The sequence below is a fragment of the Streptomyces africanus genome (genome assembly GCF_002150735.1).
Lineage (GTDB): Bacteria > Actinomycetota > Actinomycetes > Streptomycetales > Streptomycetaceae > Streptomyces > Streptomyces africanus.
This window is the reverse complement of record NZ_MUKA01000222.1, coordinates 1-41,839: the sequence shown is the minus strand read 5'-3', so window position 1 is coordinate 41,839 and position 41,839 is coordinate 1. Positions and strand designations below refer to the sequence as shown.

General features: G+C 71.3%; 40 protein-coding genes and 1 pseudogene. 24 read left to right on the top strand and 17 right to left on the bottom strand.

Annotation, left to right across the window (positions count from 1 at the left end; translation table 11 throughout):
* Positions 1-270: 270 nt before the first annotated feature.
* The 6 genes from afsR to CCL05_RS26105 all read left to right on the top strand — a co-directional run bounded on the left by afsR (position 271) and on the right by CCL05_RS26105 (position 7,169).
* A complete protein-coding gene (gene afsR / locus CCL05_RS26130) occupies positions 271-3,264 on the top strand; it encodes an SARP-family global regulator AfsR (RefSeq protein ID WP_086562936.1) in 2,994 nt (997 codons plus the stop codon).
* A 221-nt stretch (positions 3,265-3,485) separates the two neighbouring features.
* Positions 3,486-3,671 (top strand): hypothetical protein, encoded by a 186-nt coding sequence (locus tag CCL05_RS26125; RefSeq protein WP_037671516.1) that lies wholly within the window; start codon positions 3,486-3,488, stop codon positions 3,669-3,671.
* A 185-nt stretch (positions 3,672-3,856) separates the two neighbouring features.
* Positions 3,857-4,144, top strand: coding sequence for a hypothetical protein (locus CCL05_RS26120; protein WP_425275944.1), 288 nt, complete (start codon positions 3,857-3,859; stop codon positions 4,142-4,144).
* 128 nt (positions 4,145-4,272) lie between these two features.
* Positions 4,273-5,508 carry an amidohydrolase family protein gene (locus CCL05_RS26115; RefSeq protein WP_086562935.1) on the top strand — a complete coding sequence of 412 codons (1,236 nt, stop codon included), beginning with the start codon at positions 4,273-4,275 and terminating at the stop codon, positions 5,506-5,508.
* Positions 5,509-5,510: 2 nt separating this feature from the next.
* Positions 5,511-6,428 carry a TIGR03619 family F420-dependent LLM class oxidoreductase gene (locus CCL05_RS26110; RefSeq protein ID WP_086562940.1) on the top strand — a complete coding sequence of 306 codons (918 nt, stop codon included), beginning with the start codon at positions 5,511-5,513 and terminating at the stop codon, positions 6,426-6,428.
* A 102-nt stretch (positions 6,429-6,530) separates the two neighbouring features.
* Positions 6,531-7,169, top strand: a complete 639-nt coding sequence (locus CCL05_RS26105) for a response regulator transcription factor (protein WP_086562934.1) — start codon at positions 6,531-6,533, stop codon at positions 7,167-7,169.
* 20 nt (positions 7,170-7,189) lie between these two features.
* On the opposite strand, the gene CCL05_RS26100 is transcribed toward CCL05_RS26105, so the two are convergent.
* Together CCL05_RS26100 and CCL05_RS26095 are read right to left on the bottom strand one after the other, a co-directional pair.
* Positions 7,190-7,981, bottom strand: coding sequence for a hypothetical protein (locus tag CCL05_RS26100; RefSeq protein WP_086562933.1), 792 nt, complete (start codon positions 7,979-7,981; stop codon positions 7,190-7,192).
* Between the two features lie 62 nt (positions 7,982-8,043).
* Complete coding sequence (locus CCL05_RS26095) at positions 8,044-8,787, bottom strand: hypothetical protein (RefSeq protein ID WP_086562932.1); 744 nt, start codon at positions 8,785-8,787, stop codon at positions 8,044-8,046.
* A gap of 168 nt (positions 8,788-8,955) precedes the next feature.
* On the opposite strand from CCL05_RS26095, the gene CCL05_RS26090 reads away from it, so the two are divergent.
* The 4 genes from CCL05_RS26090 to CCL05_RS26075 all read left to right on the top strand — a co-directional run bounded on the left by CCL05_RS26090 (position 8,956) and on the right by CCL05_RS26075 (position 14,231).
* The gene (locus tag CCL05_RS26090; RefSeq protein WP_086562931.1) at positions 8,956-9,726 is read left to right on the top strand and encodes an SDR family NAD(P)-dependent oxidoreductase; all 771 of its coding nucleotides are present in this window, start codon (positions 8,956-8,958) and stop codon (positions 9,724-9,726) included.
* 117 nt (positions 9,727-9,843) lie between these two features.
* The gene (locus CCL05_RS26085; RefSeq protein ID WP_086562930.1) at positions 9,844-10,962 is read left to right on the top strand and encodes an LLM class flavin-dependent oxidoreductase; all 1,119 of its coding nucleotides are present in this window, start codon (positions 9,844-9,846) and stop codon (positions 10,960-10,962) included.
* Positions 10,963-11,052: 90 nt separating this feature from the next.
* Positions 11,053-12,783 carry an N-acyl-D-amino-acid deacylase family protein gene (locus CCL05_RS26080; RefSeq protein WP_086562939.1) on the top strand — a complete coding sequence of 577 codons (1,731 nt, stop codon included), beginning with the start codon at positions 11,053-11,055 and terminating at the stop codon, positions 12,781-12,783.
* Positions 12,780-14,231 (top strand): aldehyde dehydrogenase family protein, encoded by a 1,452-nt coding sequence (locus CCL05_RS26075; protein WP_086562929.1) that lies wholly within the window; start codon positions 12,780-12,782, stop codon positions 14,229-14,231. The genes CCL05_RS26080 and CCL05_RS26075 overlap by 4 nt, the downstream gene beginning before the upstream one ends.
* 21 nt (positions 14,232-14,252) lie before the next feature.
* Here CCL05_RS26075 and CCL05_RS26070 read toward each other — a convergent pair whose 3' ends face one another.
* The 3 genes from CCL05_RS26070 to CCL05_RS26060 are packed head-to-tail and all read right to left on the bottom strand — an operon-like array spanning position 14,253 to position 15,744.
* Positions 14,253-14,645, bottom strand: a complete 393-nt coding sequence (locus CCL05_RS26070) for a nitroreductase/quinone reductase family protein (protein WP_086562928.1) — start codon at positions 14,643-14,645, stop codon at positions 14,253-14,255.
* 45 nt (positions 14,646-14,690) lie between these two features.
* On the bottom strand, positions 14,691-14,879 hold the full coding sequence (locus CCL05_RS26065; RefSeq protein ID WP_086562927.1) for a DUF397 domain-containing protein: 189 nt from the start codon (positions 14,877-14,879) through the stop codon (positions 14,691-14,693).
* 10 nt (positions 14,880-14,889) lie between these two features.
* Positions 14,890-15,744: a helix-turn-helix domain-containing protein gene (locus CCL05_RS26060; protein WP_086562926.1), complete on the bottom strand. Its 855-nt coding sequence runs from the start codon at positions 15,742-15,744 to the stop codon at positions 14,890-14,892.
* A 210-nt stretch (positions 15,745-15,954) separates the two neighbouring features.
* Between CCL05_RS26060 and CCL05_RS26055 the strand changes: the two genes are divergently transcribed.
* Together CCL05_RS26055 and CCL05_RS26050 are read left to right on the top strand one after the other, a co-directional pair.
* Complete coding sequence (locus CCL05_RS26055; RefSeq protein ID WP_086562925.1) at positions 15,955-16,395, top strand: ATP-binding protein; 441 nt, start codon at positions 15,955-15,957, stop codon at positions 16,393-16,395.
* A 101-nt stretch (positions 16,396-16,496) separates the two neighbouring features.
* Positions 16,497-16,772 (top strand): hypothetical protein, encoded by a 276-nt coding sequence (locus tag CCL05_RS26050; RefSeq protein WP_063888989.1) that lies wholly within the window; start codon positions 16,497-16,499, stop codon positions 16,770-16,772.
* 85 nt (positions 16,773-16,857) lie between these two features.
* On the opposite strand, the gene CCL05_RS26045 is transcribed toward CCL05_RS26050, so the two are convergent.
* The gene (locus CCL05_RS26045) at positions 16,858-18,369 is read right to left on the bottom strand and encodes a CehA/McbA family metallohydrolase (protein WP_086562924.1); all 1,512 of its coding nucleotides are present in this window, start codon (positions 18,367-18,369) and stop codon (positions 16,858-16,860) included.
* Between the two features lie 195 nt (positions 18,370-18,564).
* On the opposite strand from CCL05_RS26045, the gene CCL05_RS26040 reads away from it, so the two are divergent.
* The 4 genes from CCL05_RS26040 to CCL05_RS44920 all read left to right on the top strand — a co-directional run bounded on the left by CCL05_RS26040 (position 18,565) and on the right by CCL05_RS44920 (position 22,536).
* On the top strand, positions 18,565-19,419 hold the full coding sequence (locus tag CCL05_RS26040; RefSeq protein WP_086562923.1) for an LLM class F420-dependent oxidoreductase: 855 nt from the start codon (positions 18,565-18,567) through the stop codon (positions 19,417-19,419).
* A 47-nt stretch (positions 19,420-19,466) separates the two neighbouring features.
* On the top strand, positions 19,467-19,673 hold the full coding sequence (locus CCL05_RS26035; protein WP_086562922.1) for a hypothetical protein: 207 nt from the start codon (positions 19,467-19,469) through the stop codon (positions 19,671-19,673).
* Positions 19,674-19,716: 43 nt separating this feature from the next.
* Complete coding sequence (locus tag CCL05_RS26030; protein WP_086562921.1) at positions 19,717-22,302, top strand: bifunctional FO biosynthesis protein CofGH; 2,586 nt, start codon at positions 19,717-19,719, stop codon at positions 22,300-22,302.
* A 93-nt stretch (positions 22,303-22,395) separates the two neighbouring features.
* Positions 22,396-22,536 (top strand): hypothetical protein, encoded by a 141-nt coding sequence (locus tag CCL05_RS44920; protein WP_158102495.1) that lies wholly within the window; start codon positions 22,396-22,398, stop codon positions 22,534-22,536.
* An 18-nt stretch (positions 22,537-22,554) separates the two neighbouring features.
* Here the strand turns inward: CCL05_RS44920 and CCL05_RS26025 are convergent, their stop codons facing one another.
* Together CCL05_RS26025 and CCL05_RS26020 are read right to left on the bottom strand one after the other, a co-directional pair.
* Positions 22,555-23,967 carry a hypothetical protein gene (locus tag CCL05_RS26025; RefSeq protein ID WP_244204413.1) on the bottom strand — a complete coding sequence of 471 codons (1,413 nt, stop codon included), beginning with the start codon at positions 23,965-23,967 and terminating at the stop codon, positions 22,555-22,557.
* 36 nt (positions 23,968-24,003) lie between these two features.
* A complete protein-coding gene (locus CCL05_RS26020; protein ID WP_086562919.1) occupies positions 24,004-24,456 on the bottom strand; it encodes a GtrA family protein in 453 nt (150 codons plus the stop codon).
* Between the two features lie 123 nt (positions 24,457-24,579).
* On the opposite strand from CCL05_RS26020, the gene CCL05_RS26015 reads away from it, so the two are divergent.
* Together CCL05_RS26015 and CCL05_RS26010 are read left to right on the top strand one after the other, a co-directional pair.
* Positions 24,580-25,578, top strand: a complete 999-nt coding sequence (locus CCL05_RS26015; protein ID WP_086562918.1) for a glycosyltransferase — start codon at positions 24,580-24,582, stop codon at positions 25,576-25,578.
* 83 nt (positions 25,579-25,661) lie between these two features.
* Positions 25,662-26,222 carry a hypothetical protein gene (locus CCL05_RS26010; protein WP_167409616.1) on the top strand — a complete coding sequence of 187 codons (561 nt, stop codon included), beginning with the start codon at positions 25,662-25,664 and terminating at the stop codon, positions 26,220-26,222.
* Positions 26,223-26,231: 9 nt separating this feature from the next.
* Here the strand turns inward: CCL05_RS26010 and CCL05_RS26005 are convergent, their stop codons facing one another.
* Positions 26,232-26,744, bottom strand: a complete 513-nt coding sequence (locus CCL05_RS26005; protein ID WP_086562938.1) for a DUF2165 domain-containing protein — start codon at positions 26,742-26,744, stop codon at positions 26,232-26,234.
* Positions 26,745-26,828: 84 nt separating this feature from the next.
* Here CCL05_RS26005 and CCL05_RS26000 point away from each other — a divergent pair, with 84 nt between their 5' ends.
* The gene (locus CCL05_RS26000) at positions 26,829-29,336 is read left to right on the top strand and encodes a tetratricopeptide repeat protein (RefSeq protein ID WP_086562916.1); all 2,508 of its coding nucleotides are present in this window, start codon (positions 26,829-26,831) and stop codon (positions 29,334-29,336) included.
* A gap of 271 nt (positions 29,337-29,607) precedes the next feature.
* Positions 29,608-29,748, top strand: a complete 141-nt coding sequence (locus CCL05_RS44915) for a hypothetical protein (protein ID WP_158102494.1) — start codon at positions 29,608-29,610, stop codon at positions 29,746-29,748.
* 3 nt (positions 29,749-29,751) lie between these two features.
* Here CCL05_RS44915 and CCL05_RS25995 read toward each other — a convergent pair whose 3' ends face one another.
* Both CCL05_RS25995 and CCL05_RS25990 read right to left on the bottom strand, forming a co-directional pair.
* Entirely contained in the window at positions 29,752-29,943 is a 192-nt protein-coding gene (locus CCL05_RS25995) for a DUF397 domain-containing protein (protein WP_086562915.1), read from the bottom strand.
* Positions 29,940-30,752 (bottom strand): helix-turn-helix domain-containing protein, encoded by an 813-nt coding sequence (locus CCL05_RS25990; RefSeq protein ID WP_086562914.1) that lies wholly within the window; start codon positions 30,750-30,752, stop codon positions 29,940-29,942. The genes CCL05_RS25995 and CCL05_RS25990 overlap by 4 nt, the downstream gene beginning before the upstream one ends.
* Positions 30,753-30,865: 113 nt before the next feature.
* Here CCL05_RS25990 and CCL05_RS25985 point away from each other — a divergent pair, with 113 nt between their 5' ends.
* Together CCL05_RS25985 and CCL05_RS25980 are read left to right on the top strand one after the other, a co-directional pair.
* Complete coding sequence (locus CCL05_RS25985) at positions 30,866-31,321, top strand: ATP-binding protein (protein WP_086562913.1); 456 nt, start codon at positions 30,866-30,868, stop codon at positions 31,319-31,321.
* Positions 31,322-31,325: 4 nt separating this feature from the next.
* Positions 31,326-31,928: a hypothetical protein gene (locus CCL05_RS25980; RefSeq protein ID WP_086562912.1), complete on the top strand. Its 603-nt coding sequence runs from the start codon at positions 31,326-31,328 to the stop codon at positions 31,926-31,928.
* 68 nt (positions 31,929-31,996) lie between these two features.
* On the opposite strand, the gene CCL05_RS25975 is transcribed toward CCL05_RS25980, so the two are convergent.
* Together CCL05_RS25975 and CCL05_RS25970 are read right to left on the bottom strand one after the other, a co-directional pair.
* Entirely contained in the window at positions 31,997-32,812 is an 816-nt protein-coding gene (locus CCL05_RS25975) for an alpha/beta fold hydrolase (protein WP_086562911.1), read from the bottom strand.
* 48 nt (positions 32,813-32,860) lie between these two features.
* Positions 32,861-33,526, bottom strand: a complete 666-nt coding sequence (locus CCL05_RS25970; protein WP_086562910.1) for a DUF4097 family beta strand repeat-containing protein — start codon at positions 33,524-33,526, stop codon at positions 32,861-32,863.
* Positions 33,527-33,787: 261 nt separating this feature from the next.
* Between CCL05_RS25970 and CCL05_RS25965 the strand changes: the two genes are divergently transcribed.
* Positions 33,788-34,903 (top strand): ADP-ribosylglycohydrolase family protein, encoded by a 1,116-nt coding sequence (locus CCL05_RS25965; protein ID WP_086562937.1) that lies wholly within the window; start codon positions 33,788-33,790, stop codon positions 34,901-34,903.
* A gap of 131 nt (positions 34,904-35,034) precedes the next feature.
* Here the strand turns inward: CCL05_RS25965 and CCL05_RS25960 are convergent, their stop codons facing one another.
* The gene (locus tag CCL05_RS25960; protein WP_086562909.1) at positions 35,035-36,609 is read right to left on the bottom strand and encodes a sodium:solute symporter family protein; all 1,575 of its coding nucleotides are present in this window, start codon (positions 36,607-36,609) and stop codon (positions 35,035-35,037) included.
* Between the two features lie 162 nt (positions 36,610-36,771).
* Positions 36,772-37,557, bottom strand: coding sequence for an SDR family oxidoreductase (locus CCL05_RS25955; RefSeq protein WP_086562908.1), 786 nt, complete (start codon positions 37,555-37,557; stop codon positions 36,772-36,774).
* Positions 37,558-37,635: 78 nt separating this feature from the next.
* On the opposite strand from CCL05_RS25955, the gene CCL05_RS25950 reads away from it, so the two are divergent.
* Positions 37,636-38,475: a hypothetical protein gene (locus CCL05_RS25950; protein WP_086562907.1), complete on the top strand. Its 840-nt coding sequence runs from the start codon at positions 37,636-37,638 to the stop codon at positions 38,473-38,475.
* Positions 38,476-38,478: 3 nt separating this feature from the next.
* Here the strand turns inward: CCL05_RS25950 and CCL05_RS25945 are convergent, their stop codons facing one another.
* Entirely contained in the window at positions 38,479-40,326 is a 1,848-nt protein-coding gene (locus CCL05_RS25945) for an MFS transporter (protein WP_086562906.1), read from the bottom strand.
* Between the two features lie 201 nt (positions 40,327-40,527).
* Positions 40,528-41,839 (bottom strand): annotated as a pseudogene (locus tag CCL05_RS25940) (hypothetical protein); the annotation flags it as partial.

Below are 41,839 nucleotides of genomic sequence, written 5' to 3'. Positions count from 1 at the left end.
CCCCCACCCCTCACCCCCGCCAACACGGGAAACTGGAGCGTATGGGCGCCTTACGGCCTCCGTTACCCGGGAAACTCCCCTGCCCCGTGACCCAATCGCTCCAACCTCCTCCTGGTGCCGACGCGGAGTGAAGTCCCCTGGAAGCGGAGAGAGTGTGCGGACCTTGTGGACTCCCGTGCGTCGCCCTGTGATCGGTGTCTCCCACGGCTGACGTATCCGCCGCGCACAAGGCAAACTGGCGTGGTTGCTCAGGATGTCTAGGGGGACTGCATGGACGGTGTACCGGACGGTGTACCGCGCGTACCGGAGCAGCGGCGTTCCGACTCCCCGGCGAAGCCGCCGGAGCCGGCGGGGGCGACGGGGCCGACGGCGCTGCGGTTCGGCGTGCTCGGACCGGTGCGCGCCCGGCGGGGCGACGAGCCGCTCGCCACCGGTTCCCCCCAGCAGCGCGCCCTGCTCGCCGCCCTGCTGCTGCGTGAGGGCCGTACGGCCACGGCCGCGGAGCTGATCGACGCCCTGTGGGGCGAGGAACCGCCCTCGCAGGCCCTGGCGGCGCTGCGCACGTACGCCTCCCGGCTGCGCAAGGTGCTGGACCCCGGTGTCCTGGTCAGCGAATCCGGCGGCTACGCGGTACGGGGCCTCGGCGACGGCGCCCTGGACCTGACCGTCGCCCAGGACCTGGCGACCGAGGCGGAGAAGGCCCGGTCGGCCGGCGACCTCTGCCACGCCCGGGACGTGCTGCGGCGGGCCCTCGCCCTCTGGGACGGGGAGACCCTGGCCGGCGTGCCCGGCCCGTACGCGGAGGCACAGCGCGTCCGCCTGGAGGAGTGGCGGCTCCAGCTCGTCGAATCCCGGCTGGACATGGACCTGGAGCAGGGCTGCCACGCGGAGGCCGTCTCGGAGCTCACCGCCCTCACCGCGGCCCATCCGCTGCGCGAGCGGCTGCGCGAGCTGCTGATGCTGGCGCTGTACCGCAGCGGCCGCCAGGCCGAGGCCCTCGCGGTGTACGCCGACACGCGCCGCCTGCTCGCCGACGAACTGGGCGTGGACCCGCGCCCCGGCCTGAGCGAACTGCAACAGCGGATCCTCCAAGCGGACCCCGGTCTCGCGGAGCCCTCCTCCCCGGCCCCCGAACCGGCCGCCGCCCCGGTCCGTCCGGCGCAGCTGCCCGCGACGGTGCCGGACTTCACCGGCCGCTCCGGCTTCGTGCGCGAGCTCGGCGACATCCTGGCCTCGGCCGACAACCGGGTCATGGCGGTCTCGGCCCTGGCCGGCATCGGCGGCGTCGGCAAGACGACCCTCGCCGTGCACGTCGCCCACCAGGCGCGCGGGGCCTTCCCGGACGGGCAGTTGTACGTCGACCTCCAGGGCGCGGGCGCCCGGGCGGCGGATCCGGAGACCGTCCTGGGCTCCTTCCTGCGCGCCCTCGGCACGGCCGACACGGCGATCCCCGACTCCCTGGAGGAGCGCGCGGCGCTGTACCGCTCGGTGCTGGACGGCCGCCGCGTCCTGGTCCTGCTGGACAACGCCCGCGACGCCGCCCAGGTACGCCCCCTGCTGCCCGGCGCGGACGGCTGCGCCGCGCTGGTCACCTCCCGGGTGCGGATGGTGGACCTGGCGGGCGCCCACCTGATCGACCTGGACGTGATGGCACCGGACGAGGCCCTGGCCCTGTTCACGAGGATCGTCGGCGAGGAGCGGGTGGCGTCCGAGCGGAAGGCCGCCCTGGACGTGGTCGCGGCCTGCGGCTTCCTGCCGCTGGCGATCCGCATCGCGGCCTCCCGCCTGGCGGCCCGCCGTACCTGGACCGTGTCGGTCCTCGCGGCGAAGCTCGCCGACGAACGCCGCCGCCTGGACGAACTCCAGGCCGGCGACCTGGCGGTGAAGGCCACCTTCGAACTGGGCTACGGACAGCTGGAGCCCGCCCAGGCCCGTGCCTTCCGCCTGCTCGGCCTCGCCGACGGCCCGGACATCTCCCTGCCGGCCGCGGCGGCGGTCCTCGACCTTCCGGTCGAGGACACGGAGGACCTCCTGGAGTCCCTCGTCGACACCTCCCTCCTCGAATCGGCCGCTCCCGGCCGCTACCGCTTCCACGACCTCGTCCGGCTCTACGCGCGTGCCTGTGCGGAAAGGGACGAACTCCCGCCGAGCGAGCGGGGGGCGGCGCTGTCGCGGCTGCTGGACTTCTACCTGGCGTCCGCGGCCGGGGTGTACGCGATCGAGCGGCCCGGGGACGGGCTGGTGGACCGCCTGGAACCGGCCTCGTACCCGGGGCTGCGGTTCGACAGCCGGCACGCGGCGCAGGACTGGCTGTACGCGGAGGCCATCTGTCTCCTCGCGTGCGTACGGCAGTCCGCGGGGCTGCCCGACACCCTCCCCCGGGCGATCGACCTGCTGTGGGCCGCGCACGACCTGTCGGAGTCGGGCGCCAACTCCCGGGAGTACGAGGCGACGGCCGGGGCGCTCCTGGACGCGGCGCGGCAGTTCGGCCTCGTGCGGGCGGAGGCCCGGGCGCTCATGACGCTCGTCAACGTCCATCACGTCGGCGGCCGCTTCGAGCGGGCGGACCAGGAGGCGGAACGGGCCATCGTCCTCGCGCAACAGGCGGGCGACCTGCTTCCCGTCTGCTGGGCCAGCAACGCACGCGGCATCATCGCGCTCTACCAGAACCGGCACGAGGACGGCGAGGAGCACCTCTCCCGGGCCATCGAGCACTTCCGGGCCCTGGGCGACCGTCCAGGGGAGGCCGCCGCGCTGTGCAACCTCTCGCGGATCCACCTCGCGACCGGGCGGACCCAGAGCGCGGTCGAGCTCGCCCAGGAGGGCATCGACATCTACGACGCCATGGGCAACTCCATGCGCGGGGCGAACGCCCGCTACGCCCTCGGCCTCGCCCTCACGCAGAGCGGTGAGCTGGGCGACGCGGCCGGGCGGCTCCAGGAAGCGCTGGAGGTGTTCCGGGACAGCAGGCAGCGCCTGTGGGAGGGCATGAGCCTGTTCCGGCTGGCCGAGGTGGATCTCGCCGCCCGGCGCCCCGCACAGGCCGCCGCCAACGCCGAGATGGCCCTGACCGTGCTGCGCGGCATCGGCGGGGAGTGGCGGCGGGGCAACGTCCTGACCGTCCTCGGCCGCGCGCTCAGCGGCATAGGGCAGACCGGCCGGGCGCAGGTGTGCTGGCAGGAGGCGGCGGCGATCTACGAGGAGCTGGGCTCGCCCGAGGCCGCCGAGGTGCGCGCGCTGCTGTCGCCGGTGCGGGCGGCCTGAGGCCTGGCGTGCCCCGCGTTCATCGTTCGTTTATCGCTCCGCGCCATGCTTGAGGCAGTCGATCCGTCGCGTCGGGGGGCAGACGGGTCACTGCGCAGGGCCTGCCACCGCCGAACCAGGGTGAGCGGCCCAGGCGGGCCCGCCCCGGTCGCCCTCGGGGGAGTGACCGGGCGGGCCCGCCGACCGCACTGCTTGATCCATGCCAAGGGGAGTTGACGATCATGGGCGACGAGCTCAAGCCGCAGGACCTGCACGCCACGGGCGGCACGGACGGCGAGGCCTCGACGGAGGACCTGCACGCCACGGAAGAGGGGGCCGTGCGGACGCAGGACCTGCACGCCACCGACGAGCCGCTGGAGACCAAGGACCTGCACGCCACGTCGGAGCCCTTCAAGCCGACGAAGTAAGCCATCTCCACACGGGGTTCGGCCGCGGCGGCGCGGAGGGGGAGCCGTCGCGGCCGATGTGTGTCCGCAGACGACCTGGGCAGCTCCGGGTAACCCCTTCGCAGGGGTCGGCGAGAGCCCGCCGATGGCTCGGCCTGTGCGACCCCCGGGCCGGGTCGCCGGCCGAGACCGTGGCTCGCCTGCGCATGGCCGACGCCGGCCTCCGGCCCGAGAGTCAGGTCCAGCTGTTCACCCCTCTCGGCCGACGCGTCGTCCTCGACTTCCTCTTCCGGCGTGAGGGCCTGGCCGTCGAGATCGAGGGGTACGCCTACCACGGCACACGCGAGGCTCATCGACGGGACGTCTCCCGCTTCAACCAGGTCCTCCAGTGCCCCGAGGTGCGCAGTCTCCTGCGCTTCACCGCCCAGGACGTGTTCCACAACCCGGCCCGAATGATCACCGAGATCCGAGCGGCGTTGGCCGCCTCGGGGTGAAGGGTGGGGGATTGGAGCAGATGGGCCAACGGGCTACGGACACGCCCAGGTGTGCTGTGGCCGGCGGGGCCCAAACGCTCCGGTATCCGTAGCTGACGATCCGTCAGATCGGCGCTACCGTGAGTCCCATGGACAGCCACGCGAGCACGTTTCCGCTGATCATCTCCGTGGACGACCACACCGTGGAGCCCGCGAACGTCTGGCAGGACCGGCTTCCGGGTAAGTACCGGGGGGCCGGTCCACGGATCGTGCGGGCGCCCGTGAAGGAGATGACGTTCCTCGGAGGGCGCTTCAAGCCCGTCATGGGCGCGCCCGGCGACGAGGGTCCCGTCGGTGACTGGTGGGTCTACGAGGACCTCCGCCGGCCCCTGACCCGCCTCGACACCGCCGTCGGGTACGACAGGGACGAGATACGCCTGGAGGTCATCACCTACGAGCAGATGCGGCCCGGTTCCTACGACGTCCCGGCCCGGCTCGCCGACATGGACGTCAACCACGTCCAGTCCGCCCTCTGCTTCCCGACGTTCCCGCGTTTCTGCGGCCAGACCTTCACCGAGGCCAAGGACCACGAGCTGGGTCTGCTCTGCGTCCGCGCCTACAACGACTGGATGGTGGAGGAGTGGTGCGGGCCCGAGGCGCACGGGCGGCTCATCCCGCTGACCCTGATCCCCCTCTGGGACCCCGAGCTGGCCGCCGAGGAGGTCCGGCGCAACGCCGCCCGCGGGGTCCGTGCCGTCGCCTTCTCCGAGATACCGCCGTACCTCGGGCTGCCCTCCGTCCACACCGGCGACTGGGACCCCTTCCTCGCCGCGTGCGACGAGACCGGCACGGTCGTCGCCATGCACATCGGCAGCAGCAGCCGTATGCCCTCCACCTCCGCCGACGCCCCGCCCGCCGTCGGCTCCACCATCACCTTCGCCAACTGCTGCTTCTCGATGGTCGACTGGCTGATGAGCGGCAAGTTCGAGCAGTTCCCGAATCTGAGAGTGATGTACGCCGAGGGGCAGATCGGCTGGATCCCCTACATCCTGGAGCGCGCCGACGTGGTGTGGGAGGAGAACCGCGGCTGGGGCGGCGTCGCCGACAAGGTGCACCGGCCGCCGTCAGAGCTGTTCGCCGAGCACGTCTACGGCTGCTTCTTCGACGACGCCTTCGGGCTGCGCAACCTGGACGCGATCGGCGTGGGCAACGTCCTCTACGAGACCGACTACCCGCACTCCGACAGCACCTGGCCCAAGTCCCGCGAGGTCGGCGAGGCGCAGATGGGGCACCTGGAGCCGGAGGTCGTGGAGCGGATCGTGCGGCGGAACGCGATCGAGCTGCTCGGGCTGACCGACGACGGGCTCTGGGACGGGCCGCGGTGAGCCTGTCGTACGGGATCCAGCTCCCCGTCCAGTCCCAGAGCACGCTCTACGCCGAGCCCTGGGAAGCCGCCGCCGGACCCGAGGACCTGCTCGCCGTGGCCCGTGCCGCCGACCGCGCCGGTTTCGCCTACCTGGCGTGCTGTGACCACGTCGCCATCCCGCGCCGCCTCGCGTCCGCGATGAGCACGGTCTGGTACGACCCGGTCGCCACCCTCGCCTTCCTCGCGGCGGCCACCGAGCGGACCCGGCTGCTCAGCCACGTCGCCGTGGTCGGACTACGGCATCCGCTGCTGACCGCCAAGCAGTACGCCACCCTCGACCACCTCTCGGGCGGCCGGCTGGTCCTCGGGGTCGGGGCCGGGCACGTGCGGGAGGAGTTCGAGGCGCTGGGGGCCGACTTCGAGCGGCGCGGCGCCGTGCTGGACGAGACGATCGACGCCCTGCGCGCCGCCCTCGGGCCGGAGGAGTTCCCCGAACACCACGGCAAGCTGTACGACTTCGAGGGCCTCGGGCAGCGGCCCCGCCCGGTGCGGGACCGGGTCCCCGTCTGGGTCGGCGGGTCCTCGCCCGCTGCCCTGCGCAGGGCCGCGCTCAAGGGCGACGGCTGGCTGCCCCAGGGAGACCCGAGGGGCGTGCTGCCGGACCGCATCGCGCGGATACGGCGGCTCAGGCAAGACGCCGGGATCGAGGGGCCGTTCACCGTGGGCGCCATCGCCGAGCCCCTGTACGTCGGGACGCCGGGCTGGGACGTGGGGCGGCGCACGGTCAGCGGGCCCGCCGGGGCGATCGCCGAGTCGCTGCGGGCCTATCGCGCGATGGGGGTGGACCAGGTCCAGGTGCGGTTCCGCAGCCGGAGCCGGTCCGAACTCGTCGCCCAGGTCGAGCAGTTCGGGGAGGAGGTCGCGCCGCTGCTGCCGTAAGCGCGTTCCTTGAAAGCTTGAACATGTCCACGCCGATCTCCGTATGGACGGACGTACGGACACGTACGGACACGTACGGCTTCGGCGGAAGGACACAATGACGTGCGCACTTCCCGGAAACTCTCCGTCGCCCTCGCCTGCCCCGAGGGTCCCTGGCCGCATCCCGACTGGCCGGCGCCGGACGACCCGTACGTCGAGCGGGCGGTGAGCCTGCGCCCGCCCCCGCCCTTCCGCGTCCCGGACGGCGTCGACGTCGTCGTCCTGCGCTGCGCCGAACCGGTCGACGGACTGCGGGAGTTGCGGGCCGGCGGCGTGCCGGTGATCGTGATCGGCCCGGACCGGGACACCGAGACGATCGTGGAGGTGTTCCGGGGCGGCGCCGGGTACCTGGTCGAGGGCGACTACTGCACCTGCATGCTCTCCTCGGCCGTCGTCGGGGCCACCATCGGGCACACCTACCTCTCGCCCGCGGCCTGCGCGGCCCTGCGCGAGGGGGCCCGGCGGGCGTCCCCCGAGGACACGGCGCTGGAGCGGCTGCGCGGGCGGCTCTCCCCGCGCGAGCGGCAGATCATGGAGCTGCTGTCGACCGGGCTGGGCGCGCAGGAGATCGGGCTGCGGTTACGGCTGAGCGAGAAGACCGTCCGCAACAACCTCAGCAACATCTACGCCAAGCTGGACGCCCGCGGCAGCACGGACGCGGTCCTGAGGTGGCTGGGAGCCGCGCCCGTGCTTCGCATCTGAGAACCTCAGAAGCGGTTCATCTACTGGGCCGGAACATCCGACAGCGGGATCTCGACGTCGGTGACGTTCTCGCCGGCCTCACCGAATCCCGGTTCGGACCGCAGGGCGCGCGTGGAGTTCTTCAGGCCCGACGCCTCGGGCGTTCCGCACTTCACGTTGCGCAGCCACAGCCGCCCGTCGGGGGTGCCGTTCTTCAGGATCTGCGGATAGAAGACGTGCACGCTCGTGGCGCCCTCGCTCGGGGAGAAGAAGACCGTGCCGCCGTCCTGCGCCTCCTTGTACGTGGCCTTGAGGTAGCCGCTCACGTCGGTGCGCTTCGCGGACCACATGAAGAACCCGACGCTGTCGGGCTGCACGGTGTCCGTCCTGCTGAACTGCAAGGTGGTCGTCTTGTCGTCACGCGTGATGTTGATCTCGGAGGTGCTGAACTTCACGCCGATCTCGAAGAAGGAATTGCCCAGTTTCGTGTCGGCGCCCGCGGTGAATCCGTCCTCCAGCTGAATGGTCCTGGTGACGGACGTGCTCACGTTGAAGGTCTTCGAGGCGGCGGACGTCGATCCGCAGTTGTCGGTCACCGCGGAGACGCGCTGGTTGGGGCCGAGGCTGTTCCGCTTGAACTGGACGTCGACGAACTCGCAGTTCTCCAGCTTGTCGGAGTCCGCCGCGCAGTCGGCGGTCACCTCGGAGGGGGTGGCGGCACCCGCGGGGTTCATCAGCGGCACGGCCACCGCGACGGCCGCGACCGGCGCCAGGGCGAGGGTGATGCGCTTCTTCCTGCTCCGGTGGCTTCTCGAGCGGCCGGTGCGTGTCATGGGGTTCTCCTGTGGGGGAAGGAAAGTGGGGGAAGGGAAGAGGGAAGCGGTCGTTCGGTCGGTCAGCAGTCGGTCAGGACGGCCTTGGAGGTGCCGTCCACGACACCCGGGGCGCCGGCCGCGCCCGGCAGCACGACCGGGCCCTCGACGACCTCCGGTGCGACGAAGTTCTGTTCCGGAGTGGCGTTGGTGACGGTCGTCGCAGCACGGGCGTCGATCCGCACCCGCCATTCGCCCGTCATGCGCTGCATCTTCGGCGTGAACTCCATGTGGAGCACCTTGCCGACCGGGACCTCCCGCTGTTCGGTGTCACCGGCGGTCGCCGACTTGAGAGTCATGTCGAGGGTGCCCTTGTGCTTGACCCAGGATCCGCTCAGCGCCCCGAAGAGCCCTCCGGCGCCACCCTGCTGGGTGACGGTGTACTTGCCCTGACCCTGTGCGGTCGTCGCCTGCCAGGTGACCGACACCTTCGCCGGTTCGGTGGCGTTGGGTTCGCAGTTCGGGAAGTCGATGGAGGCCTTTTCGGTCGGCCCGTCGAAGGTCTCGAACTTGGTCTCGACGAAATCGCAGTTGTCGGACGCGAAACTCGGGCCGGCGATGGGATGGCCGCCGAAATCGGAGATGGACTGCTGCTTTCCGTTGAGCACCTTGGCCCGCTGGCACATCGTCATGATCTGCTCGGGGGTCTTCTCGTCGGCGGCGTTCGCCGACGGCAGCAGAACCGCGGCCACGGCACCACCGGTCACGAGAGCCGCTCCGATCGCGACGATCCTGGTCTTTCTGTTCTTCAGTCTCCTCTTGGCCATGGGGCCGATCCTGGAAGGTCCCGACCGGCCCCGACAGGGTCAAACATCCCTACTTGCGGGTTACGTGAGATTCGCCTCAGCAACGGCCGGGGACTTGTATCTGACGCTCTGTCAGGTATGCCGGTACGATGCCGAGTCCACCGGGTCCACCGCGCGAAGGGGGCTGCCATGGGCAAGCTCGACGGACGGGTCGTCATCATCACCGGCGCCGCGCGCGGCCAGGGCGAGCAGGAGGCCCGGCTGTTCGCGGCCGAGGGCGCCCGGGTGGTCGTCGCGGACGTCCTCGACGACCGGGGCGAGGCCCTCGCGAAGGAGATCGGCGCCCGCTACGTCCATCTCGACGTCGGCCGGGAGGACGACTGGCAGGCGGCCGTCCGTGCCGTCCAGGACGCGTACGGCCGGGTCGACGGGCTGGTCAACAACGCCGGCATCCTCCGCTTCAACTCCCTCCTCGACACACCCCTCGACGAGTTCATGCGGGTCGTCCAGGTCAACCAGGTGGGCTGCTTCCTCGGCATCAGGGCCGTCGCGCCCCAGATGGCTGACGGGGGCACGATCGTCAACACCGCCTCGTACACCGGCCTGACCGGGATGGCGGCGGTGGGCGCGTACGCGGCGAGCAAGCACGCCGTGGTCGGGCTGACCCGGGTCGCCGCGCTGGAGCTGGCCGGGCGGGGGATACGCGTCAACGCCGTCTGCCCGGGCGCCATCGACACCGCGATGTCCAACCCGGCCCGGCTGGACCCGGACGCCGACGCGGAGGAGACGGCCCGGGGGCTCGACCGGCTGTACCGCAAGCTCGTGCCGCTGGGGCGGGTCGGGCAGCCGGAGGAGGTGGCGCGGCTCGCCCTGTTCCTGTCGTGCGAGGACTCCTCCTACATCACCGGGCAGCCGTTCGTGATCGACGGGGGCTGGCTGGCGGGAGTGAGCGTCGTCTGACCCGGCCGCCGCTGCTCTGACGGGCCGTCAGCTATTGACGCTCCAGGGGAGCGGTGGAACAGTCGGAGCCATGTATCTGACGAACCGTCAGAACTGACTGTGGGGCGGTGAATCTCCTTGGAATTCGGGGTCTTCGTACAGGGATACGTGGGCAAACGGGCCGAGACCGACCCGCTCGCCGAACACAAGGCGCTGATGGAGGAGACCGAGTACGTCATCCAGGCCGACAAGTCGGGCTTCAAGTACGCCTGGGCCTCCGAGCACCACTTCCTGGACGAGTACTCGCACCTGTCCGCCAACGACGTCTTCCTCGGGTACCTGGCACACGCCACGGAACGGATCCACCTGGGCTCGGGCATCTTCAACCCCCTCGCCCCGGTCAACCACCCCGTCAAGGTCGCCGAGAAGGTCGCGATGCTCGACCATCTCAGCGAGGGGCGGTTCGAGTTCGGCAGCGGGCGGGGCGCCGGCTCGCACGAGATCCTCGGATTCATGCCGGGGGTGACCGACATGAACCACACCAAGGAGATCTGGGAAGAGACCATCGCCGAGTTCCCCAAGATGTGGCTCCAGGACGAGTACGCCGGCTTCCAGGGCACACACTGGTCCCTGCCGCCGAGGAAGGTCCTGCCCAAGCCGTACGGCGGCTCGCACCCGGCGATGTGGTACGCGGCCGGGTCGCCGCCGTCGTACGCCATGGCCGCGAAGAAGGGGCTCGGGGTGCTCGGCTTCAGCGTGCAGAAGGTCTCCGACATGGAGTGGGTGCTGGAGCAGTACAAGACGGCGATCGTGGACGCGGAGCCGGTGGGTGACTTCGTCAACGACAACGTGATGGTGACGACCACGGCGATCTGCGCGCCGACGCATGCGGAAGCCGTGCGGATCGCGGCGAACGGGCAGTTGCACTATCTGCCGTCGCTGGTGTTCCGGTACCACGACACGTTCCCGCGGCCCGAGGGGTTTCCGGTGTGGCCGGAGACGCTGCCGGAGTACACCGAGGAGTTGGTGGAGGTCCTCATCGAGGAGGAGCTGCTGATCTGCGGGGATCCGGACGAGGTGCTCACGCAGTGCAAGCGGTGGGAGCAGGCGGGGGCGGATCAGTTGAGTTTCGGGTTGCCGGTGGGGGTGCCGAAGGAGGAGACCCTGCAGACGATTCGGCTGGTCGGGGAGTACGTGATTCCCAAGATCGATACGGATCCTGTGCATCGGACTTCGCGGTTCCGGCAGGGGGGTTGAGCGTCGTTGGCCGGTGCGGCGTGCGTTGTGGCTTGTCGCGCAGTTCCCCGCGCCCCTAGAGGGCAACGGTCTCAAGGGAGTTGAGTGGTCATGCTCGATCACGTCATCAAAGGCGCGACCGTCGTGGACGGGACGGGTGGACCGGCCTTCACCGCCGACGTCGGCATCCAGGACGGGCGGATCGCCGTCATCGGCGAGGTCGCCGGGGAAGCGCGCACGAGCGAGGACGCGCACGGGCTCGTCCTGAGCCCCGGCTTCGTCGACCCCCACACCCACTACGACGCCCAGCTCTTCTGGGATCCGTACGCCACGCCCTCCCTCAACCACGGGGTCACCACCGTCGCCGGCGGGAACTGCGGCTTCACGCTCGCGCCGCTGAACCCCGCCCGGCCCGAGGACGCCGACTACACGCGGCGGATGATGTCCAAGGTCGAGGGCATGTCGCTGGTGGCGTTGGAGGAGGGGGCACCCTGGAGCTGGCACGGGTTCGGGGAGTATCTCGACGCCCTGGAGGGGCGGATCGCCGTCAACGCCGGGTTCATGGTGGGGCACTGTGCGCTGCGGCGGTACGTGATGGGCCCGGAGGCCGTCGGCGGGCAGCCGACCGGGGAACAGCTGGCGGCGATGGTCGCGCTGTTGCGGGACGCCATGGACGCCGGGGCCTGGGGGTTGTCCACCACCCAGTCGACCAGCCACTCCGACGGCGACGGAAAGCCGGTCGCCTCCCGGCACGCCGGGCCGGCCGAGCTGCTGGCGCTGTCGCGGGCCGTCGGGGAGCACGAGGGCACACAGATCGAGGCGATCGTCGCGGGCTGCCTGGACCAGTTCAGCGACGCGGAGATCGACCTCTTCGTCGAGATGAGCGCGGCGGCGGGGCGGCCGCTGAACTGGAACGTGCTGACGATCGACGCGGCCGTTCCCGAGCGCGTGCCCCGGCAGCTCCTGGCGAGCGAACAGGCGCGGAAGGCGGGCGGCCGGGTCGTGGCGCTGACCATGCCGATCCTCACGCCGATGAACATGTCGCTGGGGACGTTCTGCGCGCTCAACCTCATCCCCGGCTGGGGACCGATCCTGGGTCTGCCCGTGCCCGAGCGGATCGAGAAGCTGCGCGACCCGGAGGTACGGGACGAGATGCTGCGGCGCGCCCGGTCCAAGGAGGCGGGTGTCTTCCGGCGGCTGGCGAACTTCGGGCGGTACGTCATCGGCGACACCTACAGCGAGGCGAACGCCGGGCTGACCGGGCGCGTGGTCGAGGACATCGCCGAGGAACGCGGGCAGGAGCCCTTCGCGTGCCTGGTGGAGATCTGCGCCAACGACGCGCTGCGCACGGTGCTGTGGCCGATGCCGCCCGACAACGACCCGGCGTCCTGGGCGCTGCGGGCCGAGACCTGGCGGCACGAGGACGTGCTGCTCGGCGGGTCCGACGCGGGCGCGCATCTGGACCGGATGTGCGGGGCGCCGTACACGACCCGGTTCCTCGGGGACTGTCTGCGCGGCCGGAAGCTGGTCGGTCTGGAGCAGGCCGTGAAGATGCTGACCGACGACCCGGCCCGGCTCTTCGGCCTGCGGCAGCGGGGGCGGGTGCGGGAGGGCTGGCACGCCGACCTCGTCCTGTTCGACCCGGAGCGGATCGACGCGGGCCCGGCCACGCTGGTGCACGACCTGCCCGGTGACAGCCCGCGGCTGGACTCCCGGGCGCTGGGCGTGCGGGCCGTGTGGGTCAACGGGGTCGAGGCGATCCGGGACGACGTCGTGACGGGCGCCGTGCCGGGGCGGGTGCTGCGCTCGGGCCGGGACACGGCGACGGTGAGCACGAGGTGACGCAGCGGCAGGCGCTGTTCGTCGGCGGCTCCTGGGTGGAGCCGGACGGCGGGCACTACGAGGTGATCGACCCGGCGACCGAGCAGACCGTCGGGTGGGCGCCGGAGGCCTCGCGGGATCAGGTGCACGCGGCCTGTGCCGCGGCCCGCGAGGCCTTCGGGCCGTGGTCGGCCACGCCCGCGGAGGAGCGGGCCGCGGTCCTCGCCCGCGCCGCGGACATCGTCCGGGACCGTGTCGTGCCGTACGCCGAGCTGGCCCGGGCGGAGACCGGCGCGACCACCGGCACCGCCCGCGCCATGCAGGTCGGGGTCGCCGCCGCCCGCTTCCGGCGCTACGCGCGCGTGGAGCCCGCCGAGTGGCCGATCCCGCCACAGATCAACGAGGCCGGCCCGATGGGGCGGGCGGGCGTGATGGGCGCCCTCGCCGTCCGTCAGCCCGTCGGGGTCGTCACCTGCATCACCTCGTACAACAACCCCTGGGCCAACCCGGCCGGCAAGATCGCCCCCGCCCTGGCGATGGGCAACACGGTCGTGGTGAAGCCGGCGCCCCAGGATCCCCTGTCGGTCTACCGCATGGCCGAGGCCCTGGAGGCGGCGGGAGCACCGCCCGGGGTGGTCAACGTGGTCAGCGGTGCCCGTACCGAGGCCGGCGAGGCGGCCGTGGACTCGCCGGACGTCGACATGGTCAGCTTCACCGGCTCCACGGCGGTCGGGCAGCGCATCGCCGAGGTGTGCGGGCGCGGCATGAAGCGGCAGTTGATGGAGCTGGGCGGGAAGGGCGCGGCGATCGTCCTCGACGACGCCGACCTCGGCTCGGCCGTCTCCGGCATCGGCACCACGTTCTCCTTCTACAGCGGCCAGATCTGCACGGCCCCGACCCGGGTGCTGGCGCAGCGGGGCATCTACGACCGCCTCGTCGGTCAACTGGCCGCATACGCCGGCCGCTTGAAGATGGGCGATCCCCGCGAGCCGGACACGGTGGTCGGTCCGGTGATCTCGGCGGCTCACCGGGACCGGGTGGAGTCGTACGTCGAACTCGGCCGGAAGGAAGGCGCGAGAGTCGTCACGGGCGGCGACCGCCCCGGCCTGCCGACCGGCTTCTACGTCACCCCGACCCTCCTCGCCGACTGCACCAACGACATGCGCGTGGCGCGCGAGGAGATCTTCGGCCCGGTGGTGGTCGTCATCCCCTTCGAGGACGAGGAGGAGGGCGTGGCCCTGGCCAACGACTCCGACTACGGCCTCATCGACTACGTCTGGTCGGCCGACGTGGCCAGGGCCTTCCGCCTGGCCCGCCGCCTGCGGTCCGGCGGCGTCGGCATCAACACCGTGGGCCGCAACATGGAGGCCCCCTTCGGCGGCTTCAAGAAGAGCGGCGTCGGCCGGGACGTCGGCTCGTACGCCCTGCACGCGTACAGCGAGGTGCAGGCGATCGTGTGGCCGGGGTGAGGCCCGCGCGCCAGGGGGTGGTCAGTCCGTCAGATCCACCCGCACGGTCAGCAGATCCGTCCCGAACGCCCGCACACCCAGCCCGTTGACCCGCGGCAGCCGCCGCAGCCGCGCCACCGGGTCGTCGTCCGGCAGCAGATGCGCGACCCCGGTGTGCCACCGCCCGCGGATCCGCACCCGCACCCGCGAATCCGCCTTGATGTTGCGCACGTACTGCGACCGCTCGCCGAACTCCGACACCAGCCAGAAGGAGTCACCGACGCGGCGACCGCCCACCGGGGTGCGGCGGGGCAGGCCCGAGACGCGGCCCTTCGTCTCCAGGACGGTCTGGAGGGGAAGGCGCCGCATCAGCGGGTTGACGCGGCGCTGGAAGGCCGTGGCGGCGCGGAACCTCAGGTCGGCGAGGCGGGACATCGTCGGGGGTCTCCTTCACGCGAAGCTCGGAGTGTGGCCCTCGGGTCAGGTGGCGGTCGTGGCCGACCTGACGTGGGCGAGCAGGGCGCGGAATGCGGTGTGGCTGGTGGTGAGGATGGCTCGGGGCGGGTCGGGGCGGTCGGTTATGTGGACGGAGTCGGGGCTGACGGATATGTGGACGCAGGCCTCCCCTTCTTGGCAGTACGACGACTTCTGCCAGCGGTGCGTGGGCATACCGGCTCCTTTACAGATTCTGGGCGATGGCGTGGATCAGGTCCTGGGACTTCTCGGGGCTGAGCGCGGCGGCCTCGACGACGTCCAGGAGTCGTCGGTACCTCTCCAAATGTGCCTCGGCGTCGAGCAGTACGGGACCGTGAAACTGGTCCAGTTGTACGGTGTCAAGCTCCCGTACGGGACCGCAGAGGTAGTTGATGGACTGGCCTGATCCCGGGAACGCCCCGACATCGAAGGGGAGTACCCGAAGGGTGATGTGGTCCCGTTCGCTCATGTCGATCAGATGCTTGAGCTGCTCGCGGGCCACCCGTCGGCCACCGACCCGCATGTGCAGGGCGGCTTCGTGGATGACGGTGCTGTACGGATTCGGGTTTTCCCGGAACACCACATCCTGGCGTTTGATGCGGTGCGAGACCCGATGCTCCACCTCCGGCGGGGTGGGAGTCGGGATCGCCTGACTGAAGATCTCCCGGGCGTGCTCAGTGGTCTGGAGCATGCCGGGGATGTGCGAGGTGAAGGCGGTACGGATGGCTGTTGCGTGATGCTCCAGCTCGGCGAGGGTGAGCAGCCCCGACGGAAGCACCTCGCGGTACGAGTCCCACCACCAGCCGCGTGTCTTTTCTCCGGCCATGTCCACCAGGGCGTCGATATAGGGCTGGTTCGTACACGAGTACACGTTGGCCATGGCCCGGACCCGGTCCGGGCTCACTCCGAACCTGGCCGACTCGACGTTGCTGAGTTGACCCGAGCTGGTGCCGAGCATCTGTGCGGCCTCGGTCGAGGTCAGGCCGGCCCGCTCGCGGAGTTTACGCAGTTCGGTCGCGAGCCGGACGCGTCGGGCCGTTGGCGCGGGCCTTGGCGTCATGAGACCTCCTCCTACTGGACGTACCGCATGCTTGTCACTCACACGAGGGAGATAGCGCCGAGATCCTTCGAAAGCTCGCAAAGCAGCTTTGCAGAGCCCCTATCTTCATTCCCGGGCACCCCGTCCGGAAGCGCACCGTGGGACGCCATGGCACAGACACCGGGCACCGTAGGCAAGACCCCAACTTCCCTGAGTGATCGGAGACTTCCGATGGCCACCGTATCCCCGTCCTGGAACTACACCCTGCACCTGCCGCACGATCCACGCGCACCCGGCATCGCACGCGGCACCCTCAGACTCATTCTCGCCGCTCACGAGATGCCTGAACTCGTCCCGACGGCGGAACTCCTGGCCGCCGAACTGCTGGCGAACTCGCACTGCCACACCAAGGGGCCCTACGCCCTTCGCGTCCGCTCGGCGGAGCCCGGCCGGCTCCGTGTGGCCGTGTGGGACACAGACCCTCGTGTCCCGCCCGGCTTCTCGAACGGAGGAACCCCGGCGCCCCCACCGGACGCCGAGCACGGCCGCGGCCTCCCCCTCGTGCGCGCCTGCGCGGACGCGTGGGGCGCCTCGGTGTTCCGTGAGCTGGGCGCGTCGAAGGGCGGCAAACTGCTGTGGGCCGAGTGCGGGGGCGGGGCGGCGGCGTGGTGAGCGGGGCTGTGCGGGCCGTAGGCCATGGAGCGCGATGCCCGTCCAGGGCGGGCGGCGCCATACTGGGAGGTGGAGCGATGCCCTTTCATCAGGAGCAGATCATGAGTGCACAGCCCGAGCACGGCTGGACAGCGATGCCGCTGCCGGAGATCCGGACCGTGGACGATTTGCGCAGTGCGCTCAGCCGCTACGGCTTCCCGGGCGACCGTGAGCGGTTCGAGGAGGAGCTTGCGGCCGCCATAGGAGCCTCCCCGACCAACGACCTCACGGGCGCCGCAGCCGTGGTCCGGGCCTACCGGCACCGGGTGCTGATCAGGAACTCGCCCGACATCATGGCGGCTCTGGAAGAGGCGCGAGCCGGGGGCGGCGGCGCGTGAACGAAGTCCCGTTGGAGGAGGCCGAGCCTGCGCGCAAGGCGTTCGGTGCACCCTGAGGGGCCCCACACCTGGTCCACACCCGATCTCACCGACGTCCCAGGAAGATCGGATTCGTGAACGCCGCCAGTGCCCCCGGCACCGGCCCCGCCGCCGCCTCGTGCCGTAGTTCCGCCCGGACGTACGCCGCGTACGACGGCGTCGTCCGCCACTCGACGACGCCCGAGCCGGACACCGGCAGGGGGGCGCTGGTGTGCAGCACGCCCTGGTCGGTGACGAAGCGGACCGTGCAGCGCGGGGCGCCCGTGACCTCCAGGCGGACGGTGACCGGGGTGTCGTGGTCCACCCGCAGCCGCTCGCCGATGCCCGCGTGGTCGCCGCGCCCGCCGGACACCCGGAACGACAGCTCGACCTTGGCGGACTCGGCGACGTACGACCGTCCCGCCCGGATGCCCTCCTGGATCGCCTGCCGGGTCAGGTCGTCGGCCAGGACGACCGTCTGGGGGTGTCCGACGGCGTCCGGGTCGCGGTGGGCGTCGCTGCTGCCCATCGCCGGGATCCAGTCGCGCCCGTCCCGTACGGACGCCACCAGCATGCTGTCCCAGTCGGCGAGGGTCACCTCGTCGTCGGGCGTGTAGGGGCCGTTCCACACCTCGACCGCGTCGGCCTCGCCGAAGCCGAACTTCCAGTTGCAGCCGACGCACGTGGCGTGCGGATGGGCGGGGACGACCAGGCCTCCGGCCCGGCGGATGCGGTGGGCGAAACGGCCGAAACGGTTGTCGCGGGCCCGGTAGCGCCAGTCGACGAAGGTGCCCGGGTCGGTGCCGAGCGCCACCACGTGGCCGTTGCGCGTGGTGACCTCCTCGCCCAGCATGACCAGCAGGTCGTCCCCGGCCACGTCCGACCAATGGGCGTGCGCCGCGTGGGTGTTGTGTTCGGAGGAGTTGATGAAGTCCAGGCCCGCCGCCCGCGCCAGCGCCCCGATCTCGGCCGGGGTGCGGCGGCCGTCGGAGTACCAGGAGTGCAGATGGCAGTCGCCCCGGTACCAGGCACGGCCCCGGCCCCTGGCCCGGTCCGGCGGGTACACCGGCCGGACGGCCTCGCCCGGCTCGCCGTACGTCAGCGTGATCGTGATCTCGTACGACAGGCCCTGCGGGGCGACCGTGTACGGGCCGAGCGCGATGTGCCAGGTGCCCTCGCGCACCGGGCCCGGGAGGTAGCCGGGCGTCGCCTCATCGGCGCGGATGAAGAACTCCGTGCGCGCCCCGCCCGACCAGCCCCGGAAGCCCCGGCCGCCGAGCTCGGTGCCGCGGTCGTCGAAGATGCCGATGTCGAGGGCGTTGCCGGTGGTGCCGGCCGGGACAGTCGGTCGGTCGTAGGTGTAGGCGACCTTGAGCTCCCGGACGCCGGACGGGACGTCGAGAGGGACGTAGACGAAATCGGGGGCGCCCGGCGGGAGGGTGCCGCGCACCGTTCTCGTCTCCTGGCCGCCGTCACGGTCTGCTGCCGAAGCGAAGCTCACGCTCCCCAACGTAAGCGCGGCGGCGGCGCCCGTCACGAACACCGCGCGTCTGCCGATACCGGTGTGGTCCTCGCACATGCTGCTGCTCCCCAGATGTCGTACGACAGGACATGGGTGGTGCGGGGGTGGTGCGTGCAACCTTTGTATTGCGCAGTGAACTGCCCTGTAAGACAAGGGAACCGACAACTTTCGCCGGGACATCCAGCGAACGGGCGCAGCTGATTCCGGCCGGTCGGTATGGACAGGTCCGACTTGTGCGGGTAGGGATGGCTCATGCGCATCGCCGTGACGATCTTCCTCACCGACGAGACGATCACGCCGACCCGGCTCGCACGTGAGCTGGAGGACCGTGGTTTCGCCGGGCTGTATCTGCCCGAGCACACGCACATCCCCGTCGAGCGGACCACCCCCTACCCGGCGGGCGGCGAGCTGCCGCGCGAGTACGGCCGTACGCTCGACCCGTTCGTGGCGCTCGGCCAGGCCGCCGCCGTCACCGAGCGGCTCGGGCTCGGCACGGGCATCACGCTGGTCGCCCAGCACGACCCGATCGACCTGGCCAAGCAGGTCGCGACCGTCGACCACCTGTCCGGCGGCCGGTTCACGCTCGGGGTCGGCTTGGGCTGGAACGTCGAGGAGGCCGCCGACCACGGCGTGGCGTGGCGCACCCGGCGCGAGCTGGTCTGGGACCGGATGGCGCTGATGCGGGCGCTGTGGTCGGAGGAACCCGTCGCCTACGAAGGGGAGTTCGGCGGCGTCCGGGCCAGTCACGCGCACCCCAAGCCCGTCCGGAAGCCGCGCGGCCCGGTCGTCGGCCCGCGCACGCTCCTCGGCGGGGCCGCCGGGCCGAAGCTGTTCGCCCACATGTGCGAGTACGCCGACGGCTGGCTGCCCATCGGCGGACGCGGACTCTCCGAGTCCCTCCCCCTGCTGCGCTCCGCGTGGACCGACGCGGGCCGCGACCCCGAGGACCTGCACGTCGTCCCGTACGCCGTCCACCCGACCCCGGGCAAGCTCGCGCACTACGCGGACCTGGGCATCGAGGAGGTCGTGGCGCAGCTGCCGCCGGCGGGCGAGGCGGAGGTGCTGAAGGCGCTGGACGGGCTCACGCGATATCTTTCAGGTACCTGACAACTCGCTGACAGCGCGGTCCGGACACAGGGGGAGAGCACGGCGTCATGAGGCTTGCCTGGTTATCGTGGCTCGCGCGGCATTTCACGGAATACGGCTACAGCCAGGGGCTGTTGCGGGCCGGGATCGGGACGACGGCCGTGCTCGTGACCGCCGCGCTGGTCTGGTTCGGTCTGCACCGCAATAGGCCCCTCGCCGTGGCCCTCAGCGGTCTCGTGTCCGCCCTGGGCATCGGGTGGCTGGCCTTCCACTGACGGGCCCCGGCCGAGTTGATCAGCGCGATCGTATGCTCGAAGGATGACGACTTCCGCGACCTCCGGAACCGGCCCCACCGAGAACTCCATGCGTCGCGCCCTGAAACGGGCCAGGGACGGCGTCTCCCTCGACGTCGCCGAGGCGGCCGTCCTGCTCCAGGCCCGGGGCGCGCACCTGGACGACCTGGCGGCCTCGGCCGCCCGGGTGCGGGACGCGGGCCTGGAAGCGGCCGGCCGGCCCGGCGTCATCACATACTCCAAGAGCGTCTTCATCCCGCTGACCCGGCTGTGCCGGGACAAGTGCCACTACTGCACGTTCGTCACCGTCCCCGGCAAGCTGCGCCGGGAGGGCCACGGGATGTTCATGTCCCCCGACGAGGTCCTGGACATCGCCCGCAAGGGCGCGGCGCTGGGCTGCAAGGAAGCCCTCATCACCCTCGGCGACAAGCCGGAGGACCGCTGGCCGGAGGCCCGCGAGTGGCTCGACGCGCACGGCTACGACGACACCATCGCCTACGTCCGCGCCATCTCCATCCGCATCCTGGAGGAGACGGGACTCCTCCCGCACCTGAACCCGGGCGTCATGTCCTGGACCGACTTCCAGCGGCTCAAGCCCGTCGCGCCCAGCATGGGCATGATGCTGGAGACGACCGCGACCCGGCTCTGGTCCGAGCCGGGCGGCCCGCACCACGGTTCTCCCGACAAGGAGCCCGCCGTGCGGCTGCGCGTCCTGGAGGACGCCGGGCGCTCCTCCGTGCCCTTCACCTCGGGCATCCTCATAGGGATCGGCGAGACCCACGAGGAGCGCGCCGAGTCGCTGTTCGCGCTGCGCAAGGTGTCCCGGGCCTACCACGGCGTCCAGGAGCTGATCATCCAGAACTTCCGCGCCAAGCCGGACACCGCGATGCGCGGCATGCCCGACGCGGAACTGGACGAACTGGTCGCCACAGTGGCCGTCGCCCGCCTCCTCATGGGCCCCTCGGGCTGCATCCAGGCCCCGCCCAACCTCGTCGACGACGAGTACGAGCGGCTGATCGGCGCCGGCATCGACGACTGGGGCGGGGTGTCCCCGCTGACCATCGACCACGTCAATCCCGAGCGCCCCTGGCCGCAGATCGAGCAGCTCGCCGAGACGTCCCGGGCAGCCGGTTTCGAGCTGCGCGAACGGCTGTGCGTGTACCCGGAGTTCGTGCGGCGCGGCGAGCCCTGGCTGGACCCGCGGCTGCGCCCGCACGTGGCTGCGCTGGCCGACCCGGAGACCGGGCTCGCGCGCCCCGAGGCCCTGCCGGAGGGCCTGCCGTGGCAGGAGCCGGAGGAGGTCTTCGTCGCTTCCGGCCGCACCGACCTGCACTCCTCGATCGACTCCGAGGGCCGCACCTCGGACCGCCGGGACGACTTCGACGAGGTGTACGGCGACTGGGACGCCCTGCGCGAGGCCGCCGCCCCGGGCATGGCACCGGAGCGCATCGACACCGACGTACGCGAGGCCCTGCGCACGGCGGCCGACGACCCCACGAAACTCACCGACGACGAGGCGCTGGCGCTGCTGCACGCGGACGGCCCGGCCCTGGACGCCCTCGCGCGGATCGCCGACGACGTCCGCAGGTCGGCCGTCGGTGACGACGTCACCTACATCGTCACCCGCAACATCAACTTCACCAACGTCTGCTACACGGGCTGCCGGTTCTGCGCGTTCGCCCAGCGCCGCACCGACGCCGACGCCTACACCCTCTCCCTGGACCAGGTCGCCGACCGGGCCCAGCAGGCCTGGGACGTCGGCGCGGTGGAGGTCTGCATGCAGGGCGGCATCCACCCGGACCTGCCCGGCACGGCGTACTTCGACATCGCGCGGGCGGTGAAGGAACGCGTCCCGGGCATGCACGTGCACGCCTTCTCGCCGATGGAGGTCGTCAACGGCGCGGCCCGCACCGGCATGTCCGTCCGCGAGTGGCTGACCGCCGCCAAGGAGGCCGGCCTGGACACCATCCCGGGCACGGCCGCCGAGATCCTCGACGACGAGGTCCGCTGGATCCTCACCAAGGGCAAGCTGCCCGCGGCGGACTGGATCGAGGTCGTGACGACGGCCCACGAGCTGGGCATCCGGTCGTCCTCGACGATGATGTACGGGCATGTCGACCAGCCCCGCCACTGGCTGGGGCACCTGCGCACCCTGGCCGGCATCCAGCAGCGCACCGGCGGCTTCACCGAGTTCGTGACGCTGCCGTTCGTGCACACCAACGCGCCGGTCTACCTGGCGGGCATCGCCCGCCCGGGCCCGACCATGCGGGACAACCGGGCGGTCACGGCCATGGCCCGGCTGCTGCTGCACCCGTACATCCCCAACATCCAGACCAGCTGGGTGAAGCTGGGCACCGAGGGCGCGGCCGAGATGCTCCGCTCGGGCGCCAACGACCTCGGCGGGACGCTCATGGAGGAGACGATCTCCCGCATGGCGGGCTCCTCCTACGGCTCGTACAAGTCGGTCAAGGACCTCATCGCGGTGGCCGACGCCGCGGGCCGCCCGGCGAAGCCCCGGAACACCCTGTACGGGGAGGTTCCGCAGGAGCGGCAGCGCGCGGCGCAGGTGTCGGACGGGCACCTGCCGGAGCTGCTGCCGGTGCTGGACTGAGCGGCTGACGGTCCCTGGCCCCCGGGTCCGCCGGCTGGCGCACCGTCATCGTGCGGCCGGCGTGGCGCGGGGTCCGGTGGTGGCGGTGCGGCCGTGCCGCGGTTCAGTGGGATGCCGCGGGCCGGTCGGGCGAAGTCGCCGGAACCCCTGGTGGGGGAGGCCCCGGAGGGATGCCGGCGCGCGGCGCAGGTGTCGGACGGGCACCTGCCGGAGCTGCTGCCGGTGCTGGACTGAGCGGCTGACCGAGGCCGTTCACCTGCCCCCGGCGTCCGCCTGCTGCCGTGCCGTCACGGCACGGTCGGGCGCGGCGCCGGGGCTCTGCGGCGGGGGGAGAGCCGTGTCCCGGCCCAGCCAGAGCAGGAGCAGGCCGAGCGTGCAGGCGATCGCCGGCCAGTAGACGTAGCGGAAGTCCGTCGCGGGCATGATCGGCAGATAGCCGAGGATGTAGGCCGCCGAGCTGATGCCCAGCGCCCGGACCGGCATCGAGAACCGGCCCTTGCCCGGGCGGATGGACAGCACCAGCGCGACGGCGAGCCAGAACCACCCGCGGAACAGCCACCGCAGGTCCGTCACCATGCCGTTGACGTAGGTGCCGAGCATGTCCTCCAGCAGGGGATGCGCCACCTCGATGCCCAGGTCGTTGCGGCTGACCCCCGCTTTGTACGGATCGTCGGTCTCGAACAGCAGAGTCGTGAAGAGCCGCAGCCGGTACTGGAGATAGTCCGGCACATGCCCGCTCATCTCGCGCAGCCACAGGGACGTGATCTCCCCCGAGTCCCCGCGCAGCCCGTCCGCGGGGCGTTCGTAGCAGGCCCAGTAGGCGTCCGACAGGGCCCCGACGCGCTCGCACTCCTGCGCGGAGGCCACGAGCCGGTCCCTGAGACCGGCCGGCACGTCCGCCGTCCGGAGCTCGTCCGCCTTCAGTACGTGGACCAGGTCGTCGATCATGATCTGTGCGGCCTGTTTCGTCCCGAGAGGCCGCGCGAACAGGGAGATGGCGACGGTCGGTACGACCAGGGCGGCCAGGAGCGCCGCCGTGCACGTCACCCACGTACGGCGCCCGGGAGCGCGCCACAGGGCGAGGACCAGCATGACGAAGAGGGGGAGCGCGGCGAAGAAGGCGTTCTTGCGCACGAGCATGGCGTACGCGAGGAACAGCACGCCCAGCCAGAGCAGCCCCCACCGCACGGCGGGACGCGGAGGCCGGTGGTCCCGCAGCCGCAGCCCGGTGAGCGCGACCGCGCACGCGGCGAGCAGTGCGATCGCCGTGTGGACGTCCTTCCACACCACGCCGACGAACGTCAGCACGAAGGGAGCCAGACCGATGCCGAGTACGGCGAGCGAACCGCCGCGGCTCGCGGTCAGCTCCCAGACGCACCAGGCCAGCACCCAGAGCGCTCCCCAGAAGAGAACGGCCTGGAGGACGAGCATGGATCCGATCGAGCCGGTCACCGCGATGAGCGCACGCCACACCAGGCTCAGCACGGGCGGGTGCCAGTCGGTCAGGGGCGTCTTCCCCTCGGCCTGCCGGAGCTGGTCGAGGCTGTCGGGACTCAGGTAGCCGGGGGCGAACACGAGGATCGTGCCCAGGCAGCAGACCGCGGCGACGACGGCCAGCCCCCAGACCCAGCGCCACGCACGCGGCAACCACGGCATTTGTCCCATATGCCGGATGCTAGCGGGTCGCCGGTGGCCGTCGGCTCAGGGTGCGACGAAGACGTAGCGCCGGTAGGCGTAGAAGCGGAACAGGGTCGCGAGCACCCAGCCGAGGATGCGGGCGGTGTTGTCGCTGAGCGCCGAGTCGAGCCCGAGCAGCTGCCGGGAGGCGAAGACCGTGCCGGCGGTGATGGCGAGACCGACGCCGTTCGCGACGAGGAACAGGCCCAGTTCACGGGAGACCTTCTCGCGGTGCTGGTGGCGGTACGTCCAGTAGCGGTTCCCGGCCCAGCTGAACAGCGCGGCGACGCCCGTCGCGACGACGGACGCCTGGACGGGCGAGCTGCCCATCGGCCCGCCCCGGGCGTCGCCGGGCAGGCCGAAGACCAGCAGGGTGTAGCCGCCGTTGTCCACGACGAAGGCCAGCGCCCCGACGAGTCCGAACTTGGCGGCCTCGCGCCAGATGCCCCGGACGGCATCACGGGTGGAACGTGTCACAGAGGCGAGAACCGGCACAAAGCGAGAGTAGCCACCCGGCGCGCCCCCGCTTCACAGGCGCGCTCATATCGCATGATTTACCCACATACCGATACCCGACACCGGCTCAGACGAGGAGTGGGAGTGGTCGTGGAACCGACGATCGCGTGTGTCGTGCCGTGCCACAACGAGGAGGCGGCCGTCGGCAAGGTGGTCCGCGACCTGCGCGCGGCCCTCCCCGAGGCCGTCGTCTACGTCTACGACAACGCCTCCACCGACCGCACCGTGGAGGTCGCCCGCGCGGCGGGCGCGATCGTCCGGCAGGAGCCCCGCAAGGGCAAGGGCAACGTCATCCGCCGCGCCTTCGCCGACGTCGACGCCGACGCCCTGCTCATCATCGACGGTGACGACACCTACGACGCCTCGCGCGCCCGGGACATGGTGGACCTGCTCTTCGAAGGGCCGTACGACCAGGTCGTCGGCGCCCGCAGGGTGACGGACGACGGCGCCTACCGGACCGGACACGCGGTCGGCAACAAGGTGCTCACCGGGGCCGTGCGGTCCCTGTTCGGCAACGACGTGACCGACATGCTCAGCGGCTACCGGGTCTTCTCGCGCCGCTTCGTGAAGTCCTTCCCGGCGCTGGCCCGGGAGTTCGAGACCGAGACCGAGATGACGATCCACGCCCTCCACCTCCGGCTCCCCACGGCGGAGGTGGTCGTCGGCTACCGGGTCCGGCCGGCCGGCGGCGAGAGCAAGCTGCGCACCTACCGGGACGGCTGGCGCATCCTGCGGGTCATCCTCGACCTGGCGCGCCGGGAACGCCCCTCCCTCGTGCACACCGTGCTCGCCGGCGTCCTGGCCCTGATCTCGGTCGTCCTCGGCATCCCCGTCATCGCCGACTTCGTCCGCACGGGCACGGTGCCCCGCGTCCCCACGGCGATCCTCGCCGCCGCGATCATGACCATCGCCGCGCTCGTCCTGCTCGTGGGCTACATCCTGGAGTCGCTCACGCACATGCGGCAGGAGCAGACCCGGCTCGTGCACCTCTCCTACCCGGCCCCCGTCCGCACCCCGCTCTACACCGCCCACGGAGCCGGTACCGGCCCCGTCCCGGTCCGCAAGACCGTCGACGGCCCCTGAGCCGCCTGGGGAGCGACGGGCTCGCAGTACGATGATCGGAACCCCCGTGCTGCGGGGTCCCGTGACTGAGGAGATGCGTGCCCGTGCCTGCCCGACTTCCTTCGTGGGCCTGGGTGACCGGGCTGACCGTGGGAGCGATAGCCGCGGTGACGGTCCTGGCCGTGCAGGCGGACCAGGGCCCCCACCCCGCCGCCACCTCGGCCAAGCCGCGCACCTCGGCGTCGGCGGGCGCGCACCCCACCCCCACCGCGTCCGTTCCGGCCCGGGTGCCCGACGGCTCCGGCACCGGCCGGCGCATCGTGTACTCCCTCGGCGAGAAGCGGGTGTGGCTGGTCGACGCGAGCGAGGCGACCCGCCGCACGTTCGCCGTCTGGCCGGGCACGGTCAGCCCCGATCCCGGCACCTACACGGTGTCGTCCCGCAACGAGGCCACGACCGGCTCGGACGGCGTCCGGATCGAGCACATCATGTACTTCGCCGCGAAGTCCGGCGTCTCCGTCGCCTTCTCCAACGCGGTCGACGGCGCCTCGCCGCCGCCCGCCGGCTCCGGCGCCAAGACGGGCGGCGTCCGGATGCGGAAGGCGGACGGCACGGCACTGTGGGCGTTCGGCACGGTCGGCACGACGGTGACCGTGGTCAAGTAACGCCCGGGGTCAGGCAGCCGGGTCCGACTGCCGGGACGGCAGGAGATTGACGATCAGCACGAGCCCGCTGAACAGGAACACCCGGGTCGCCGCGTCCAGCCCGTTCCAGCTCTTCGACTGCCACATCGAGAACCACTCACCGCCGATCGCGATGAACCCGGCCCCGAACAGCAGCAGCACCATCAGCAGCCCGTAGGTCGATATCCGCCGGGCCTGCTGCTGATCCCGTCTGGCCCACAGCCAGGTCCCGTAGATGAGGACGAGCGCGGCGACGGTCTCCCAGATGATGATCAGCACGTAGGCGGCGTCCTGAAGCCCCGTACTCGTCACGGCCCGCCACATCAGGTCCTCGTCCTTGAACGTGGTGTCCATGGCGAGAACATGGCGGACGAACTGCTGGTTGGTACCGAAGTCGGTGATGTTCCCGAACGCGACCAGCGCCATGTACAGAGCGACGGAGGCGGTGAGCAGCGCGGCGGCGAGAGGCAGCGCGCCGCGGCGTGAGGTGGAGGAGGTGGCCATGCCGATCATTCTTCCCGAGCGGCGGAGGCCGACGCGACACAATGACGGCGGAAGCCGGACGGGCGAGGCGAGGGGGACGTACGGATGGCGCAGGCCAGGCCGTCGATGCAGGACCTGATACGGCAGCGGACCCGGGCCGGATTCGTCGGCCGGGCCGCTGAACGGGCCCTGTTCCGCGGGAACTTCGACACTCCTCCGCACGACGAACGCCACCGCTTCCGCTTTCACGTCCACGGCAACGCGGGCGTCGGAAAGACCTTCCTCCTGCGGGAGTTGGAACAGATCGCCCGCGAACAGGGCGCGCTGACCGCGTACGTGGACGACAGCGCCGGCAGCGTGCCGGAGGTGATGGCCGAGATCAGCCGCCAGTTCACCGCGCAGGGCCACCGGCTCAAGGAACTGAACCGCCTGCTCGCCGCCCACGACGAACGCAGGCACGAGGCGGAACTGGCCGCGCTCGCCGCCCTGGACGCACGAGCGGAGGACGCGGGCCCGTCGGCGGGCGGCAGGGCGGTGGCCCGGGCCGGGGTGGTCGCCATGGGCATGGTCCCGGTGGTCGGCCCCTTCGCCGGCATGCTCGACACCGACCAACTCGCGGGCGGCGTCGACCGGTTCCGGGAGAGCGTGCTGGCCCGCTTCCGCGACCACGAGGACGTGCGGCTGGTCCTCGCCCCCGAGCAGGTGCTCACACCGGTGCTCCTGCGCGAACTCACCGAGGCCGCCGCCTCGGCTCCCTGGATCGCCCTCTTCCTCGACACCTACGAGCGGACGGGCCCCTACCTGGACCACTGGCTGCACGAGACGATGGTCACCGACCGCCACGGCGCCATGCCGGCCACGACCGTCGTCGTCACGGCGGGCCAACGCCCCCTGGACACGGCCCTGTGGGGCGGCCTGACGGACTTCGTGACGGACGTCGCGCTGTCCCCCTTCACCGAGGCGGAGGCACGCGGCCTGCTCGCCGGCAAGGGCGTGACCGCCGAACCGGTCGTCGAGGAGGTCCTGCGCCTCACCGGCGGCCTCCCCGTCCTGGTCTCCACCCTCGCCGCATCCCGCCCCGCCGCCCCGGACGACCTGGACGACCCGAGCGCCACGGCGGTGGAACGCTTCCTGAAGTGGGAGCGGGACCCGGCACGACGAGCCGCCGCACTGGCCTGCGCGCTGCCCAGATGGCTGGACGCGGACGTGTTCCGGGCGGTCACCGACTGCCCCCAGGACCAACTGGAGCCGCTCTACGCCTGGTTGCGAGGCATGCCGTTCGTCGGCGAGCGCGGTGGGGGACGGCTGCGCTACCACGACGTCGTACGGGCACCGATGCTTCGGGCGGAACGCAGCCGGTCGCCCCGCGGATGGGCCGAGCGGCAGCGGCGCCTGGCGCGGACGTTCGGCGGCTGGCGGGAGGAGACCGAGGCCGGCGGGGCCGGGCCGTGGACCGACGAGACGTGGCGGAGCCTGCGCCTGGCCGAGGTGTACCACCTCCTCTGCGCCGGTGAGCGGGACGCGCTGCCGCAGGCCCTGCGGGACTTCGTCCACGCCTGCGACGCCGGTGCGGGCGTGGCCGCGCAGTGGGCGCGTGCGCTGGTGGACGCGGGACACGACGCGGACACGGCGGCGGTGGCCGAGTGGGGCACCGAACTGACGGCAGCCCTCGACACGGAGGGAATGCTCACCGCACTCGGCCTGCTCCTGCGCCGCGCGGTGCTCGACGCGCCGGCCCAGGCCCGGGCCCGGGTCGTACGGGGTGACGAACTGCGCGGCCGGGCCGCGTACCCGCAGGCCCTCGCCGAGTACGACCGGGCCGTCGCCCTGGATCCGGAGCTGGCCGTCGCCTACCGTCACCGGGCCGGGATCCGCAGGGAGCTGGGCGACGACGACGCGGCGATCGCCGACCTGGACCGGGCCGTCGCGCTGGAGCCGGACAACTCCTGGTACGTCGCCCTGCGCGGCGAACACCACCGGCTCGCCCGGCATGACGCCGAGGCCGTCCGCGACCTGAGCGAAGCGATCCGCCTCGATGCGGCCAACGAGTTCGCCTGGGCCTCCCGGGGAGCCACGCACGAACGCCGCGGAGACCTGGACGCCGCCCTTCGCGACCTGGGCCGGGCACTGGACCTCAAGCCGGACTACGCCTGGGCGCTCGCCCGCCGCGCCCGGGTCTGGCGCGCGCTGGGCGACCCCCGACGGCAACTGGCCGACCTCGACCACGCCCTCGCCCTGAGCCCCGACTGGCCCTGGGCCCGCTGCGAACGCGGCGACGCGCTGCGCGCCCAGGGCCGCGACGAGGAGGCTGTCGCCGACTTCGACCGAGCCCTGTCCCTGGACCCCGCCTACGCCTCGGCGTACGCGAGCCGGGGCGCCTCCCACGCCGGCCTCGGCCGCCACGCGGAGGCCCTCGCCGACCTGGACCGGGCGGTGGATCTCCGGCCGGGATACGCCTGGGCGCTGTGCCGCCGGGCGGTGGTGCACGCGCTCATGGGGCGCTTCGAGGAGGCCCGGGCCGATGTGGAAACGGTTCGTGAACTGGACTCCGGGGCGCTGGAACGCTTTTCGCACACCGACCGTGCGGTGCTGGGGCCGGTCCTCGCCGGGTGAACGGCATGCGAATTAACTGTGTGCGGATGTAATCCGACCGTGACTTGCCGGATGGTGGCCGGGTAACCTTTGCGCCAAGAGGCTTGTGGTCTGGTCGAGTTGTTTTTTGGAGGTGTGCGATGGCGATAATGCGGCGGCTGATCCCCGACGAACCCCGCCACCAGTCGGCACACCGACTCCCGGACCCAAGCCGTCCCCGGTTCCAGCGCGCTTCCGCCTGACCGGTCCCCCTTTTTCCACCCTCAGCACCCCTGCATTCAAGGAGGCACTGGTGTTTGACGAGCGAAAAGAAGCGGAAATGAGGCTGTACTCGGAGTCCCTGGCCCGGGAACTCGCTTTGAAGAAGGAGCGAGCGGAGGCCGAAGAGGGCGACACGAATCCTGAGATCGAAACGGCCCCCGCCCAGGACTGAGGCTCAGCGTCCCGCAGCGAACTCCAGGAATTCGGACCAGGCACCGTCGGTAAACGCCAGTCGGGCGGCGTCCTTGTTCTTGGAGTCGCGGATGTGGATGGTGGGGCGGTGGGCGGGGGATATGGCGACCTCGACGCAATCGGGGCCGTCGTTGCTGCTGTAGCTGCTCTTGAACCAGTCGAGCTCAGTGGTCACGTCTCTTCTCCCAGAACTTTCTCAATAAAGGCCAGGGACTCTCGGGGGGAGAGGGCCTGCGCCCGGATCATTCCATAGCGCATGTCCAGAACCTGGACGTCCCGAGGATCGCTGATCACGCGATTGTGCAACTGGGCTTCGAAGTGCCCCAGCGTCTTGCCGTCCGGGAGCTTCAGCAGCCGAAACGGACCTGCCATGCCCGCGTGGTCCTCCCGATCCGTCGGCATGACCTGGATCGACACATGCCTCAACTTAGCGGCCTCCAACAGGTGTTCGAGCTGCTGGCGGAGCACCATTCTCCCCCCGACCGGCCGTCTTAGCGTCGACTCTTCCTGGACAAAGGTGATGAGCGGTCGCGGCAGGCGATCGAAGACGACCTTCCGTGCCATGCGCGCAGCGACATGGCGTTCGATCTCGTCCTCTGTGTAGGCCGGCCTCCGCATGGCGTACAACGCCTGGGTGTACTCCGGCGTCTGGAGAAGCCCGTTGATTTGATGGTTGTCGTAAGCCCCGAGTTCGACGGCCTCGGCCTCCAGCTTGGCCAGGTCCCTCACCTTCTTCGGATACCGAGCCTCCTCCACATCCTTCTTCATCGCCGAGATCTTGCCCTCGGCCCCGAGCGCCTCGTCGGTCTTGTCCAGGAAGTCCGGCTTGGGGATCCGTCTCGCCCGCTCCACGGACGAAACCATCTCCTCGCCGTACCCGATCGCCGAGCCCAGCTCCGTCTGCTTCATCCCCGCGGCCTCGCGCCACATCTTGATCTGCCGCCCGACCGTCCTGAGCACGGCCGCCGCTTCCTCGTCCTCCACGCCTTCCCCTCCTGACGTACGAGCCGTACGGCCCTTCCCGCCGTCCGGACAGTCACTCTCCGTACGGGGGTCGTTGCTGTTCAGAGTAGGGAGGTCCGGCCACGCTGGGTGACATGAGCCAGAAATCCCTCGCCCAAATCACCGTCCCCGCCCGCCACTTCGCGGTGCAACTGTCCGCTACTCGAAGGGGTGCTCGACTGGCCCGGCTGCTCACCGAGCGCCAACTCGACGACTGGGGAGAGCCCTACGAGGCTGCCGCGCAGGTGGTGGCGGAGCTGGCGTCCAACGCCGTCCTGCATGGGCGGGTCCGGGGCAGGGACTTCCGGCTGCGGCTGACGCTCCGAGCCGATCGCACGCTCCGTATCGAGGTGACTGACGCCCGGGGCGATCGGGTTCCGCGCATCCCGGCTTCGGTGGAGAAGGACGCGGAGGGCGGACACGGCTTGCGCATCGTCGAGGCGTACGCGAACCGCTGGGGCGTGGTGGAGGCCCCGGCCCACGGCAAGACGGTGTGGGCAGAACTGCCCATGGCGCACGGGGAGTTGCGCGATGCTGCCGGTCTAGGGTGATCCCATGGATGTTGGGGCGGTCTTGATAGCCGTGGCCGGTGTGGCGGGCACGCTCGGGGGCGCGTTGCTCACCCAGCAGGGTGCCGAGAGGGCCAAGCGGCGCGAGCTGGAGATGACCCAGGCCATTCAGGACGCCCGCGAGAATCGGGAGCTGCGGCGGCGCTGCTACTCGGAACTGCACCGCGAGGCACGGCAGTTCTGCACGGCGCTGAGCCGCCATCTGTACGTGTTGCGCGACCGTACGCCCGGCGACGAGGACATACAGGTGCTGGAAGCCGCCAAGGACGCCCACCGGGATCGCTGGTCAGAGGCGCTGATGATCGCGCCTGACACGGTGATCGCCCCGGCCGGCGAGGTGAACGGCGCTCTTACCAGGGTCTACGGACAGGTCAAACGCCTGGAGCAGGGCAATCCACGTCCTGGCGAGAGCACGCGGTCGGCCGCCGAGGCGCAGCATGACGTCTGGGCACTGATAGCTGCGATGAGGGAAGCGATGCGCCGCGATCTGGGCGTGACGGGAGACCCCGGAGTGCGGCTGCGTTCATCCCAGGATGCCGACGCCCTGCTGCGGGACTTCGCGGATCCGAGCGAGGACCCCGGTACGTGACACGTCCCGCGCGAGGGACTGCGGGCCCTGCGCGGGACGGACGCGGTCGATCCGGACGGCGATGATGATCAGCGCTCCCCATGGTGGAGTTCGGCGACCTCGCGTACGGCCTCGGCGATGGCCCTGAAGTCCTTCTTCAGGAGCGCGCCATGGTTGCTGGCGACCTTGGCGGTGATCCGGATGTTCGGGTTCTGGGCGGTCACCGCGTCGAGGCCGGCGCGGATCCGTTCCTGCTCGTCGCCGCGGCTGCCGAAGGACGTCCCCGAGGCGACCACGTACCGCACCGGGACGGTGATGCCGCCCAGCACGGGCCCCAGCTCCCGCTCCCGCGACAGCCTGCCGAGCTCGATGTTGCTCTCGGCCTGCTGGTCGGCCGTCATCCGCGGGGTCAGGCCCGTCGGGCGCAGCAGCGGCATGAACCAGCCCAGCCGCCGGAACAGCTTCCGGATCCGCTGCTCCATGGCCTCGTCCAGCCAGTCGTACGGGAACGCGCCGTCGACCAGGACCGCCCCCACGGCACGCTCCGGATTCCGCTCGGCCCAGTGTGCCGCGACGACCGCCCCGTAGGACCAGCCGATCACCAGCGCCCGGTCCACGCCCCGGGCCGCGAGAACGGCGTCGACATCCCGGACGGCGGCCTCGAAGGAGTAGTCCGCCGAACGCTTCGACCTGCCGCGGGCCCGCTCGTCGTAGGTGATGTGCCGCCACCCCGCCCCCAGTTCGGCGATGACCCGCCGCCAGTACCCCTGGGTGGCGAACTGGCCGTTGAGGTACACCACCGGGATCCCGGGCCCGCCGGTGTCGGTGACGGCCAGGGCCGTGTCGTCGACCGGCACCATGCCGGTCCAGGTCGAACCGGTCGCGGACGTGCTGTTCTTCGTCATGTTTCCCCCTGGTGATGAGTTCGGCCGGACAGTTCTGGCGCTGTTCGTTCAGAGACTGCGGGCGGTGATGTCGCCGTGCGAGGTGGTGGCGCGGATGTCGAGTTCGGTCGTGCCGTCGTTCTTGAGGGAGTTGCTGACACGGCCGTAGCCCGTGTCCGCGTCCAGGGCGGCCGAGACGCCGGCGGCGGCGACGACCGAGATGTCACCGGACTGCGTGCGCAGCACGACCGTGCCGCCCAGGGCCTCGGCGATCCGGATGTCGCCCCTCGCGGTGCTGATCTCCGCGGGGCCGCCCAGCCGGCCGACCTCCACGTCGCCGTCGGTCGCGGTGAGCCGGACGCCTGCGGCCTCGTCGATCTTGATCCGGCGGTACGCGCCCTCGAAGACGACGTCGCCGAGCCGCCCGACGCCGCGCAGCTCGGCGCTGTCGGCCCTGGCCTCGACGCGGGAGCCGGCGGGCAGCCGCACCGTGACCTCCACGGCTCCGGAGGGGCCGAGGAGCCGGCCGGCGGAGGCCGAGGCCCTGATCCGCAGGACACCGTCGGCGTAGGTGACGGCGGTCTGCTCGGCGGCCTCGGTGTCGCGGCTCCTGGAGGGGTCGGCGGGCAGCACCTCGACGGTGGTGTCGGCGCGGTCCGCGGCGATGAACTGGACACGTCCGGCAGGGATGTCGAGGACCGCGGTGATCGGGGCGGGAGTGGCGAACTTCTGCATCGTGCTCTCCTCTGACTCGTTGTTTCGAACGATGGAAAAGCTACGTTGCGTTCGCTGATTCGGCAACGCATTCGTTGCGCGTATATGCAGAAAAAGCAGGTAGGGGCCCTAGAATCGTTGCAACGGCTAGGGAATCAAAGCAACAACCCGAGAGAGGGCGTTGCAATGCAAGGAAAGTGAACGCACTGCGGGCGGCCTGTCGCCCCCGTTCGATTACAGTGCTGAGCTGTCGTACGTATGCACGGTCCCTGGGAGGTCAAGGTGGGTGCGACTGCCGGTGCCGTCTGGGGGCGTACGGAACAGCAGGACTATCGCAGCCGGGTGCGCGGGACGCTGCTCGGGCTGGCCGTCGGGGACGCGCTGGGCGCGCCCGTGGACGGGCTGGGGATCGACGGGATCAGGGAGGAGTACGGGGCGGAGGGGCTGGTCGATCTGGCTCCCGCCTATGGCAGACGCGGCGCCGTCACCCATCTCACCCAGCTCACCCTCTTCTCCGTGGACGGGCTGATCCGGGCCCAGGTGCGGCGCGACACCGGCGCCTGGCACCCGCCCACCGACCTGCACCGGGCCTATCTGCGCTGGGCCGCCACCCAGCGGGACTGGGGGCCAGACCTGCGGCGCAAGGACGACGGGTGGCTCGCGCGGGAGGAGTGGCTGTACGCGCGCAGGGACCCGAGCAAGGCGCTGCTCCTCGGGCTCGCCGACGCGACCATGGGGACGCCCGAGGCGCCCAAGAACCCCGGCGAGCTCGGGCCCGAGGCCGCCGCCCGGTCCGCCCCGTTCGGGCTGCTCGTGGGCTGGGAGCCGCAGCTCGTCGTCCAGCTCGCGGTGGAGTGCGCGGCCCAGACCCACGGTCATCCGACGGCGTATCTCGCGGCGGGTGCGTACGCCGTGATCGTGCACGCGCTCGCCCTCGGGGAGAGCCTCGACGGCGCCGTGCAGCGGGGCTTCGCGCTGCTGGCCGCCCGGCCCGGGCACCAGCCCGTGTCGGACGCGCTCCAGCACGCGCTGGGTGCCGTACGGCAGGGGCTGCCCGGGCCGGAGCGCGTGGCGGAGCTGTGCGCGGCCGGTACGGCGGAGAGCCTCGTCGGTGCCGCCGTGTACTGCGCCCTCGTCGCCGCCGACGTCCGGCACGGGCTGACCCTCGCCGTCAACCACGACGGCCCCTCCGCCGCCACCGGTGCGCTGACGGGCGCGCTGCTCGGCGCCCTGCACGGCGAGACGGCCCTCCCCCCGGCCTGGCTGGCCGAGCTGGAGGGCCGTCCCACGATCCTGGAGCTGGCCGACGACTTCGCCATGGAGATGACCCAGGGCCCGGCCCTGCACAGCCCGGCGGGCGCGTCCCCGGGGTGGCTGGCGCGGTATCCGCGGGCGTGAACCGCCGGAGTGTCTGAGACTCGGTGGGTTTGTGCTGAGGCCGGGGTGTTGCGCAGCCCGGCGTAGCGGGGTGCCGCTGCGCCCACCCGTGCCGCCCCTAGCGGCACGCATGCCCGCAGCTAGGTCCGCCGCTACTCCTTGCCCGGCGTCGCCCCCACCACGCCGTCCGCCGCGCCGGCCGGTGTCGGGATCGCGGCCGACGCCGACCCGTCCCCGTCCGTGTTGATCTTCTCGATGAGTGCCAGCCGCTCCGGGGTGTCCTCCGGCTTGATGTAGCCGACGAGGATGTAGAGGACCAGCGACACCGCCAGCGGGATCGACACCTGGTACTGGAGCGGCACGCCGCCCTCGACGTTCCAGTTGATCGGGTAGTTCACCAGCCAGAAGGCGAACAGGCCCATCGACCAGCTGACGAGGGCGGCCGTCGGGCCGGAGCGGCGGAACGCCCGCAGCAGGCCCAGCATCATCGGGATCGCCATCGGGCCCATCAGGCCGGCCACCCACTTGATGACGACCGTGATGATGTCCTTGAACGCCGGGGAGTTGACCTGGGTCGCCGCCGCCATGGACAGACCGAGGAAGACGACCGTCGCGACCCGGGCGACCCGCAGGCCCTGGCTCTGGTTCCAGGCCCGGGCCCGTGCCCAGATCACCGGCGCGCAGTCCCGGGTGAACACGGCCGCGATGGCGTTGGCGTCCGAGGAGCACATGGCCATGGTGTGCGAGAAGAAGCCGACGATGACCAGGCCCAGCAGGCCGTGGGGGAGGAGCTGTTCGGTCATCAGGGCGTAGGAGTCGGAGCCGTCGGCCTTCTGCGACTCGACCAGCAGCGGGGACATCCACATGGGGAAGAACAGCACCAGCGGCCAGACCAGCCAGAGGATCGCCGACAGCCGGGCCGACCGCTCGGCCTCCTTGGCGTTCGGCGTGGCCATGTAGCGCTGGGCCTGGTTGAGCATGCCGCCGTTGTACTCGAAGAGCTTGATGAAGAGGAACGCGAGCAGGAAGACCGTGCCGTACGGGCCGACCAGCGGCTTCTCGTGGCCCTGGAGCTCGGGCGAGTCCCACACGCCGAAGAAGCCGCCGTGGTCGTCGAGCCGTACGACCACCGCGACGAACATCGCGACGCCGGCCAGCAACTGGATGATGAACTGGCCGAGTTCGGTCAGCGCGTCCGCCCACAGGCCGCCGATCGTGCAGTAGACGGCCGTGATGGCACCGGTGATGAGGATGCCCTGGTTCAGGGAGATCCCGGTGAAGACCGACAGCAGGGTCGCGATCGCCGCCCACTTCGCGCCCACGTCCACGATCTTCAGCAGCATGCCGGACCAGGCCAGCGCCTGCTGCGTCTTCAGGTCGTAGCGGTTCTTCAGGTACTCCAGCGGGGAGGCCACATGGAGTCGCGAGCGGAGCCGGTTGATGCGCGGCGCGAACAGCTTCGAGCCGATGGCGATGCCGAGGGCGATGGGGAAGGACCAGGTGACGAAGGACGTGACGCCGTAGGTGTAGGCGATGCCCGCGTACCCGGTGAACATCACCGCGCTGTAGCCCGACATGTGGTGCGAGATGCCGGAGAGCCACCACGGCATCTTGCCGCCGGCGGTGAAGAAGTCGCTGACGTTGTCCACGCGTTTGTGCGACCAGACGCCGATCGCGACCATCACGGCGAAGTAGCCGATGAGCACGGCCCAGTCGAGACCGTTCATGAGTCCCCTTCCACGGGTGCGCCGCCAGGGTCAGGCATGTGAACTCTGGGTTGGGTGACGTGCGCACGGCAAGGAAGAGGAGGGTCAAGAGACCGTAAAAAAGTTCGGTGAGGTGACTTGCATTTATATATCTGAACCGTGCCGCCTGGCTGGAAATCGCCCTCAGTGCATCAGCTCACCCGCGTTCACCAGCAGCGACTGGCCCGTGATGGCCCGCGCCCGGTCCGACGCCAGGAACACCGTCGCGTCCGCCACGTCCGCATCCGTCGCCAGCTCCGGCAGCGCCATACGATCCGTCAGCCTGCCCAGCACCTCCGCCTCCGACACGCCCTCCGAGCCGGCGGCGAACCGTACGTACGCCTGCACCGGCGGGCCCCACATCCAGCCCGGCAGCACGGTGTTGACCCGGATCCGGTACGGCCCCAGCTCGCGCGCCAGCGAGTACATCGCGCTCGTCAGCGCCCCCTTCGACGCCGCGTACGCCGCCTGCCGCACCTGCGAGGGGGCCGCCACCGCCGACTGCGTCCCGATGAACACGACGGACCCGCCGCCCTGCTTGAGCGACGGCAGACAGGCCCGGGTCATCCGCAGTGTGCCCAGCAGATTCACGTCCAGGACGGAGCGCCAGGTCTCGAAGTCCGCGTCCTCCAGACCGCCGAAGCAACTGTCCAGCGCGGCCACGTGCACCACCGCGTCGATCCCCCCGAACCGCTCCCGCGCCAGCCCCGCCAGCGCCTCGCACTGCGCCTCGTCGGTGATGTCGGTCGCCCGGTATGTCGTGCGCGACCCGTCCGGATCCAGCTCGGCCGCCGTCTTCGCCAGCTGCGCCTCCGTACGGGCCCCGAGCACGGCCCGGCCCCCGTCCCGCACGACGGCCGCCGCGACCTGCCGCCCGAGCCCGGCCCCGACCCCCGACACGACGACCGTCTTCCCCGCGAGCAGTGGCATCGAAGCCTCCCCGGAACCCTGGCGCATTATCTGACGGAGCGTCAGAGTATGAGCCAGCCGCCAACAGAGGGGAAGGGCATGAGCGACGACACCCGCAGCGAGCTGTACGCCGAACTGGCCGCCGTCGGCCCCTACGGCACCCGCCCCGGCCACGCCCTGATCACCCTGGTCGAACCGCACCCGGGCCACGAGTACGCCTACAACCGCTGGTACGAGGACGACCACTACTACGCCGGGGCGATGGCCATGCCCTGGATGTACTCCGGCCGCCGCTGGGTCGCCACCCGGGACCTGCAACTCCTGCGCTACCCCGAGAAGTCGGCGATCGCCCGGCCCGTCACCACGGGCTGCTACCTCTCCACGTACTGGATCACCGACGGCCGCTACGACGACCACATGCGCTGGACGGTCGCCATCAACAAGCGCCTGAACCGCGACGGCCGCGTCTACCACGACCGCACCCACGTCCTCACCGCGTTCCACGACCACGAGGCGACGGTCTACCGGGACGGGGCGGCCGGCCCGCGCGACGTCCACGCCCTCGACCACCCCTACGCCGGCCTGGTCCTCCAGGTCGTCGAGGCCGGCACCCCCGAGCAGCGCCCGCGGCTGCTGGAGTGGCTGCGCTCCCGACACCTGCCCAAGCGGCTCGCGGGCTCCCCGGCGGCGCTCGTGACCGTCTTCCGCCCGACCCCGCTCCCCGGCGACCGCATGACCTACGTCAAGCAGGTCGAGGGCGTCGACACCCGGCTGACCCTGCTGTGGTTCCTCCAGACGGACCCGAGGGAGTGCTGGGAGCCCTGCTTCACGGGCCTGGACGCGGCGTTGGCCGAGTCGGGGCTGGGGCGAGTGGAACTGGTGGCGCCGTTCATCCCGACCGTGCCGGGCACCGACACCCACGTGGACCGGCTCCGCTGAGGGTCAGCGCAGTTCCTCCGGGCAGGGCGTTCCCCTGGGCAGCTGGTACGGGGCCGCCAGGCGGTAGGTGCCCGCCTTGGGGGCCAGCAGCTCCGTCCACTTGTCGCCCTGGGCGTCCTCCTCGGTCTCCGTCAGGCAGCCGTTGACGTTGACGTACGTCTTCGGCTCGTCCTCGGGGCGCTCCCTGGAGGCCTGTGTCTCCTGGGGCGGCTTCAGGCTCTTGCCCTCCGCGTCGACGATGCTCAGCCAGGGGGAGTAGGGGATGCGAACCAGGACGCGGCCCGGCTTCTTCACCCGGAGGATCATCTCGCCCTGCTCGGCCCGGTCGACCACGGCGTTCGGCTCGGCGAGGGGCGTGGGGGCGGTCACCTTGAACAGCTGCCACTGATCGTCGCCCCAGATCTGGGTCAGATATGGCAGCCCGCGCCGCACCAGCGCCCGCTCCCGCTGACCCCCGTCACCGTCCGGCTCGTCCTTCGGCAGCACCACGTAGTGCACCGCCCAGCGCTTGAGCCAGTCGTGGTAGTTCGCCGAGTTGAGCGTGTCGTCGTAGAAGAGGGGGTTGCGCTCCATGTCGGCCTGCCGGTTCCAGCCGCGGGCCAGGTTGACGTACGGGGCGAGGGCGGAGGCCTCGCGGTGGGAGCGGGCGGGGACGACCTCCACGCGGCCCTTCTCGGCGCCGACCTCCTGCAACTCGTTCACCAGCGGAGCCAGCTCGCGCGACCAGGACGCCGCCGGGGCCGTGTGCACGATGTCGTCGACCGTCTTGTAGCCGATCCACACGGCGAAGCCGACGAGCGCGACGACGCCCGCGTACCACTTGCGGCTCCGCGGCACCGTGAACGGCAGCGCGGCGACCAGCGCCACCCCGGCGAACAGCATCGCCAGCCGCGTGATGTTCGAACCGATCTGGGAGCTGACCAGCCACACCAGCACGACGCCCAGCCCGTACACCGCGGCCGTGACCCGGACCGTCTTCCAGTCCTCGGGCACCAGGACGAAGGCGAGGACCGAGAACGCGAGCGGCAGCAGCACCGAGCCGAACGTCATCGGCTGCGTCCCCGAGAACGGGAACAGCCACGCCGACACCGCCACCACCGCAGTCGGCGCCAGCCCCAGCGCCCACGCGCCCGGCCGCCGCTTCTGCAGGAACAGCGCCACCGCGACCAGGCCCACGAACAGACCCGCGACCGGCGACGCCATGGTGGCCAGCGCGGCCAGCGGCGCCGCGCTCAGGGCCTTCGCCCAGCGCTTGTAACGCCACCGGTACGGCCAGCAGAACACCACCGCCACCGCACCGAGCGCGAACATCATGCCCAGACCGAACGTCACCCGCCCGGACACCGCGTTGCAGAACAGCCCGAACACGCCCGCCAGCGACGCCCACAGGGGGTTGCGGACGGACCGGCTGCGCAGCAGGAGCAGGGTCAGCAGCCCCGCCGAGACCGTCCCCGCGATCATCATCGTCGTCCGCACGCCGAGCACCGACATCAGATACGGCGACACGACGCTGTACGACACCGGGTGCATCCCGCCGTACCAGGCGAGGTTGTACGCCGAGTCCGGGTGCCGGCCGACGAACTCGGCCCAGGCGTCCTGCGCGGCCAGATCGCCGCCGCTGTTCGCGAACGTGAAGAACCAGAGGACGTGGAGCAGCCCGGCGAGGCCCGTGACGGACAGGACCGGGTGCCGCAGCATGCGCTCACGCACCGTCAGGACGAGGGTCCGCGGCCGGTCCTCACGGCCGTCCCGGCTGCCGCCCTCCCCGGCTGCGGGCAGCCGTATTCGCGGGCCGGCGGACACCGGGCCCGGATCGGCGTCGTCGGCGCGTGTCGGCTCCGCAGTGGCCACTCGAAGGCACTCCCCGTTGTCCCGTCTTCTGTTCTCGTCTTCTCTTCCGGCTCCCGGCCGTGTCCCGTCGGTCAGCGGTCCACGGCCGCGCCGCCGCGGGCGGCGGCCTGCCCGGTTCGCGACGCTAGCACGCACCCCGCCGGGCGGCGCCCGGACGGGCCGTCACTCGGCGGGGTGCGGTGGTGCGGGCCGGCTCGGCTCTCAGCCGAGGCGGGTGAGCTTGTCCGCGAAGCCCGGCTCCACGAGGTCCTTCTGCAGGGCGACCGGAACCTTGACCGCGCTGCTGCTGCCGTCACCGACGGTGAGCGTGCCCACCTTCGCGCCGGCCTTCGCCGTGTGCGGCAGCTCGTCCGCGGCGAACGTCAGCTTGACGGACAGGCCCGACCAGCCGACGGCCGTGACGTCCTCGGTGGCGACGACCGGCGTACGGCCGCCGAGACCGTCGTCGGCGTACCCGACGACGTCACCCTTCTTCAGGATCGTCGCCGACTTGAGCGCGCCCTGCGCGGCCTTGATCAGCCGGTCGCCCTCGTAGAGCGCGGCGCCCAGGATGGTGTTGTCCGGGCCGCCGGCGGGCTGGCGCACCACGGCGCCGACGATCCGGTGGATCTCGCCGTCGACGTCCTTCCTCGCCGAGAAGACGAGGTTGCCGAGCGCCGACGTGGTGGTGCCGGTCTTGATGCCGGTGACGTCGTTGTAGCCGACCAGGCGGTTCCAGTTGTCGTGCTTGGTGCCCTTGTAGTCGACGTACGACATCATCGTGGCGACCTCGCGGAAGGCGGGCTGCTCCATGGCCGCCTTGCCGAGCTTCACCTGGTCCACGGCCGTGGAGACGGTGGTGTTGTTCAGGCCCGACGGGTCGGTGTACGTCGTGTTCTTCATGCCGAGGTCCTGGGCGGCGTCGTTCATCTTCCGCACGAACGCCTTCTCGGAACCCGCGTCCCAGCGGGCGAGCAGTCGCGCCACGTTGTTCGCGGAAGCGATCAGGATGCTCTCCAGCGCCTCCCTCTGACTGATCTTGTCGCCCTTGGTGACGTCGACGGTGGACTCCTGGCCGGCGTCGGACTGGTCCTCGGCGGCCTGGTCGATGTCGATCTTCGGCCCGTCCTGTCCGCTCTTGAGCGGGTGATCGCGCAGGATCACATAGGCGGTCATGACCTTGGCGACGCTCGCGATCGGCACGGGCTTCTGCTCGCCGGACGACCCGAACGAGCCGATGCCCTGCACGTCCAGCGCGGCCTGGCCCTTGGCCGGCCAGGGGATGTCGACCTTGCCGCCCTCGAAGGTGTAGCTGTCCTCGGCGGTGAGGTCCAGCGTGGGCGCAGGCAGCGGGCGCACGCTCTGCACGACGCCGAGGAGGACCACCAGCAGCCTCTGCCGCCCCGGCCGCCGCTGGATCTGCTGGCCGAGCTGACGAACACCCCGCCGCCGCCGGACACCCCGCTGCGGACGGCCGTGCGGCGCGTGAAGATCTGGACGCCGCTGGTGCTGCTGCTGGTGGTCCTCCTCGGCG

Bases quoted from the DNA above. Each gene is read 5' to 3' on its own strand.
- CCL05_RS26100 (WP_086562933.1), bottom strand. From the start codon at position 7,981: ATGACACGCACCGGCCGCTCGAGAAGCCACCGGAGCAGGAAGAAGCGC.
- CCL05_RS25975 (WP_086562911.1), bottom strand. From the start codon at position 32,812: ATGACGAAGAACAGCACGTCCGCGACCGGTTCGACCTGGACCGGCATG.
- CCL05_RS26080 (WP_086562939.1), top strand. From the start codon at position 11,053: ATGCTCGATCACGTCATCAAAGGCGCGACCGTCGTGGACGGGACGGGT.
- CCL05_RS26030 (WP_086562921.1), top strand. From the start codon at position 19,717: ATGACGACTTCCGCGACCTCCGGAACCGGCCCCACCGAGAACTCCATG.
- CCL05_RS26120 (WP_425275944.1), top strand. From the start codon at position 3,857: ATGGCCGACGCCGGCCTCCGGCCCGAGAGTCAGGTCCAGCTGTTCACC.
- CCL05_RS26045 (WP_086562924.1), bottom strand. From the start codon at position 18,369: ATGTGCGAGGACCACACCGGTATCGGCAGACGCGCGGTGTTCGTGACG.
- CCL05_RS25970 (WP_086562910.1), bottom strand. From the start codon at position 33,526: ATGCAGAAGTTCGCCACTCCCGCCCCGATCACCGCGGTCCTCGACATC.
- CCL05_RS26115 (WP_086562935.1), top strand. From the start codon at position 4,273: ATGGACAGCCACGCGAGCACGTTTCCGCTGATCATCTCCGTGGACGAC.
- CCL05_RS26065 (WP_086562927.1), bottom strand. From the start codon at position 14,879: ATGCCCACGCACCGCTGGCAGAAGTCGTCGTACTGCCAAGAAGGGGAG.
- CCL05_RS26090 (WP_086562931.1), top strand. From the start codon at position 8,956: ATGGGCAAGCTCGACGGACGGGTCGTCATCATCACCGGCGCCGCGCGC.
- CCL05_RS26000 (WP_086562916.1), top strand. From the start codon at position 26,829: ATGGCGCAGGCCAGGCCGTCGATGCAGGACCTGATACGGCAGCGGACC.
- CCL05_RS26040 (WP_086562923.1), top strand. From the start codon at position 18,565: ATGCGCATCGCCGTGACGATCTTCCTCACCGACGAGACGATCACGCCG.
- CCL05_RS26025 (WP_244204413.1), bottom strand. From the start codon at position 23,967: ATGGGACAAATGCCGTGGTTGCCGCGTGCGTGGCGCTGGGTCTGGGGG.
- CCL05_RS26050 (WP_063888989.1), top strand. From the start codon at position 16,497: ATGAGTGCACAGCCCGAGCACGGCTGGACAGCGATGCCGCTGCCGGAG.
- CCL05_RS26095 (WP_086562932.1), bottom strand. From the start codon at position 8,787: ATGGCCAAGAGGAGACTGAAGAACAGAAAGACCAGGATCGTCGCGATC.
- CCL05_RS26005 (WP_086562938.1), bottom strand. From the start codon at position 26,744: ATGGCCACCTCCTCCACCTCACGCCGCGGCGCGCTGCCTCTCGCCGCC.
- CCL05_RS26060 (WP_086562926.1), bottom strand. From the start codon at position 15,744: ATGACGCCAAGGCCCGCGCCAACGGCCCGACGCGTCCGGCTCGCGACC.
- CCL05_RS25980 (WP_086562912.1), top strand. From the start codon at position 31,326: ATGGATGTTGGGGCGGTCTTGATAGCCGTGGCCGGTGTGGCGGGCACG.
- CCL05_RS25955 (WP_086562908.1), bottom strand. From the start codon at position 37,557: ATGCCACTGCTCGCGGGGAAGACGGTCGTCGTGTCGGGGGTCGGGGCC.
- CCL05_RS25960 (WP_086562909.1), bottom strand. From the start codon at position 36,609: ATGAACGGTCTCGACTGGGCCGTGCTCATCGGCTACTTCGCCGTGATG.
- CCL05_RS26055 (WP_086562925.1), top strand. From the start codon at position 15,955: ATGGCCACCGTATCCCCGTCCTGGAACTACACCCTGCACCTGCCGCAC.
- CCL05_RS25985 (WP_086562913.1), top strand. From the start codon at position 30,866: ATGAGCCAGAAATCCCTCGCCCAAATCACCGTCCCCGCCCGCCACTTC.
- CCL05_RS25950 (WP_086562907.1), top strand. From the start codon at position 37,636: ATGAGCGACGACACCCGCAGCGAGCTGTACGCCGAACTGGCCGCCGTC.
- CCL05_RS26070 (WP_086562928.1), bottom strand. From the start codon at position 14,645: ATGTCCCGCCTCGCCGACCTGAGGTTCCGCGCCGCCACGGCCTTCCAG.
- CCL05_RS26125 (WP_037671516.1), top strand. From the start codon at position 3,486: ATGGGCGACGAGCTCAAGCCGCAGGACCTGCACGCCACGGGCGGCACG.
- afsR (WP_086562936.1), top strand. From the start codon at position 271: ATGGACGGTGTACCGGACGGTGTACCGCGCGTACCGGAGCAGCGGCGT.
- CCL05_RS26035 (WP_086562922.1), top strand. From the start codon at position 19,467: ATGAGGCTTGCCTGGTTATCGTGGCTCGCGCGGCATTTCACGGAATAC.